The following is a 55,811-nucleotide window of genomic DNA, read 5'->3' as shown; positions in this document are numbered from 1 at the left end:
CGGCGCAGGGTGTCCGCCTTGTCGCCGGCCAGGCCGTGTGCCTTGAGGCCTTCCACCAGCAAAGACTGCACCGACTGGCGCGGGTCGAGACTGGACAGCGGGTCCTGGAAAATCATCTGCATCCGGCGACGGGCGTGCCGCATCGCCTCGCCCTTGAGCGCGCGTACGTCGGTGCCGTCGAAGATGATCTCTCCGTCGGTCGGCTCGACCAGCCGCAGCAGGCCCCGACCGAGGGTCGACTTGCCGCACCCGGACTCACCGACCAGCCCGTACGTCTCACCGGCCCGGATCGACAGGGAGACCCCGTCGACCGCGTAGACGTACCCCACGGTCCGGTCGACCAGCAGCCCGCTCTTGATCGGGAAGTGCACCTTCAGGTCGCGCAGCTCGATCAGCGGCGCCTGCGTCTTCGACTCCTGCGCCTGCGGCGCCTCCGCGATGGACTCGGTCATGCCGCCACCTCCTCCAGAACCGGGTTGTTGCAGCGCAGCCGCCCACCGACCGCGGTCGGCTCCAGGACCGGTGCGCCGTCGAGGCACGAGTCCACCACCCGGTCGCAGCGTGGCGCGAACGCGCACCCCTCCGTCCACGGGATGTTGTCCGAGACCGAACCCCGGATCGCGTGCAGTCGCTCGCCGCGCAGCGAGTCCAGGCGCGGCACCGAACTGAGCAACCCATGGGTGTACGGGTGCCGCGGGCGGGCGAACAGTTCGTGCCGCTCGGCGGTCTCCACGACCTTGCCGCCGTACAGGACGTTGACGGTGTCGCAGAGCCCGGCGACCACCCCGAGGTCGTGCGTGATCATGATCAGGGCGGTCCCGGAGGAGTCGACCAGTTCCTTGAGCAGGGTCAGGATCTGCGCCTGGATGGTCACGTCGAGCGCCGTGGTGGGCTCGTCGGCGATCAGCAGCCGTGGCTTGCAGGCGAGGGCGATGGCGATCAGGGCCCGCTGGCGCATACCACCGGAGATCTGGTGCGGATACTCGCTCAGCCGCCGGTCCGGGTCGGGGATGCCGACCGAGTCCAGCAGGTCGCGTGCCTCGCGCAGCGCCTGCTTGCGGTCCCGCCCCTGGTGCCGTTCCAGCACCTCGGCGACCTGCAACCCGATCGGCAGGACCGGGTTCAGCGAGGAGAGCGGATCCTGGAAGATCATGCCGATCTCCCGGCCGCGCCGGTCCCGCATGTCGTTGCCGCGCAGCTTGAGCAGGTCGGTGCCCTCGAACAGCACCTCACCGGTGACCGTGTTGCCGCGCTTGGGCAGCAGCCCCATGATCGCGAGGCTGGTCACGCTCTTGCCGCAGCCGGACTCACCGACCAGGCCGACCGTCTGCCCCGGCTCCACCGAGAAGCTGACCTTGTCCACCGCGGTGAACGGCCGCTCACCCCGGCGGTTGAAGACCACGCCCAGATCCCGTACGTCGAGCAGGCTCATGCCGGTTCCCCCTCTTGCCCGTGGTGCCCGGGCGAACCGACCCGGTGTGCGTTGGTGAGCATCCCGGTCACCGCCGGTTCTTCGGGTCGATCGCCTCGCGCATGGCCTCGCCCAGCAGGGTGAAGCCGAGCGCGACGATGATGATCGCGAGAGCGGGGAAGTACGCCAGTTCCGGGCGGATCTCGAAGTAGCGCTGGCCGTCGACGCCGAGCATCAGGCCCCACTCGGCCCGGTTGATGTCCGGGTCGCCGAGGCCGAGGAACGACAGTGCGGCGGCCTCCAGGATCGCGACCGCGAAGGTGAGCGTCGCCTGGGCGATGACCGGGGTCAGCGAGTTCGGCAGCATGTGCCGGAGCACGATCGCGCGTTCCTTCACCCCGAGCGCGCGGGCGGCGAGCACGTGGTCGCTCTCCCGTTGGGCGAGCATCGCACCGCGCAACAGCCGGGCGAAGATCGGCACGCTGACGATCGAGACCGCGAAGATCACCGTCCACTGGCTGGACCGGCTGGCCAGGGCGACCAGGGTGATCGCCAGCAGCAGGCCGGGCAGGGCCAGCATGACGTCGGTCAGGCGCATCAGGACAACGTCGACCCAGCCGCCGAACGCACCGGCGATCGCGCCGATCACCACGCCGAAGGCGAGCCCGATCAGGGTGGCGAGCACACCGACCAGGAGCGTCTGCCGGGCGCCGTAGACGAGCCGGGAGGCGAAGTCGCGGCCGAGCGGGTCCGACCCCAGCAGGAACCCGTCCTGCGATCCCGGAATCGTGTCCGCGGTCAGGCCGTCGAGGAGCTGGTCGAAGCGCTGGTTCGGATCGTGCGGGGCGATCAGCGGGGCGAAGATCGCCACCAGTACGAACAGGCCGACGATCACCGCCCCGGTCACCGCGACCGGGTTGCGGGACAGCCGCCGTACGATGTCGCGGAACATGCTGACGCCGCCGGGCTCGGCGCTCGCCCGCGCCAACTCGTCCAGCCGGGCCTTTTTCCGCTCGGCGAGCGCGGTGACCCCACGCCCGCTCATCCCGCTGGTAGCGGGGTCCTGCTTGGTCGGTTCACTCACGTTCCCGCCTTGCTCGCTGCGCTCACTCATGCCGCCGCCTCGCTTCGCTCGCCGACGGCATGAGCTGTAACGCTGTACCCGATCATTCGTTCGCTGCGCTCACTCATCGCACACGCACCCTGGGGTCGATGACCGCGTAGGAGAGGTCGACCAGGAGGTTGACCACGATGAAGACCAGGGCGGCGACCAGGATCAGCGCCTGTAACACCGGATAGTCCCGACTGCCGGTGATGGAGTCGGTGATCAACGTACCGAGGCCGCCCCAGTTGTAGACCTTCTCGGTCAGTACGGCACCGGCCAGCAGCGCGCCGGTCTGCAGACCGATCGTGGTCACCACCGGCAGCAGGGCGTTACGCAGGACGTGCCGCCCCCGGATGGTCCGGTGCCGCAAACCCTTGGCCTCGGCCGTACGGATGAAGTCCTCGTTCAGCACGTCCAGGACGCTGGCCCGGGTGATCCGTACGATCACCGCCAGCGGGATGGTGGCCAGGGTGACCGCCGGCAGGATCAGGTGCCAGAGCGCGTCGGCGCTGGCGTCGAACTCCCGGGTGAGCAACCCGTCGAGTACGAAGAAGCCGGTGACGTTGGTGTTGTCCAGTCCGGTGCTGATCCGCCCCGAGGGCGGGAACCAGTGGATGTTCTGGGTGAAGACGTCCTTGAGCAGGTAGCCCAGGAAGAAGATCGGGATGGAGATGCCGAGCAGCGTCCCGCCGACGGTCAGGTTGTCCAGGGTCCGACCCCGGTGCCGGGCCGCCAGGTAACCGAGCGGGATGCCGAGTCCGACCGCGATGATCATCGCGGCGAGGGCCAGCTCGACCGTTGCCGGAAAGGACCGCCCGAGCACATCGACGACGGAGTCGCCGGTGCGGATCGAGTTGCCGAAGTCGCCGGTGAGCATCCGCTGCATGAACTTGCCGTACTGGACCAGGATCGGCTGGTCGTAACCGAGCGCCTTGGTCAGGAGTTCCCGCCGCTCGGGGGTGGCCCGCTCGCCGAGCAGTGCGTCGACAGGGCCACCGGGCAGGTTCCGGAGCCAGATGAAGATCAGCGCGGTCAGCGCGATCAGGGTCACCACCAGCTGTAGCAGGCGGCGAACTATGACTCGCAACATCTCTCACACACCATGTTCTCGATACCCGCAGGAGCGGCCCGGGCCGGACGATTCGCCCGGCCCGGGCCGCAGCTGTACGCGGGGTGACCGCTGGGTCAGCTGGCCGAAACAGTCACCGTGTTGAACTCCTCGGCCGTCAACGGGCTGGCAACCAGACCCTTGACGTCCTTGGTGACGACGATCGCCGGCGGGGCGTGCCAGACCGGGATGGCCGGCAGCCACTTGCTGGCGATGTCCCGGTTGACCTGCTCCCAGGCGGTCTTCTTGCCGGCCTCGTCGACGGTCGCGTCGGCGGCGGTGATGGCGGCGAACATGTCGGTCATCTTCTCGTCACCGAACTCCGGCTTGGCCCGCCCGAAGAAGGTGCCGACGAAGTTGCCCGGGTCGTTGTAGTCGCCGGTCCAACCGAGGATGTGCAGGTCGTGCTTGCCGAACTGCTGCACGTCGTCCTTGAAGCCACCGTTCCACGGGCGAGGCACACCGTTGACCTTGATGCCGACGCCCTGGAGGTCGTTGGCGAGAACGGTGAAGATCTCCTGCGGGTTCGGCATGTACGGCCGGGAGACGTCCGGCGGGTAGTAGAAGTTGAGCGTCATACCCTCGGCGCCAGCCTCCTTGAGGAGCTGCTTCGCCTTGTCCGGGTTGAACTCGTACTTCTGGGCGTCCGGCGCGTAGCCGAGCACGGTGTCCGGCAGGAACTGGCTGGCCACACTGGAGCCACCCGGCGCCTTGGTCTGGACCAACTGCTCACGGTTGAGCGCGTAGGCGATCGCCTGACGCACCCGCAGGTCCGCGAGCTTCGGGTTGTTCTTCTGGTTGATGCCCAGGTAGAGGATGTTGAAGGCCGGGCGGTTGAGAACCTGGAAGCCCTCGGTCTCCAGCGCCTTGCGGTCGGCCGGCGCTGGGAAGTCGATGCCCTGGACGGTGCCCGCGCGCAGTTCCTGCTTACGGGTGGTCTCGTCCTTGATGACCTTGATGATCACCTTGTCGACCTTGGCCTTGTCACCCCAGTAGTCCGCGTAGCGGTTCAGGGTGATCTCGTTCTTCGCCTTGTCCCAGCCACCGAAGGTGAACGGGCCGGTGCCGACCGGGTTGGTGTTGGCGAAGGCGCTGTACTCGAACGAGTCACCGCTCTGCGTCACCTTGTCGGCGTCGTACTTCTTCAACGCCTCCGGGCTGGCGATGGAGAGCGAGGTGAGCGCGAACGCACCGGGGAAGGCCCCCTTGTACGTGTTCAGCGAGACGACCGCGGTGCCGTCGTCCTTGGCCTCGCACTTGTCGTAGATCGACTTGCCGGCCGTCTCGGCCTCGTTGGTCGCGAAACCACCGAAGACGTCCTGGTAGTAGAGCATCTGGCTCTGGGCCGCGGCGCCCTTCATGTTGTACCAGCGGTCGAAGTTGTAGCAGACCGCGGCAGCGTTGAAGGGGGTGCCGTCGTGGAACTTCACGTCCTTGCGGAGCTTGAACGTCCAGATCTTGCCCGTCGCGTCGTGCTCCCAGCTCTCGGCCAGGCCACCGACCACGTCGGCGGTACCCGGCTTGTGGGTCACCAGCGTCTCGAACATCTGGCGGACCGGCCGGAACGACTCACCGTCATCGTTGAAGATCGGGTCGAAGTTCTTGGGGTCACCGGCACCGGCGAAGATGAAGGTACCGCCCGATGCGGTGCCCTCTCCGCCCTCTTCCCGGTCACTTGCCGCACATCCCGCCGCGCCGGCGGCCATCACGGCAACGGCCGCGACGGCGATCGCCGACCTGAGCCCTCTCGCCTGCATCTCTCACCTCTGTCATGCGCATGACCAACGCCGGGGTTTTGGCACGGTCCGTGTGCGGCAGGCTAATGGCCGTGAGACCTCGAACGGAACGCCTGCTTTGGAATCTCTACCAAGCCGACACCTAGAAGAGGATCTATAACGGCAGACGGCGCACTTCAACCGCCCCTGTCACATCACTGGCCAGACCGGACGTTGACCCGTGGCCGGCGGAACCGGGCCGAAACTCGGCCACCGGGGCGGGATCGGCGCTGAGCGGGCGATCAGCACCCGCCGCGGGTGGGCCGTCGCGACGGCGGCAACCGGCTCGGTCGAACCGGACCGCGCGACGGTACGACACCGCCGACCGGCGAGCGGGTCGGCCGGTCGGCGGGCTTTCGGATCCGTGGATCCGCGAGGGTGGTCGGACCGTACGGCGGGGTCGTTCAGACCGTACGGCGGCCGGCGAAGGCGCGGCCCAGGGTGATCTCGTCGGCGTACTCCAGGTCGCCACCGACCGGTAGGCCACTCGCGAGCCGGGTCACCGAGATGCCCATCGGCTTCACCAGCAGGGCCAGGTACGTCGCGGTCGCCTCGCCCTCGGTGTTCGGATCGGTCGCCAGAATCAGTTCCTTCGTCTCACCATCGGCGAGACGGGCCATCAGCTCGCGGATCCGGAGGTTGTCCGGACCGATCCCCTCCAGCGGATTGATCGCCCCACCGAGCACGTGGTAGCGGCCCCGGAACTCACCGGTCCGCTCGATCGCCACCACGTCCTTGGGCTCCTCGACCACGCAGAGCACCTCGGCACCGCGTCGCGGGTCGCGGCAGATCCGGCACTGTTCGGACTCCGCCACGTTGAAGCAGCTCGTGCAGAAACGCACCAGCTCCTTGACCTTCCGCAGGGCCGTGGCCAACCGGGTGACGTCGGCCGGGTCGGCCGACAGCACGTGGAACGCGATCCGCTGGGCGCTCTTCGGGCCCACGCCCGGCAGCCGCCCCAACTCGTCGATCAGATCCTGGATCGCACCCTCGTACATCTGGGGTGACTCAGAAACCGGGCAGGCCGAGGCCGCCCATGCCGCCGGTGACCGGGCCCATCTTCTCCTCGGTCAGCTTCCGGACCGCCTCGCTGGCGTTGTGTACGGCCGCCAGCACCAGGTCCTCGAGCGTCTCGACGTCCTCCGGGTCGACCGCCTTCGGGTCGATCTTGATGGCGGTGATCTCGCCGGCGCCGGTGATCGTGACGGTGACCAGGCCGCCGCCGGCGGTGCCGGTCAGCTCCGCCTCGGCCAGCTCCGCCTGCGCCACCGCGAGCTGCTGCTGCATCTTCTGCGCCTGCTTCAACATCTGCTGCATATTGGGCTGTCCACCCGGACGCACGGCGACTCCTCGGTCAAGCGAATAGCGGTCGTCCCCAGCCTAGTGCGGCCGGTCGCGGGCGGTTGGACCCGCCCGCGACCGGCCGGGGTGTTTCAGCCCTTCACGACCACCGTGCTCAGGATCTTGTCAGCGAGGGTCTGCCGCTTCTCGTCCCAGATCGGGAAGAGGTAGCCGATGTAGCAGGGCAGGCCGTCGACGATGTGCACGATGTCGCGCAGAAACGCCTTACCCACGCCGATCGGCTGCCCGGTGGCCTCGGCCACCAGCGAGATGCCCAGGGCCTTCTTGCCCCAGCTCCGGCCGGTCTTGCCGGTCAGATACCAGCGGTTGTAGACGGCCACCGCGAGCCCGATCAGGATGATGACGACGGAGATCGCGCTGGGGTTCCCGTTGTCGTCCGCGAAGGGGAGGGAGAGCAGCAAGATCGCCCATAGGGCCACCATGTCGATGAGATACGCGCCGACGCGCGTGCCCCAGTTGGCGTACATCAAGGGGGTGCTCCTTAAGAAAGGGGGGTTGCTCAGCCGATGCCGAGCCGAATCAATTGGAAAACCCAGCTCGCCAGGGCGAGCAGGACCACCCCCCGGCCCGTCCGTCGGCGGGCCTGAGCCGACCAGGCAACCGGTGCGGGAAGCACACCAACTGCCCGGAGCCCGAGCACCGGACCCACGGCCACCGCGAGTGCGGCAAGACCGAAGATCACCGGATTGGCGCGGAACGCGCCGAAAACATCGCCGTGAACCAGTGCGACCGCGGCCGTCGTGAGGCCGCAGCCGGGACAGGGCACACCGGTCAGCCAGCGCAGCGGACACGGCGTACCCAACCCGGTGCTGCCGGTCAGCCACGGCCAGACCGCCGCCACCGGGGCTACCGACAGGCCGAAAAGGCCGAGTCGCTCCGGTACCGAGAGTTCTCGCCGCACTGGTCCTGACCATTTCGAGAGAGGGGGCGGCTGATCTTAAGAGATCCGTGCCGACTCCGCTGACCCGTTTTTGGTCAGTCGATGATGGACGGTCGTCGCATTGACCGCAGTCGCCTTACTGGCAACCGATCCACCGACTTCCGAACCATGCGCCTACTTGGTGTTGTCGATGTCGCCGATCCGTTCGGCACCGAGCTGCTGACGCAGCAACTCCATCGCCTGCTGCTCGCTGGTCTGCCGAGCGGTCCGCTCGTCCACCACCTCGTCGAGCGGCTCGTCACCCGGATCGAAACCCTCGTAACCACCACCGGCCGCGCGGGGCGGGCCGTCGTAGTCCGGGTCGTAGGGCGGATCGCCGGCCCAGTCCCGGTCCGCCGTACGCACGGCCGCCTGGGGCTTGGGGCCACGGCCCGCCGCCGCCGCGCGCGCGGCCGCGAGACCGGCGCTCGGCTGCGCGTTCCCGACCGGACCACCGGGTACGGCACCGTTCGTCGGCGCTGGCGGCGCCGCCGGAGCACTGTCCACCCGAGCCCCCGGTACGGATTCCGCCCGGCCTCCGCTCGCAGGGGCCGCAACCGGGTTGGCGCCACCGGGACGGGCCGGCTCCGGCCAGTCGCTCCCACCGGCGGCCGGCGCCGGTACGGCTGCCGCCCCACCCGGACGAGCGGCCTCCGGCCAGTCGGTGTCACCCGCGCCGTTCACCGGAGCGGCCGTAGCCGTCCGTCCCGAACCACCACCGGAGCGCCCGGCCGACGCAGTCTCCCCGCCCGGCGCGCTGCCACTGGCGGCGCCGGACGTCGTGTCCCACGGGGGCGGGTCGCCGGGTGCCGTGCCCCGAGGCGCCGTACCCGCCGCCGCCTCCCGAGGTGCTGCCGTCTCCCGGTTCGCCGCCTCCCGAGGCGCCGCCGCCTCCCGGGCCGGTACGTCGCGCAGCGCAGTGTCCCGAGCCGCAGCCGCCGGAGCCGCCGAAGTGGCCGGAGCGACTGGAGTCGCCTGAGCGGCTGGAGTCGCCTGAGCGGCTGGAGTCGCCTGAGCGGTCGAAGCCGCTGGAGCCGCCGAAGCCGCTGGAGCAGGCGGAGCGGTCGAGGCCGCCGGAGCCGGGCGGGATGCGGCGGAGGCGCCCGCCGAGCGATGGTCGCCGGCCACCTCGCACCGGATCTGCCAGCGCTCCCCGAACTCCTGGTAGATCGCCTCGGTGACCACCTCGACGTTGCTGGTCAGCATCTGGGCGAGCACCGGCGACTTGACCGTCAGCACCAGGGTGTTGCCGTCGAGGTCCCGGACCACCGCGTCGCGTACCAGGGCGGCGATGCGCTTGTGGGTGCGGTTGATCATGCCGACGACGTCGCCCCACTGGCGGCGGACGGCTGCGGCGTCCAGCACACCGGGGACGGCCGAGCCGGGAGCCACCGGGTCGGGGGTGGTCGGATCGGGCATCACCGCCGACGGCTGCACCGATCGCCGGGCCGACGCCGAGGCGGGCTCGTTCGAACCGGTCGAACCCGTCGATCCGTACGCCGACGGGGCCGACTCGGTCGGGGCGGCTTCCGGTGCCCGGCCCACCGGGGCGGCAACCGGTGCGGACGGTACGGCAGGCGCCGGTCGTACCGGAGCGGGATCGTGGACCGGTGCGGGACCGGCGGCGGCCGACGGACCCGGATCGCCGACGTGCGTCAGCCGGCGTTCCATCCGCTCCAACCGCTGCAACAGCCCGCCGGTCGAATCCTCGGCACCGGGCAGCAGCATCCGGGCGCAGACCAGCTCCAGCAGCAGCCGGGGGGCGGTGGTGCCGCGCATCTCGACCAGGCCGTTGTGCACGATGTCGGCGCACCGGGACAGGGTCGCCGGACCGAGCTTCTGCGCCTGGGCGGTCATCCGCTCGATCTGGTCGGACGGGCCGTCGATCAGTCCCTTCGCCGCCGCGTCCGGCACCTGTTGCAGGACGATCAGGTCACGGAGCCGTTCCAGCAGGTCGGTGGCGAACCGGCGGGGGTCGTGACCCGCCTCGGCCACCCGGTCGACGGTCCCGTACGCGGCGGCACCGTCACCGGCGGCCAGCGCGTCGCACATCTCGTCGATCAACGCGGCGTCGGTCACCCCGAGCAGGGCGACCGCGCGGGCGTAGCTGACCCCCTCCGGACCGGCCCCGGCGATGAGCTGGTCCAGTACGGAGAGCGAGTCCCGGGCGCTGCCACCACCGGCGCGGACGACCAGCGGGAAAACCGCCGGCTCGACCTTGACGCCCTCGGCCTCGGTCAACTGCTCCAGGTACGGCCGCAGCACACCCGGCGGGATCAGCCGGAACGGATAGTGGTGCGTACGCGACTTGATCGTACCGAGAACCTTCTCCGGCTCGGTGGTCGCGAAGATGAACTTGACGAACTCCGGCGGCTCCTCGACCAGCTTGAGCAGGGCGTTGAAGCCGGCCGACGAGACCATGTGTGCCTCGTCGATGACGTAGATCTTGAATCGGCTGTTGGCCGGCGCGAAGAAGGCCCGCTCCCGCAGGTCACGCGCGTCGTCGACACCACCGTGGCTGGCCGCGTCGATCTCGATCACGTCGAGCGACCCGGCACCGTCCCCGGCCAGGGACCGGCACGAGTCACAGACGCCACAGGGCTCCGGGGTCGGCCCCTGCTCGCAGTTGAGCGAGCGGGCCAGGATCCGGGCGCTGGAGGTCTTGCCGCAGCCACGTGGCCCGGAGAAGAGGTACGCGTGGTTCAGCCGGCCCGTACGCAGTGCCTGCGACAGCGGCTCGGTGACGTGTTCCTGCCCGATCACCTCGGCGAAGGTGCGCGGCCGGTACTTGCGGTAGAGCGCGAGTGCCACTCGTCCCGCCTCCTCTCGACCGAGCCATTCTCCGCTCCGCCGCCCCGTACGGCCACCTCGCCCCGCCCTCGACGGACAGGTTGGGCGATTGTTGGCGCTCCGGAGTGCCGGCCGGAGCCCGCTGGCGGCTCGGACCTGCGCGGTCGTGGACACGCTGGGTGGGCCGGAAAACCGGCACCAGGACGCAAAGGCCCCCCGTGCACCCGCCAGAGCCCGCTTATCCTTGCTGCCTTCCGGCCCTGGGGAGGTTCACAGGGTGACGCCACACGGGGGGTACCGCTGACTGTACCCGACCGGGCGTCGATCTTCCGGGGAGGTGCCGGGTGGGAGATTCCGCCGGAACCTGTACTCTGTCCGGCGGAGGATTCGCCTAGAGGCCTAGGGCGCACGCTTGGAAAGCGTGTTGGGTTTACACCCTCACGAGTTCGAATCTCGTATCCTCCGCCAGCACCACCAGGCAGAACGACCGGACCGGCCCCTCAGGGACCGGTCCGATGTCGTTCCGGGCCTTCTCGTCCCCGCTCGAAGATCGGTGAAGATCAAGAGCGCCTCGGCCATGCTATTCAAGGTTCCGTCCAAGGTCTCGGCAAGCCGGCACCGCCAAGCTCTGGGCAATCGGCACCCACCCAGGGGCCGGAGCAGGCGAAGCAGAGGAGTGCCACGGACATGAGACGAAACCTTGCGATGCGGGTACTGCTGCCGGTGGCGGCCGTACTGACCGCGATCCTGGCCAGCACGGGCCCGGCGGCGGCTGCGGGCAACGACGACTACACGGTCTACACCGTCGACTCCCGGCTCGGCGGCGCGGTCGACTTCGTCGACTACGGCCCCGGTGCGCCCGGCGGCGGCAACAACGACGACGACTACCTCGTGATCCGCGACCTCCGGGCGGACGGTCACGGCGTACAGGTCTGGGCCTGGCTGCACGGGAAGTACCTCGGCACGAAGTACAACGGTGGCGGCGCGAACAGTCAGTTGATCTACGACCCGTACTCGATCTTCCCGAACAACGTCGCGGCGAACGAGGTCATCGGGGTCAAGATCTGCCTGGTCGACGGGCAGGACAACCTGATCCAGTCGAGCTGCTCGAGCTTGGATTGGCCCAGCATCGACGGCTGACCGTGCCGTACAGGTGAGGTGGAACGCGAGGGCCGGCCCGCACGGGTCGGCCCTCGCATCGTGGCGTGGGTGTCACGCCAGGGCTGGTGCGGTGTTGGGCGTCAGCCCGCGCAGGCGTACGGCGTCCTGGCTGGGCGGCGCGCCGAACTGGCGGCGGTACTCGCGGCTGAACTGGGACAGGCTGTCGTAGCCGACCCGGAGCCCGACACCGGAGACGTCGTTGGGGTGCGTCGCGAGCAGCAACCGGGCCTCCTGAAGCCGGATCTGCTTCTGGAACTGGATCGGGCTCATCGCGGTCACCGCCTGGAAGTTCCGGTAGAAGGCGGAGACGCTCATGCCCGAGCGCTGCGCCACGTCCTCCACCCGGAAAGCCTGCGTGTAGTGCTCGCGGATCCACCGGACCGCACGGGCGACGTGGGTCAGGCTGCTGTCGGCGAGGCCGAGCTGACGTACGGCGGCGCCCTGGTCCCCGGCGATGAGCCGCCAGAGGATCTCCCGTTTGATCATCGGTGCGAGCACCGCGATGTCGCGTGGCTGGTCGAGCAGGCGTACCAGCCTGATCGCCGCGTCGAGCAGCTCGCTCGGCGCGTCGCTGACGGCCATGCCGGACGGCGCACCGCTGCCGGCCGGCGGAAGGTCCCCGGGGGCCGCCTGGAGCAGCAACTCGGCGATGGTTGCCGGGTGCAGGGTCAGCCCGAGGCCGATTGCCGGCTGCTCGGGGGTGGCCTCGGTGAAGTGGCCGGTGATCGGCAGGTCGACCGAGGCGATGAGGTACTGCCCGGCGCGGTACTCGTACACGCGGTCGCCCAGCCCGATCCGCTTCGCGCCCTGGGCGATGAGCGCCATCACCGACCCGGACATCGCCGGCGACGGCGGGTACGGCCGCTCGACCTTCGAGATGAGTACGCCCTCGATGGCGGTGCTCATGTCGGGGCGGGCGTGGCGGGCCAGCAGGTCACGCAGCTCGTCGAGGTGGTCCATGAACCGATTGAAGCACTATCCGATCCTCTCTGCAACAGTAGGATTAGGCAAGACGTTGGGAGCATCGCTCTAACGTTTCCCCTGGTGGCGCTGATTTGATTGGTGGGTCGACATCACCGGAGCACAACGGCTCCACGACCTGGAGGGACAACCCCCATGAGCGTCAACCACGGTTTCCACGCCACCATGACCGCCCAGCCCGGCAAGGGTGACGAACTGGTCGAGTTCCTGCTCAACGCGCCGTCCCTGCCGAACGAGGACTGCGTCGTCTTCCTGATCAGCCGCTCGGCCAGCAACCCCGACATCGTCTCGGTCACCGAGGGCTGGACCAGCCAGGAGGCCCACAGCCGGTTCTTCGCGACCGACCAGGCGAAGGAGCTGGTCGCCAAGCTCCAGCCGCTGCTCGACGGCGAGTCCCGGTACTCCGACGAGGTCCCGGTCGGCGGCAAGGCCGCCTTCTGATCTCCCAGCATTCCTCTCCCCCGAACACCCGACACCCCCAAAGGACCAGGAAATGACACTCGTACGCCCCGACTTCGACCCCGAGCTGCGCGCCCTCCTCGCCGAGATGCAACCCATGCCCCCGCTCAGCCCCGAACTGTTGGCGCAACTCCGCCAGTTCCCGCCGACGCCGGTCGACACCCTGCTCGACGGCCGGGCGGCCACCCACCGCGAGATCACCATCCCCGTCCAGGACGGCGCACAGATCCCGCTGTCGATCTTCAGCCCGTCCGGGGCCGACCGCCCCACGGCCGCACCCTGCGTCTACTGGGTCCACGGCGGCGGCATGATCATGGGTGACCGTTTCTCGCAGGTCGACATCCCGCTGGAGTGGCTCGACCGGTTCGGCGCGGTTGTGGTCTCCGTCGACTACCGGCTGGCACCGGACGTCACCGGCACGACCCTGGTCGACGACGCCTACGCCGGTCTGCTCTGGGTCGCCGAGCACGCCGACGAACTGGGGATCGATCCCGCCCGCATCGTCGTCGCCGGCACCAGCGCCGGCGGTGGACTCGCCGCCGGAGTCACCCTGATGGCGCGTGACCGGGCCACCCCGGCGATCGCCGCCCAGATGCTGATCTACCCCATGCTCGACCACCGCAACAACACCACCTCGAGCCAGCAGTACGAGGCCAAGCCCGGTGTCTGGACCCGCGAGATGAACGAGTACGGATGGCGCTCGGTCCTCGGCGACCTTGCCGACGAGGACGTGCCCGCCTACGTCTCCCCCGCCCTGGCCGACGACCTTTCGGGACTGCCGACCACCTACATCGACGCCGGCACGGCCGAGGTCTTCCGCGACGAGGACGTCGACTACGCCACCAGGATCTGGGCGGCCGGTGGCCAGGCGGAACTGCACATCTGGGCGGGCGGCTTCCACGGCTTCGACGCCCTCTACCCGGAGGTCCCCGTCTCGGCGGCGGCACGCCGTACCCGTACCGACTGGCTCACCCGAGTCCTGAACCCGGCCTCCGACGCGTAGACACCCGCACGTGTCTCGCCGCCGACCCCGTCGACGATCTTGCACTTGTGGTGCCTCGAATCGGGGCAATGGTCCGGATTCGCGTACCGCCACAAGTGCAAGATCGCGGCGCTGCCCAGCCGAACCAAGATCGATCCGGCGACTCGTCAGCTAGCCGTAAGGACAGTTCGATGGGCCGGGTAGACGCCTCTAACACGTCCTCCGATGGTCACGATCAGAACGTGACCACCCGGCGGGACATCATGATCAGCCTGTTCATCTGGCGTCGCAGGGCGACTAGCGATCAGCGCACCACGCGGAACAGCAACTTTGGTCTGCTGCTCCGGGAATTGCACTCTCGTCCCGACGCCAGGCTCGGTCTGGACCAGTCCCTCCGCACGGAGTACCGCCAGTGTGCGCCGGATCGTCTCCCGGGACACCCCATACGTCCCTTCCAACTGCGCCGACGACGGCAGCAGGACACCGGGGGCAATCGAACCGGAATTGATCTTCTGCCGCAGCTCGTCGGCGATCTGTCGGTAGACAGCTCGGCCGGCGGGCAGGTCAATCACGTCCGCACCGTACGGAGAGCGCCGTCAGTGAGGGTCCGGGGATCCGAGGACCCCCGGATCCCTAGCGAGCAAGACTCGGTTCCGACGTGCCCCGGTCGACTCCCGAACCGACAAAGTGCCGGCCATGTAGTCCGACCCTGACCAACAGGGCGAGCTAGCAGGTCGTCCTATCTGCACGTACCGTCGACGTATCGAGCGGGATCATGCAGATCCCCGCCACCCTCATGCAGGAGGGGTGCTGTGACACCACATGAACAGACCGGCCGGACCGACTGGATTGGCCTCAGGATCTCTCGGTGGCGAGACATGACGAGGATGAAGCAACAGGAACTGGCTGATCTCGTCGGAATTTCCAGAGAGCAGCTTTCCAGGATTGAAAACGGCCACAAGGCGGTGACCGACCGCAGGTTGCTGTACGCCTTCGCTACCGCACTCGGCGTCTCAGCAACCGACCTCACCGGCCAGCCTGAGCAGCCACGCACGCGGGATGAACTCGCTGTCTACAGTGCGGTCCCGGCTCTGCGAGGTGCTCTCGATGACGAACCCGAAGACAGCTCCCCCATCACGACGACCGTGCTGGCCGCCGAGGTAGATCGCGCCATGGCAGCTCGGATGGCATGCGACTACCAGACGCTGTCGACCCTCCTACCTGCGCTGATCACCGACACCCGGCGCCTTGCCAACACGGAGGACGGTTCACAGGAAGGCCTGGCCTTGTTCGTCCGCGCGGCAGTCACCAGCGCACTGACCATCAAGCCGTTCGGTTACGTCGACCTATCCCTGAGGCTCGCCGAGCGTGCACAGCACGCAGCACGTCTGCTGGACAGGCCGGTGGAGCAAGCGGCGGCGGCCTTCGCCGGAGCACAGACTGCGCTCGCCAGTGGCACGGTGGGCGGCCGACGTAGATCTTTCAAAGCATCTGCGGATGCCGCGGATGCCATCGGTGATACCGGCGATGACGCCGCCCTATCCTGGTACGGCATGCTGCACCTACACGCAGCCCTATCGGCCGCGAGCCTCGGGCTAGCTGACGAAGTCGACACTCACCATGCTGAGGCTCGCGCGGTTGCCGCGAGGATCAGCTCGGATCCTTGGCGAATGGAAGTCACCACCGCAAATGTCGATGTGTGGCGAGTCGCGATCGCGCTCGAAAACGGCGAGCCGGACCGGGCACCGGAGTATGCCCGGCGAGTGGATCGCGGCAGCCTACGAACGCGGCAACGGCTGGCCCATCTGCATATCGCATGTGGTCGGGGATGGTATCTCGCCGGCAAGGCAGAGAAGGCCACGCGGCAGTTCCTTCAGGCAGACGACGTCGCGGCGAGCGAGCTACGTAGTCGTCCGAGCGTCAAGGAGATCGTGACTCAGATGACCAGGAACGCTCGCAGGCAGGGCGGACCTGAACTCCGTGAACTGGCAGTACGGATGGGTATTGACCCACTTGACCCAGACGGAGATGCGAAGCGAGGATAATTATCAAGATCGACGATCTTGAGACGGTGTGATCAGATGGTCACACCGCCTCAGTCGTATCCCACCTACGGTCCGTGATGAGCGCGGCACCACAGCACAGAGGTGGGGTGAGTAGCGGCGCTCCCCGAACGCGCCGGTCTGCGCCCCCGTGCAGCCGGCGCCCGGGGGCGCGGTGCCCTGGGACCGGTTGCCGCGCCCCCGGCTACCCGATGGAGGCGCGCGATGGCGAACGACCCACCGCCGGCGGAGTCCCCGCCGCCGGCCGATACCAAATCGACCGCAAAGCAGCTTCCTTGGCCGTTGGTCCGGATCATCCACAACGCTGCGAAGCCCCGGTGGGTACGGCGGCGAATATGAGCACCGACAACAAGCACCCGCTGACGCGCTTCTCCCCCAGCCTGTGGCCCGCCCTGCTCGCCAACACCCGCCGAATCGTCACCCGCCACGAAAGCGGCGAAGAGTGTGAGGTCTGCCCGTGTTACCGGCCCGGCAGGTGTGCTCGACTGGGGGCGGCACGCCGGCTCCTGGCCGACCCGGAGATAGTGGCCGCCGAGCAGGAAGCAGGTCGGCCATGAGCAACGACCTGCCACCCGAGATCCCTCGGGGCATGCTCCTGCATCTGCGGCCCGGCGAGTGGTACGTCGACCAGGAACCGGCCACGGAGCCAACCACCGTACGGGTGGTGGCGATCGACCGATCCACACCGAGGCTGCGGAGCGATGACTACGAGTTCTGGGTGTCCGCCCACAATCCGGCGTGCACAGCGGTGGAAAGGCTGGAGCATCTGCCCTGCGCCAGCGGTTACGTCCAACGAGCGGCGATCGAGCGGAATTGGAAGCGGTCGAGGTGAGCCGGAACGACGAGCCGATCACCCCGGACGTCATCCGGACGGCCGCCGACCGGACCGTACAGGCGCACTCGGGCAACGGCTGGTGCTACTCGTGCACCGACGACGGGTGCGCACAGCTCAGGTGGGCGTACGAGGTCAGACGCGGAGGCCCGACCGCCCGGTCGTTGGCGGTCATGTCGTCCGGCACCCGCGCCGAACACGGAGATGCCCGTGACTGACGAGCCGGAGCAGGACGTCCAGCGGGTTGTCCTGACCAAGGGGACCTACAACCATCCGCCCGCAGCGGTCGAGGCGCTCACCGAGCTGACCGGGGCCTGGCGGATGACGCGTACGGACGCGCTCAATCGTGCCCTGCAACTCGCTGCGGTGATGTGCAGGATCGCTCCGGGTGGACAACTCACGATCGCCAGATCCGATGGGACGACCGTTGAGGTGTACCTGGTGTAGTTCCGGGGTCGGCGGCAACCGGCTCCGGACGGTGATGGCCCCGGTCCGGACGTTTCCCGGATCGGGGCCATCGTCGTACGCGGTGATGCTGTTGCCGTACTCGGATCTTGCCTTCTGCTCAACCGGCGGGGTGGCCGACGGGTTCGCGGATCTGGTCGGGCGCGGGGGTTGCGGGGTTGGTCCTGCGGTCGCGCATGAGGACTAGGGCCAGTACGGCGGCGGCCAGCACCCCGGCCCCGCCCGCCACGAAGCTGGCCGACATGGCGGTGGTGAACGCCTCCCGGGCGGTCTCGGCGAGGCCAGCGTTTCCGGTGCCGGTGGCGAGGTTGAGGGCGTCGGAGATCGAGTGTCGGCTCGCCTCCGGTGCCGAGTCCGGCATGGCGCCGGTGAAGGTCCTGGACAGGACCGCGCCGAGGATGGCGACGCCGAGCGCGGCACCCGCCTGCTGGACGGTGTCGTTGAGCGCGGACCCGACGCCGGCGTGCTCGGTGGGCACGGCTCCCATCAGCGCGGCGGTGGCGGCGGGCAGGGCCAGGCCGCCGCCGACTCCGATCAGGACCATAGCCGCGACCAGCATGCCGAAGCCATTCTCCGCGGAGAGGGTGGCCAGCGCGCCGAACCCGGCCGCGATCACCACGAGGCCGGCGGCGGTCATCCACCGGTTGCCGATCTTCTGGCCCAGGGTGGCGCCGACGGTGTTGGAGGCGAGGGTGGCGACGGCCATCGGGGCGAAGGCGAGGCCGGTCTGGGTGGGCGAGTAGCCGAGTACGAACTGGAGGTACTGGGTCAGGACCAGCATCAGCCCGCCGTTGGCGAAGGTCAGCAGGACGAGGGAGAAGCTGGCGCCACTGAAGATGCGGTTGCGGAACAGGCTCAGCGGGACCATCGGGTCGGGCGTACGCATCTCCCAGATGACGAACCACACCAGGCTGACCACGGTCACCGCGAGCGAGATCAGGGTGCTCGGGTGGGCGAGGCCGTCCTTGGCCGACTCGATGATGGTCCAGACCAGCGCGGTCATGCCGACCAGGGAGAGGATCATGCCGAGCGGGTCGGCCTTGCGCCACGGTCCCTTGGACTCCGGCATCAGGACGATCGCCGCGATGATGGCAACGAGGGCGATCGGGACGTTCATCAGGAAGACCGCGCCCCACCAGAAGTGGGCGATCAGCACACCGCCGAGGACCGGGCCGCCGACCAGGCCGACCATCGCCACCGCACTCCAGGCGGCGATCGCCCTGGGGCGCTCCTCGTCGTCGAAGACGGTGATGAGGATCGACAGCGTGCTCGGCATGATCAGGGCGCCGCCGATGCCCATCAGGACGCGGCCGGCGATGAGCTGCTCGGGGTTCTGGGCGAAGGTGGCCATGAGTGACGCCGCCCCGAAGATCACCAATCCGATGATCATGACTCGGCGTCTGCCGAACCGGTCCGACAGGCTTCCCGAGGTGAGCAGCAGGCCGGCGAAGACCAGGATGTACGAGTCGATGATCCACTGGATGTCCTGGGCGCTGGCCCCCAGGTCCGCGGCGATCGGCGGGACCGACACGGTGAGCACCATGTTGTCGATGATCAGCACCAGTGTGCTGAGGCAGAGCACGATCAGGATGAGCCAGCGGCCCGGTTGACGGTCCATCATCAAACCCCTTCGGCGGTACGTCGCACGGCGTGCGTTGCTCCGCACACTGTTCGGTCGCCGCACACTGTACGGAGCTGCGAACGGTGTGCGCAACCCCGTACAGTGTTCGTATCGGTCGGCTATCCTGAGCCGCGACTGACGCAGAGGAGACCGCATGCCAGCCGAAAAGCAGCCGTTCCCATCGGTGTGGACCCGCCCGCAGCGACAGCGGCGCGACCAGCCCGCACTGAGCCGGGAGCAGATCGTCTCCACGGCTCTGCAACTGCTCGACACCGAGGGCATCGACGCGCTGAGCATGCGGAAGCTCGGCGACCGGCTGAACGCCGGCGCCACCTCCATGTACTCGCACGTCGCGAACAAGGACGAGCTGATCGAACTCGTCGTCGACGAGGTCTACGGCGAGATCGAGGTGCCGAAACCCGGCGACCCGGCGGACTGGCGGGCGGCCACGACCCACAGCGCACAGAGCCTGCGGTCGGCGTTCCTCCGACACCCCTGGATCGTCTCCGTGCTCGGCGGGGTCGGAGTCGCCTACCTGGGGCCGAACATGATGGGGCTGTCCGAGAACATGCTCACCGTGTTCGAGGAGGCGGGCTTCTCCCTGCCCGAGGCCGACCAGGCCGTGAACACCGTGACCGCGTACGTGATCGGGATGGCGACCAGCGAGGCAGCGTGGTTGACCGTGATCGCCCGCAGTGGACAGGACGAGCAGGAGTGGACCGAACGCCTGTGGACGGCAGTCGAACAGGCCGTGCAGCCGTACCCACGCCTGAGCAGGGTGTACGCCGCACAGCGTGGCCAGGAAGCGGACAACGTACGCGTCGACAGCTTCGAACACGGGCTCGAGTGCGTACTCGACGGCCTGGAGAGCCGGCTGCGCCGTACCGGCGGGTGAGACGCGGGCTGCAGGACGGTGGCGCTCGGCAATTCGGAGCAGACTGCCCGACATGGTGATCTACGACAGCATCGGCACGACGTACAGCGGCACCAGGCGACCGGACCCGAGGGTCGCCGCCCGGATCAACGCGGCCCTCGGCGACGCCCGTACGGTCATCAACGTCGGCGCCGGCACCGGTTCGTACGAGCCGCCGCAGACCGTGCTCGCGATCGAACCCAGTCCGGTGATGATCGAGCAGCGTCCGGTCGGGGCCGCCCCGGTCCTGCGGGCGTTCGCCGAGAACATCCCGGTCGAGGACAACGCCGCCGACGCGGTGATGGCGCTGCTGACCGTGCACCACTGGACCCACCTCGAAGCCGGGATCGCCGAACTGCGGCGGATCGCCCGGCGGAAAATCGTCATCCTGACCTGGGATCAGGCGGTAACCCGGGAGTTCTGGCTGCTCAGCGAGTACCTGCCCGAGGCGGCGGCGTTCGACGACACCCGAGCCGTGCCGGTCGACCGGCTGGCCGCGCTGCTCGGCGACGCCCGGGTGGAGGTGGTACCCGTACCGCACGACTGTGTCGACGGGTTCGGAGCGGCGTACTGGCGTCGGCCGGAGGCGTACCTCGACCCGGCCGTCCGGGCCGGCATGTCGATGCTGGCCCAGACCGGTGAGGAGACGATCCGGCCCGGCCTGGAACGGCTCGCCGCCGACCTGACCTCGGGACGATGGCACGACCGCCACGCCGACCTGCTCGACCTGCCGGAGTACGACGCCGGCTACCGACTGCTCGTCGCCGAGTTGTAGGAACCGGCGGTAGCTATCGACGGATCGGGTGGGTCACGGAAGAATCCGGCCGGTGGGTTGGCAGAGTTTCATCGCGGAGATGACCGGACACCTGGCCTGGCCGACCGCCGTGGTGGTCGTACTCGTGATCTTCCGCCGGCCGCTGCGGGCCAGGGTGAGCCAGCTACGGTCGGTTTCCGCCGGCAGCTTCGGCGCCGAGTTCGGTGAGGCCGACCGCCAGGTCGGCGAGGCGGTGGCGGCCGAGGCCGCCCGGTCGACGGAGGCCCGGGGCGGCGCCCGATCGGGCGGAGCCACCCCCTGGCCCCGCCTCGATCCGCTACCGGAGGCGCTGCCCGAACCGACCGGTTCGCCGATCGGCGGCCCGGCCAGGCCCGGCACACCGGGACGTCGCCGCCCGACCGGCAACGGGTCCGCGGCCGGGTCGCCCGGACAGCTCGACCGCGGCTTCCGGGACATCGCGCTGCGGGCCGAGCAGAACCCGGCGTACGCGGTGGACGCCGCCTGGTCCGCGCTGGAGGACGCGATGTCCGGGGCCCTGGACGACGTACGGACCGGCGAGTTCGTGGACCGCGCCGGTGCGGCCGTACGGCGGCAGGGTGCGGCAATGGCTCAGAAGCTGCTCGACCACGGGGTGATCTCGCCGGTGACGTACCAGGCGATCACGAGCCTGGGGCGGCTGCGGGACCAGGTCGCCCACGGCAGCATGTCCCCGCAGCCCGGATCGGCGGTCGGATACGTACGCTCCGTCAACAACATCGCACGGGCAGTACGGACCGGGGTCACGACGGTCCAACAGGACCAGCACTGGGGCGTAACCTAATCCGTCGTACACATGTTCTATCCACAGGATGTGGATAGAGGCAGCAACCTTCTGCCGTCCGCTCCGTTGTGCTCCCGGAGGGGATATATGAAAGCCCGCAAAACGGTACTGATCGGCTTCCTGCTGGCGACGCTCATCGCGTCCGCGAGCGGGAGCGCCCCGACCATGCCCGGCAAACCGGCCGTGGGGACATTCGGGCCGGACGTGGTCCACCTGTCCGGGGTACGCAACATCGAGTTCGGCGACACCGAAGGGGAACTGACCGCCCGGGGCGTACTGGAACCCGAGCCCGAGGCCACCGAGTGCGCCGCGCAGATCAACGGCCTCGACACGGTCGGACCGGTCTTCGACCACAACCGGCTCGTGCTGATGTGGGTGAGCCCGCCGATGCACACCCCGGAGGGCGTGACCGTCGGCACCTCGCTCAACACCGTGCACGCCCGCTACCCGGCGGCGACGGCACTGGTCGCTCCACAGGGGACGTACCGGTTCGACGGGCTGCTCGCCCGACAGGGCGACCGCGCCTTCCTGTTCCTGCACGACGGCCGGATAGTACGCAAAACCGTCGCCGGGTACGCCAACTACGCCCAGAAACTCTTCGACGAGGGCTTCGGCACCTGCTGAGGACAGGACCGCGACGGGTGCTTCACCTGGCCGTAGACGAATCATGGCCCGGTAGTACCTGACGACTCCACGGTCGCGAGCAGGCGATTCACGAAGTGCGCCCGTATCTCCAGCCAGTAGCGGTGGTCGTCGCATGGGTGGAGTCGGCCGCAGCGGCACAGGCTCAGCCCCGCCTCGGCGTGGATGGTGAGGAAGATGTCGGCGGAGTCGATCTGCCGTTGCGCGTACTCGCGGAACGCCTCGGAGTTGTAGATCGTTCCCACGTGTCACCGGTCCGTCGCGCGCCGGCGGTAACGCCAGAAGATCTCGGCGGCTGCGTCGGTCCGATCTATCTCGCCGGAAGCGATCCGCTGCCGGGTGAGGTCGATCCACGGTCGGGACATCTCGGCCCGGTCCCCGCACGCCGTACGCATCCCTTCGATCGCGAGTTGTGCGAGGTGACAGGGGTGGAGTTGGTTGTCGTGCTGGCACCCGGTGACCACACAGAAGCCGGTGCTGTCCGGACGGTGCGCCTCCCACAGGGATCGGGCCAACCGCCACAGGAGGCGATGCCGACAGTCGGCGGGCGGTTCCAAGGGTGGGCTTTCGGCATCGAAAGACATGCCCGGACGATTCCGCGTTCCACCTTGTCACAGCCATGTCGAGCGGTCATGTCACCGTGACATGAGGCGGCTCGACCTGCGCTGATCCGCGTCCTAAGCTCACAACCGAGCACCTTGGGTAGTCGAGTCGCGACGCTGGGAGCGGTTGTGCTGCTTGATCCACTGCGCATCCCCGGGGAGATCTGGCAGCACCACGACGTACGCGCGGCGCTGGGCTCACGCAACATCGGCGCGCTGTTCCGGCTGATCGCCCAACTGACCGGCGCCAGCCAGACCCGGATCGGCGCCGCAGTCGGCCTGGAGCAGGCCTATGTCAGCAGGATCATGGCCGGCCGCAAGGTCACCTCGATCGACCTGCTGGAACGGATCGCCAGCGGCTGCGAGATGCCCGATGCGGCGCGGATGGCGATGGGCCTTGCCCCCGCCCAGCACCCATATTCCGGCGACATGGCCACCCAGAGCAGCGGGCGGCACAGTGAAACACCGGTCAATCGGACGTGGCGCGAGGACGTACGCGCTGCCACAGAACTATGGCGAGGTGACGTGAACCGCCGAAACATGCTCCGGCAGGTGGCCTTCAGTTCTGCCGCATACACCCTGCCCGCGCTGCGCTGGTTCACCGCACCGGCGTCGACCAGTGTCACCCAATCCGGATCCCGCGCCGTGGGTCAACCCGATGTCGACACCATCCGCGAGATGACCGCGACCTACCGGAGGCTGGACAACCAGTACGGCGGCGGCCACGCACGCAACACTGTCGCCCGCTACCTGGACCAAGAAGTGACACCGCTGCTGACCAACGGCCGATACGACCACGCCACCGGTCAACGGCTGCTCGGAGCTACGGCGGAGCTGGCACAACTCGCCGGCTGGCAGGCGTACGACACCGCAGAACACGGCATCGCGCAGCGGTACCTCGTACTCGCCCTGGACCTGGCCCGCACAGCCGGTGACGCTGGTCTCGGTGCGGAAATCATTGCTGCGATGAGCCACCAGGCCACCTACCTGGGCCACACCAACACCGGGGTCGACCTGGCCCGCGCCGCAGGGAAGACGGCTCGGCAGGCCGGGGTTCCGGTCCTGGTGGCGGAAGCGCTGGTGATGGAGGCGCACGCCCACGCCGCAGCCCGCGACCAACGATCCTGCGCCACAGCCCTTCACCGGGCCGAACAGGCCCTCGACCAGGCAGACCGAAGCACCGACCCACAGTGGATCAGCTACTTCGACGAGGCATACCTGTCCGCCAAGTTCGGCCACTGCTTCCACGCGCTCGGCCAGTCGACCCATGCAGAACGCTTCGCCGCCCGATCACTCCAGATGGACAACCGCTACGTACGCGGCCGGGTGTTCAACCTGGCGCTCCTGGCGAGCGTCCACGCCAAGCAGGGTGAACCCGATCGAGCGTGCGCGATCGGGACCGAGGCGTTAACTGTGGGGAAGGACCTACAGTCAGCCCGAGCTGTCCGCTACCTGCGCGATCTACGGTCACAGCTCGCCCCGCATCGGCGCCGACCGACCGTGCGGCAGTTCACCGCCCGAATGGATGCGGTGCACGGCCGAACCCACTGAACCGGCTAGAGGTCGCCTCGCGCTTGGCGGGTGATCAGCTCCAGCACGGCGATCACTGTGCCGGCACCCGCGATCTCGCCTCGGGCGATCAGCTCGCGTGACTTGTCGAGCGGGATCCAGTCGACCCGCTCTGCCTCGTTCACGTCCACGGGCGCGCCGGTGTAGTCCGCTTCCCGAGCCAGGAACAGCAGGTTCTCCGCGTCGGCGGTGCCTACCCACGGCTGGAACGACAGCAACGGCTCGACCGACTTCGGCCGCCAGCCCGTCTCCTCCTCGACCTCGCGTACGGCACACTCCGCCGGGTCCTCGTCGTCATCGACGTAACCGCCGGGCAGCTCCCACACCCACCGGTCGAAGACGAACCGGTGCCGGCGCATCAGCAGCAGCCGACCCTGCTCATCGAGTACGGCGACCATGGCCGAACGCGGGGCGCGGATCACGTACTGCTCGAACCGCACGCCATCCGGCAACTCCACCTCGGCGATGCTCAGCCGCGCCCGCCGCGCGTCGTCCACGATCCGCTCGCCGTGGATCGTCCACCGGGTCAGCTCCGTCGCCTGCTCATCAACCACCCCTCCAGTATCAGCCGAGACACGATTCCGGGGAATCGGACGTCGGACGAGTTGGACGAGCCAGCCCAGCGATCCTGGAACGGCAAGACGCTCGGCTTGTCCTTGCGGACTTGCCGGGTTCGCTGTTCACGAGAGTGGCGGCGGGACTGAACCCGCTGAGGGGTCACCCCTCACACGCTTTCGAGGTCTGGGATCACGCGTCTGGGCCCGTTCGGCACCAGCTCTCACCAGGCATGTGGTTGGCCGCTGGACACCCGCGAACATCGCCGCACCACCACGAATGAGACGACAACTGAGACGACGGCTCGCTCCTTGACCCAGACGACAATCACCGTACCTGCGCGGGCCGATCGGGCCATCGGTTCGCGCCTACGATGATCCGGTGTTGCTCGCCGATGTCTGGGCGCAGACCCGGACCGTGCGGATTCTCGGAGGCGGCCTGGACGCTGAAGCTCTGTTGAAGTGGCTCGGTCGACTCCCCTACCCCACGGAGGAGGCACTGTGGGGTGAGGGCGTCCTGGTGCGTCGCCTGCTCGCCACGCTGACTGATACAGACATCATCACGGCAGCGGCCAACGGCGACTCGGCCATGGTGCTGGGCGCTCTCAACTGGTCGGCTCACCAGCCGGACGGCCGTATGATAGCCGCAGCGATCAACCCACCGCTGCGCCGTTTACTGCTCTAAGTGGGTTACTCGACACGCTCTCCGAGTCCGAAGGACCTATCCCGCCGAGACCGGCGACGTCCAAGAGCTGCGGGGAACCTGGCCGCAGATCGTTGCCGAGCAACGCTGAACGCTCTTGAATGAGACGACGCCCGTCAAGGCAACTGTCGTCAAATAGCGAATTTTGAACGATGTCTGTACAGTGCGGCACCACTCGCCGCATCCTGTGGCAATGACCTCCAGGCGATCGACCGTGATCGTATCGCTAGGCGCCGCTGTGGGCACGGCGATGATCACGTTCTTCCTAGCACGGGAAGGGCTTGAGCGAGCCAGTTGGTGGGCGGCAATCGCTGGCAGCATCATCGCCGCCTCCGCCGTTGGGCGAGACGTCCTCCTCACACGCGAATCTAAACAGGCCGACTTACCCGCGATTAGCAAACCTGCCGCAAGGACGGACAGATCGGCTGCCTCCGGTTCCGTCACGGTTGCCAGCGAAGTCAATGGCGACAACATTCAGATCGGTGACAACAACACCAACGTGAGCATAAATCGTGGTCAAGTCAATAGTTAACGGATACTTCAGCAGGATATTTGCCCCACGTAATTTGGCTCAGAACATTAATGGCGACAACATTCAGATCGGCTCTAATGTCAGCAATGTTACCATTATCATGTCGAGACCGGATTACTACGTAGAGCAGATACATGAAACTCCGCCGCCACCGTACGATCTCCACGACTCCCCTCCCAGCCTGCTACTAGACGCGCAGCACCAGGTAGTGCCCTTTCGGGGACGCGAGCTTGAGCTCGACAATCTCCAAAAATGGCTAGACGCTTCGACGGCTCAGGCATCCATCAAATTGATTAGTGGACCTGGGGGACAAGGCAAGACACGCTTAGCCAGCAAGCTTGCGTCCTTGGCGAGCAAGAGGAATTGGCTGGTAGCACAAGCCACCGAAACCCCCACGAGGCGCAGCAGCGTTGATTCTAGCCAGCAGAGGCAAGCCGTCACTCCAGTCCTTCTAATTGTCGACTATGCTGATCGGTGGCCCGTATCATGTCTCGTCGGGCTCATTCAGGAAGTTGTGCAACAGTATCGTGAGCGTCCTCTCCGGATCCTACTGATCGCCAGAGCTGCGGACTCAATCTGGAAGGATTTGCGCGCCGATCTTGCTCGAACCGGCATTATGCTCGACGCGCATCTGAAGCTGGGCGCCCTCGTTGATACGCCTCAAACCAGGACCGACGCATTCGAGGATGCGATCCATGCGTTTAGTGAACAATTGAACGTTCCTATCCCGAGGAAGATTCGGGTCCCTCGCGACATTGCGGATCCCGATTACGGCTCGCCGCTCACTCTCCACATGGCGGCGCTAGCAGAGGTCTGCGCGAGACGGGACAAAGAGCCTACCCCGCAACGGGTGGACGTCTCGGAATTTCTTCTCAATCACGAACGGCGATACTGGAACAGAATCCGCAAAAGCTTTACAGATGACGGAAGAATACGGGACGTATCGAGGGTCGAGTTAGAACGCTTCATATTTCTCGCCACGCTCTTGGGCCCCCTGGGCAGCCGAGATGCCGCATCGGCCTGTGAATTGAGCAAAATATTCGACGCAACCACACCTCTGAACCAGTTGACGTTCTTACATTCGGCCATATACCCAGTCTCAGATACCGATCCTTCTGACAACAACACGGGGCGAGCCAAAACCAAACCTCTCGACGACCCTTACGGTCGTCGGATAGTCCCCGTCCGACCGGACCGGCTCGGCGAAGACCTTGTTGGGCAGGCACTTTCGGAACAATGGGCGACAGGGGGAGCGCTCGCACTTAGCAGCAGCGACATCGATGTTGGGGTTAAGCGGCGAATGTTAAGCGTAGTCGCCGCTGCTGCCGGCCGTCATGTGAATGCAGCAGAATTGCTCACCCAAATGTTCGAAATAAATCCCGAATTGGTCGAGTGTTCGACATCAGAGGTCTTGTCGGAACTGACAGTGCAAGCATCGTATGACCTTCTACTCAAGGTCTACGCTTTTGTGCCAGATTCAAGCGTCGATATCAACAGGGCTGCCTGGGTCCTTGTCGGGAGACTCGCGAACGAGGTCACGAACTCCGCTCCTACTGAACATAAAACCAGCTTGCTCTTGGAGGTAAGCTCCCGGGCCGCTCTTATCGGCGAGATTGAGGCCGGGTTGGATGCGGCACGTGAGGCAGTCGCTGTTCAGCGTGCCTGCGGCGATAGCGCCGACAAGACCCTGCTCGCACATTCCCTCCATAGCCTGAGTCTGAGACTAGCGGACCTTGGAAAACATGACGCAGCACTAGAGCCGGTAGATGAGGCCGTCCGGCTGTATCAAGACATAACTAGCGAAAGCCCGTTCCACGTCGTCAATTATGCAACTGCCTTGGCCCATCTATCGATCTGCTTGGCGAGAACTGGTAAACATCGAGCCGCAGTTTCTCCGATCAAGCTGGCTGTAGCAATACATAGAAAATTAGCGAAAGCCGACCCCGATAGTTTCCTACCCGCCCTAGCGACCTCCTTGTCCACTTTAGGTGCACGACTACATGAAACCGGAGAGGAAAAAGAATGTCTGACCGTATTTAAGCGATCCTTGGAGATTCGCCGGAAACTAAGTAATACCGCTCCCCTAAGCTTCATGCCCGACCTCACCAAAGCGCTCATCAACTACTCCGTCATGTTGCGGGGAGCGGAGAGACATGAGGAATCACTACGCTCGGCAAGGGAAGCGGTAGATTCAGCACGGAGGCTAGTCGAATTCGACCGATCCGCCTTTTTGCCATATCTTGCCACTGCTTTAAATTGCCTCGGTACTTGCCTGCACCCTGAGCTAGACAAAGAGGAAGCTGCCGCTGCATGCACTGAGGCGATCGATATTGTGCGACCCTTGGCGGCCAGGTTCCCTGGCGTGTACCTGCCAATACTCGCCAGTCTCCTGAACAATCACAGTCGACTCGCCCAGGAACCAGCAGAGTTGACGCAGGCTTTGGAGTCGACTAGAGAGGCGATTGAAATTCTTTGGACGCTGCATGAGCAGAGTCCGGAGCGATTTCTTGACACTATTGCACTTGGTCTACTCAGCTTCGCAAAGCTGAGGGTGCACATGAACGAAGAACTAGATGAAGCGTTGTCCGCCAGCGCTCACTCGGCCCGAATCCTGACCGATCTATCCGGACGCTTCCCAGAAAAGTATACCAAAGCCTGGTATGACGCTATGCACACCGCTTCTCAGATTCTGGAGGCGCAGGGGCAGACAGAGCTAGCCGAGGAAATGAGAAGTGCCCTGCCAATGTTCGTTGCGAAGCAACCAGCAACGGATAAATCCCCTGAAGGCGACATGAGCTCGCGCCAAAGGGATCGACAACGAGGCACAGCGGGGGCAAGGAGAAAACTGAGGCGATCACCAGAAAGTGCCACCACCAACATAGGGCGCCCTGGTTACGGTCAATCACTACCGAAGACAATGCTTCTCGATACCACTTCTCCTGAATCCCCATTCTACTCGGGCAAAAGCCAGGACCCGGCGCTGTGGCATAAGATTGCGACTAACACCGATGCCGACGGGGCATTCAGGTTCAGTGGAGATTCTGCGCTCGGAAAGTACGATTGGGCGATCGAGAAGGACGTCTTCTCGGACGGCTTACGCGTAGGCGACGGCGATCTTAGCCTGTCCTATCCGATAGCAATGATCGAATTTCGGCAGGGGCTGATGGCGGTCGATAGAAGAGATGGCGGCGCATACGAGGCGCAAGTTCAGGTAGTTTGTGATCTAGGCTTTAAGCGACTGGGGCAGGGAGCCTGCGTCGTTCCAAAAATCAACGGGTGGAGGTTAGGTCGCGAGGAGCGGTTGACCTGCCTTCGGGACGAGGAACGGGGATTGTGGGCCTCCGTGGACCTGCATCCAGATGAGGACTGGCGGGCTGCGGCTCGCCGTTATGGGGCAGTGCTGGTGCTCTACGGTGTAGAGCTTGGAGTAGCCCTCCCTGTTGATACTGCAGAGGCCGACTATGACTGGCGCCGAAGATCCGAAGAGTTGCGGAGATCACGCGCGCTGGGCTTGGTGGCGGCGGGGCTTGTTGAATGGGAGCCAGAATAGGTGAGCTGCCAACACGATATCGGATCCACTTTTGACGGGTGGTAAGAACGGCCGACGTCGCCCAATCGCACGGTTTGGGCGTAGCAAGCTCACCGCGCCGAGCGTACGAAACTGTATCGACAGTGAGGGTTGGCTAAGGGTAGGACCAGCGCCACGCCCGCTACTGACGCGGACCCTCAGGAAGCAAATGTGACGGCACCATGCGTTTGGCGCCAATAACGTTGAACGACGCAAGAGACGGCATCAGCATCCCCGCCATACGGACGGCCCGTAGCGAAGCACGATGCCGAATCAGTGACAACCTCCTCAGAGAAGTCGCCGAGGTCTATCGGGGGAATACTCACAACGCCTCAACGGAAGCTATACGTGAGCGATTTCAACTGGACTCCGACCGCACTGCACGACCATACGTTGAGCGCGCACGGAATAGTCGGACATTCTTCTCTGGGCGCGAGAGCCCTCGACATCACCGTGACTGATCCGCTCCGCTGGACCACGGCGATGACGACAGAGACAACGATGACCAGCGGGGTGTCCGCGCCAGTTCGGCACGTTAAATTGAGACTACGTTTCAGGCTAGCAATCTTGGAACGGCGAAACGCCCGGTTCGTCCTTGCGGACTTGCCGGGCGTTCTGCCTGCTTGCTGGCGGTGGCGGCGGGATTTGAACCCGCGGAGGGGTTACCCCCTCACACGCTTTCGAGGCGTGCTCCTTAGGCCACTCGGACACGCCACCGCCGAGAAGGGTACCGGACGCCCGGCGTGCCCGTCACGGCGGTACGGCTCAGCCGGACCTGGCAGGATCATCAGCCATGAGTACGCACATCGGCGCACAGCCGGGCGAGATCGCCGAGCGGGTCCTGATGCCGGGCGACCCCCTGCGGGCCAAGTGGATCGCGGAGACCTACCTCGAGGATGCGAGGTGTTACTCCTCGGTCCGGGGCATGTACGGGTACACCGGTACCTGGTCCGGGGTCGAGGTGTCGGTGCAGGGGTCCGGCATGGGCATGCCGTCCGCCTCGATCTACGCCCACGAGCTGATCAACGAGTACGGCGTGAAGACGCTGATCCGGGTCGGGTCCTGCGGGGCGCTCAGCGAAGACCTGCAACTGCGTGACGTGCTGGCCGCGAGCGGGTCCTCGACCGACTCGAACATGAACCGGGTGCGGTTCGACGGGCTGATCGACTACGCCCCGGTGGCCGACTTCGGGCTGCTGCGTACGGCGGTGGAGGTGGCCGAGCGGCGCGGCATCAGCATGCGGGTCGGACCGGTCCTGGCGGCGGACGCCTTCTACACCGATCGTCCGGACCTCTACGACGCCCTCGCCCTGTACGGCGTGCTCGCCGTGGAGATGGAGTCGGCGGCGCTCTACACGATCGCGGCCCGCTACAAGGCCCGCGCCCTGACCGTGCTGACCGTCAGCGACCACATCAAGACCGGCGAGAAGACCACCTCGCAGGAGCGCGAGCAGACCTTCGGCCAGATGGTCGAGATCGCCCTCGACACCGCCACCGCCTAATCCTCACTCCTCCCTCCTCGCTCCTCCCTCTCCTCCCTCCCCCGCCCGCGATCTAGGGCAAATACGTGCTAGTGGATCTCTGATCGCCACCAAATGCCCTAGATCGCGGGGGGCCATGGGCCGGGGGAGCCATAGCAGGTTTGGGTGGGTGGTGGGGGTTGTCCACAGGGGGCTTTGTTATCCACAGGTAAGGGATTGGGGGCTCGCAGGTGGGAGCCGGCGGGAGCACGCTGCCGTGCCATGGATCTTTACGCCGAGGCCATGCGCCTGCCCTTGCAACTCCTGCGAACGTCCAACCCACACCCGGTTACGTACCGCGAGCTGCGACACCAGGGCCTGAGCAGAGAAGCTGTCCGGTGGCGCGCCTCCCGACGACGGCTACAGCACCCGCATCACGGAGTCTACCTGGGGCGCCCGGACCTGCCGGACCTTCTCGACCGGGCTCGAGCCGCCCTGTGCGCGGCACCGCCGCTCGCCGTGCTCGGTGTACATACGGCCGCCCAGTTATACGGATTCGGCGTCGCGCGCACCAACACCATCCATCTTCTCGTACCGGCTGGGACTCCGTTCCCGCAGCGGCCCGGCATCACCGCGCATCAGGTGGTCCTGCCGGTCGGCCCGCCCGTGACCCTCTTCGGCCTCCCCTGCACCCCACCCACACGCTGCGCGGTCGACCTTGCCCGAATACTGCCGCGACGCGACGCACTCCCCATCCTGGACGCCGCGCTCTTTGCCGGCGTCTGTGATCCGGAGCAACTGTGGCTTGAGGTGGTCCGGCACCGTGGCCTCCGGGGCGTAAGGCAGGCCCGGGAGCTGATTCCACTGGCTGACCCGCGCCCGGAGTGTCGACAGGAGAGCCAACTCCGTTTGATCCTGCACGACGGCAAACTCGACGGCTTCATCCCGCAGTTGCCCGTCCTCGACGACTTCGGATACGTACGGCATCGGCTTGATCTCGGCGACCCCCACCACCTGATCGCGGCCGAGTACGACGGTTCCAGCCACCTCGATTCGCAGCGGCTCCGCGCCGACCGCACCCGCCACAACTGGCTCTCCGAGCGCGGATGGTCCGTCCGCTACTTCACCGCCTCCGACCTCTACCAAAACCCCCACAAAATCCTCGCAACGCTCACGGCGGCCCGTCAGTCCGCCCGTCGATCTAGGGCAATTGGTGGTTGATAGAGATCATCTAGCACGTATTTGCCCTAGATCGACGGGGTAGGGGACGGGGTGGGGGACGGGGTAGGGGGCTTAGGGGGTGGCTAGGGCCTCCGTTGGGGGGAGGTGGGCGGCGCGGATGGCGGGGTAGAGGCCGGCGAGGGCGCCTATGAGCAGGGTTGCTCCGACGCCGCCTGCGGTCGCCCAGGCGGGTACGACGGTGGGCCAGGACTGGAGCAGGGCGTACCCGGACGTGACCGCCGTACCGAGCAGGACTCCGCCCGCCCCGCCGAGCGCGGAGAGCAGCAGTGACTCGGTGAGGAACTGGGTACGGATCTGCCCCCGGGTCGCCCCGAGCGAGCGTCGCAGCCCGATCTCGGGCCGCCGTTCGAGCACCGAGATCACCATCGTGTTCGCCACCCCGACCCCGCCGACCAGCAACGCCACCGCGCCGAGGCCGAGCAGGAGCCCGGTGAACGCCTGGTCGGTGGCGCGTGCGGCGGAAAGCGCCTCCGACGGGCGGGACACCTCCACCTCGTTCGGCGCCTCCGGATTCGCCGTCGCCCCGAGGACCGCGCGTACGGCCTCGACGGAGGTTTCGGTCGAGCGGCTGTAGACCGTCGTCGGGTGCCCGTCGAAACCGAGGTACGTCGTCGCGGCGTCCCAGCCGATCAGCGCGGAGAGGTCCAGTTCCGGGGCGAGGGGCACCGGGGCGAGGATGCCGATGACGGTGAACCAGCGTCCACCGACCTGGATCTGGGTGTCCGTACCGGCGGTGGCGAGGCCGAGGCGGTGGGCGGCGGTGGCACCGAGCACCACGGCCGGGTAGCGGGCGGTGGCCGGGTTGAGCCAGGTGCCGCTGACCGTTTCCGCGCCGACGGTGTCGAGCAGTTCGAGGTTCGCCGCCCGTACGCCGATTCCGCCGGTCTGGGCGGGTGGGATCCGGTCGCTGCGGAACACCTTGGCGTCGGGGAGTTGCGCGGTCGCGGCGACCTGTTCGACCGGGCCGATCCGGGCGATCATCGCCGCCGACTCCTCGGGCAACTGCGCGTCGTCGCCGAAGAGGGACTTGCCGGACGAGACGGTGAGCAGGTTCGTGCCGAGCGCGGCGAGGGTGCGGTCGAGTTCGGCCCGTGACGACGACGAGATGCCGACGACGGCGACCATCGCCGCGATCCCGATGGCGATGCCGAGCGCGGAGAGGAACGCCCGCAGCGGCCGGGTACGCAGTCCGACGCCACCGACCCGGACGATGTCACGCGGTCGCAGCCGAGCCGGCACGAGCCGGTCGGGCCCGCGCCTCACCTGGTCCCCCCGACGAGATCGGCGGCGGTCGGCTCGACGATCAGGCCGTCGCGCATCCGTACCTGGCGGGGCAGGCTCGCCGCGATCCCCCGGTCGTGGGTGATCACGATGACGGTGGTGCCGGCCCGGTTCAGCTCGTGCAGCAGTTCGAGGACCCCGGCGCCGGAGACGGAGTCGAGGTTGCCGGTGGGTTCGTCGGCGAGCAGCAGCGGCGGGTCGCCGACGACCGCGCGGGCGATGGCGACGCGCTGCCGTTCGCCGCCGGAGAGTTCGTGCGGCCGGTGGTCGAGTCGGTGGTCCAGGCCGACCCGGTGCAGCGCGGCCGCCGCCCGTCGGCGTCGCTCCCCCAGGGGTACGCCGGCATACAGCAACCCGTCCGCCACGTTCTCCACCACCGGTACGCCCGCAGCGAGGTGGAACTGCTGGAACACGAACCCGATCCGGCTGGACCGCAGCGCGGACAGTTCCCGGTCGTCGAGTTCGCCCGTGTGGTGGCCGTCGATGCGTACGGTGCCCGACGATGGTTGGTCGAGGGTGCCGATCAGGTGCAGCATGGTCGACTTTCCGGACCCGGACGGCCCGACGATCGCCACCAGTTCACCGCGCCCGATGGTCAGGGTCACGCCGCGCAGGGCCGCCACCCCGCCCGGGTAGACCTTGCTGACCTGCTCCAACGCGACCACCGGCGGCACTTCGGACGCGACCGCGCCGGCCGTCATGCCGGCACCCCGACCGTCAGGCCCTCGGTCAGCCCGTCGCCTGCGACCTCCACCCTTCCACTGGCGAACAGGCCGGTGCTCACCGCGACGATCCGGGTACGCCCACCGTCGACCACCTCCACGCCGTACCCGCCCTCGGCGAGTGCCAGCAGCGCCGCCACCGGCACGGTCAGTACGTCCGCGCGTTCGTCGGCGGTGAACGCCACCTTGACCGACGCCTGGTCGTACGCGGCCAGCGCCTTCGGGTCGGCGACCGTGACGGTGACCTCGATGACGGTCTCCGGTTCGGTCTGCCCGGTCCCGCCGCTTCCGGTCTCGATCACGGTCGCGACCTCGGTGATCCGCCCGTCGAGTTGCTTCCCGTCGGGCAGCGTCACGCCGACCGTGGTGTCCTTCTTCGCCAGCCGCTGGTCGTCGATGTCGAGGTCGACGGTGACCAGCCGGTTCGTGCCGCTGTAGGTGAGCACCGACTTGCCGGGCTGGACGGTGTCGCCGGTCGACGCCTCGTGCCCCTCGACGCGTACGTCCGCGTCGGCGTAGACGATGTCCGACGGTTCGACCCGGCCGGTGTCGTCGCGGCCGAGGTCCTCCTGCCAGTCCCGGACCGCGTCGGCGGTGCTGCCGGTGTACTCGTCGTCGACCGTGAAGCCGGAGTAGCCGAGCGCGGACAGGTTCTGTTCGAACTGTTTCACGTCGGCCCCCTCCACCCCGGACCGCAGCGTCCGGTACGCCGGCAGCCCCCCGTGCAGCAGCACCACCTTGCCGTTGTCGACGGCGTACAGGGGCTGGCCGCGTTTGACGGTGCCACCGGTCGGGGCCAACCAGGTGAGGGTCCCGGCGCCCCGGGCGGACGCGGTACGCGTGGTGCCGTACCCGAGTTCCCCGTCGACGGTCTGCGCGTCGACCAGGGTCTGCCGGGTCACCTGGGCGGTTGCCGGTGGTAGGGGGCTGGCTGTGGCCGTACCCGGATCACGGCCGCCGAAGCCGATCGCGGCTGCGCCGCCGGCACCGACGGCGACCACGACGGCGGCGGTGACCAACGCCGCACCGGTACGCGGACGGCGACGCCGGACGGGCGCCGGGGCCGCAACGGAATCGGCCGTCACTTGCCGGTCCCGGCGATCTTCGGTGCGAACTGCTTGCACTTCTCCATCGCGGCCTTCAGGGTCGGGTCGTCCAGGCCCTTACCGCCGAGCAGGCTCTTGTCGATTTTGAGCAGACCGTCGGGGCCGGGATCTGGGAAGTCGGGTATCCCGTTCTCCCGCATGCACTGCGCCATTTTGCGCATGTTCTCCGCCTGCTCCGGGTCGAGCTTGCGCCCCTCGCCACCGTTGGGCAGGAACTCACGGCACTTCTCCATCGCCGCCTGCGCCTTGTCCGGGTCGCTACCGCCGTTGATCCGTACCTGGCCCGGCGCGGCCGGATCGGGGTCCGGCATGTCGACCCCGTTCTCCCGCATGCACTGGGCAAACTTCAACTGCCGGTCGGGGTCGTCGAAGGCGGCGGCGCTGGCCGAGGCGGTCGGCCCGGCGCCGGCCGCACCGCCGGCGGTGGCCACGCCGTCGCCCTCGGCGGGGGTGCCGCACCCGGCCAGCGCCAGGGCGAGTAACACGGGCAGGACCAGCAGGCCGGTGACCGGTTGTCGGCGCATCTGCACACTTCCTTTCCTCGGGAAGGTCGGCGCCGGTCGCCGACCCGTGCCACCCCCCGGAAGCGGGGTGACCGTTGCCGACAAGTCGACCGCAACGGCGGTATCCAGGGCGTAAGCGTCGGCGTTAACGGTGGCGTTATCCGGGGCCGAGTCACCATGGACCGATGCGAGTGCTGGTGGTCGAGGACGAGAGCCTGTTGGCGGACGCGATCGCCGAGTGGTTGCGACGGGAGGCGTTCGCCGTCGACGTCGTGTACGACGGTGGCTCCGCCCTGGAACGCCTGGGCGTGAACGAGTACGACGTGGTGGTCCTCGACCGCGACCTGCCGGTGGTCCACGGCGACGACGTGTGCCGGTCGATCGTCGCCGGTGGCGGGGCGAGCCGGGTCCTGATGCTGACCGCCGCGGCGGCCGTACGGGAACGGGTGGCCGGGTTGTCGCTCGGCGCCGACGACTACCTCACCAAGCCGTTCGCCCTGGTGGAACTCTCGGCCAGGGTGCATGCGCTGACCCGGCGAGCCCGTCCGGCGGCACCGCCGAGGTTGAGCCGGGCCGGGATCGTGGTCGACCCGGGCCGGCACGAGGTCTACCGCGACGGCCGGTACGTGGCGCTGTCCCGCAAGGAGTTCGCGGTCCTGGCCGAGCTGATGCGGGCCGACGGGGCGGTGGTCTCCGCCGAGGACCTGCTGGAACGGGCGTGGGACGAGCACATCGACCCGTTCACGAACGTGGTCCGGGTGACCGTGATGAAGCTGCGCCGCAAGCTCGGCGACCCGCAGGTGGTCGAGACGGTGCCGGGAGTGGGGTACCAGATCTCGTGAGGCGACGACTGATGAAGCGGACCACGATCCGGGCCCGGCTCACCCTGGTCTACGGCGGGTTGTTCCTGCTCGCCGGCATGGTCCTGCTGGCGGTGACGTACGTCCTGGTCGAGCAGCGGATGCCGGAGCCGCTCGGGGTGGCGTTGACCAAGCCGGTCACCGAGATCCCCAGGACCGGTCTCGGTACGCAGAACGCCGAGGCGCTGCGGATTTTCGTCCGGGAACTCCAGGAGGACGTGAAGCAGAACGCCCTGGACTCGTTGCTGACCCAGGGCGGGATCGCGCTGGCCGTGGTCTCCGCCGCGGCGATCGCGTTCGGTTGGCTGGTCGCCGGTCGGGCGTTGCAGCCGCTGCACCAGATCACCGGCACCGCCCGGCGGATCGCGGACGCGAACACCGCCGGGCGTGGGCTGCACGAGCGGATCGCGCTGCGCGGTCCGCAGGACGAGGTACGCGAACTCGCCGACACCTTCGACCTGATGCTGGAACGGTTGGACCGGTCGTTCGACGGTCAGCGCCGGTTCGTCGCGAACGCCTCGCACGAGTTGCGTACGCCGCTGGCGTTGAACCGGGCGCTGGTGGAGTTGGCGGTGACCCGTCCGGGTGCCTCCGCCGACGTACGGCAGCTCGGTGAGTCGCTGTTGGCGGTGAACGAGCGGCACGAGCGGCTGATCGAGGGGTTGCTGACGCTCGCCGACTCGGAGAACGAGCTGACCGACCGTACGTCGTTCGACCTGGCCGAGGTGGCCGCGCACGTACTCAACCAGCAGGCGGCCCAGGGGGCCGAACCGGATCCGACCAGGGCACTCGCCCGGGAGGCGGTACGCGACCTCGCACCGGCACCGACGTCGGGGGACGCGGTGCTGCTGGAGCGGCTGACCTCGAATCTGGTGGAGAACGCGCTGCGGCACAACCTGCCGGCCGGCGGTTGGGTGTCGGTGCGTACCGGGTTGGTCGACGGGCGGCCGACCCTGGTGGTGAGCAACACCGGGCCGGTGGTGCCGGGGTACGAGATCGAGACGATTTTCCAGCCGTTCCGGCGGCTGCGCGGTGAGCGGCTCGGCGGGGGGCGCGGGTTCGGGCTGGGCCTGTCGATCGTGCGGGCGGTGGCTCGGGCACATGGCGGGTCGGTCGATGCCCGGCCGCGCGAGGGCGGTGGCCTGGTGGTGAGCGTCACCCTGCCGAGCCAGTGAAACTATCCAACCGATCGGTCGGATAGTTGTACGCTCGCGATCATGACGGTGGACGGGCGGGTGCTCCGGGGCGAACGCACGCGGGCCCTGGTACTCGGCACCGCCGTGGCGCTGGCGGTCGAGACCGGCCTCGACGGGCTCTCCCTCGGTCACCTCGCCGCCGAGCTGGGCATCAGCAAGTCCGGCCTGTTCACGCACTGGCGCTCGAAGGAGGAACTCCAGCTCGCAACCATCGACTGGGCCCGCGAGCAGGTGACCGACCTGGTGATCCGCCCCTCCCTGCGGGCACCCCGAGGCGTACGACGGCTCTGGGCACTGCACGAGACCCGGCTGACCTGCTACGACGGCCGGGAGCCCGACGGCCGGTTCTTCACCCTCGCCGAGTTCGAGTACAGATCCCGGCCCGGCGCGGTCCGGGACCGACTCGCCGAGGCCCTGGACGAGTGGCTGGTCATGGTCCGGCGGCTCGCCACCGAAGCGGTGGCCGCCGGTGAGCTCCGCCCCGACACCGACGTCGGACAACTCGCGTACGAGATCGAGGCGCTCGGCCTCGCCGCCGCCCTGCAGTCACGACTTCTACCCACCGAGCCGAGCCACCGGTACGCCCGGCAGGCGGTGCTCGACCGACTTCGCACCCTGTGCCCCAACCCGGAACTGCTACCCGAGGACTGACATGACAACTGCCAGCAACACCCTCACCCTGCCCGACGTCCCGTTCGGTCACGTCGAACCGATCATGGTGCACTTCGACGACCTGGACATGATGGGCATCGTGCACAACGCGAAGTACGCGCTGCTGCTCGAACGGGCGCTCACGCCGTTCTGGGCCGATCGCGGTTTCGCCTACGAGAACGGCCAGCTCAGCGTCCCCGACATGTTCCACGCCGTGGTCGAACTCTCGGTGAGCTTCCGCGCCCCGATTCGCGGCACCGGCCCGATCCTGGCCCACTTCTGGTTCGAACGCTTCGGCACCACCAGCGCCGAGTACCGCTTCCGCCTCCTGTCCGCCGACGGTGGGACGCTGCACGCCGAGGGACGGCGGGCAATCGTGCGGCTCGACCCGGCGACGCTGCGCCCCACCCCGTGGACCGAGGACGCCATCGCTGTCGGGAAGGAACTGCTCCGCCCCGAGTCGGCCACCCTGTAGTCGGCCGACTCGTCACGGGAACCGCTCCCGGGCGCCGGGTGGCATCCTCGACGGATGCGTCCCTCGGTTGAGCTGGTGTACGAACTGGTCGCCGGTATCCGGCCGGCGGACCAACTGGAGGCCGAGCAGCAGGCGGACGTGCTGCGCTGGCTGCAGGGCACCGACGACGTGTTCCGACGGGTCAAGCCGGCCGTCCCGCCCCGCCACCTCGTCTCGTACGTGGTGCCGGTCGACCCGGACGACGGCAGCATCCTGCTGGTCGACCACGTGAACGCCGGGTTGTGGCTACCGCCGGGCGGGCACGTGGAGCCGGACGAACATCCCGCCCTGACCGCCCGGCGGGAGGCGCAGGAGGAACTCGGTGTCGACCCCGACTCGGACGGGTACGCCGATCGTCCCGTCTTCCTGACCGTCACCCGTACGGTCGGGATCGACCACGGCCACACCGACGTCAGCCTGTGGTTTCCGCTCACGGGTCACCGCGACCAGACCCTCACCGTGGACGAACGGGAGTTCCGCTCCGCCCGGTGGTGGTCACCGGCGGAGATCGCCGGCACCGATCCCGGCCGGTTCGACCCACACCTCCACCGGTTCATCGCAAAGATCAACGCTGGGACGGGCGCACCCTCGTGGATATCCACAGGCGATATCAACAACTGATCCACCGTTATCCACAGAGTGTGCACAACGGTGGCAGCAACGATCCACAGTTATCCACAGGGCTGTGCACAGCCGGTGTGGGTGCGGGATCGGTCAGCGGAAGAAGGAGCGCAGGAGCGCGGCGGACTCCTCGGCGAGCACACCGCCGTACACCTCGGGGCGGTGGTTGAGGCGGCGGTCGCGTACGACGTCCCAGAGCGAGCCGACCGCGCCGGTTTTCGGTTCCCAGGCCCCGAAGACCAGGGTGGAGATCCGGGCCAGCACCAGCGCGCCCGCGCACATGGTGCAGGGTTCGAGGGTCACCACCAGGGTGCAGCCGTCCAACCGCCAGGCGCCGCGCAGTTCCGCCGCCCGGCGCAGGGCCAGGATCTCGGCGTGCGCGGTCGGATCACCGGTACGTTCCCGCTCGTTGCGCCCGATGGCCAGTTCGGCCCCGTCCGGGCCGTAGAGCACCGCCCCGACCGGTACGTCGTCGGCCGGGTCGCCGAGTTCCGCCGGTCGGCCGTCGTCGGCGGCCACCGCCAGGGCCCGGCGCATCCACGCCTCGTGGCGCTGTCGCCGGCCCGGATGACCGACCGCGCCGGATCCCGTCGGGTCGGCGCCGTCCGGACCGCTCACGCCTCGCGCAGTTCCTCGACCACGTCGCCGCAGCCGATCGCCTTGCACAGCTCGGCGGTGACGTCGGCGGGAAGCATCCGCTCCTGCGCGCAGAGGGCGAGCAGCCGGTGGGCCGAGATGCCCAGGTTGGCGAGGAGGTCGGCATCGCCGATCGGGTCGGCGTCGGGGTCGGCGGCCGGCTGCTCGCTCTCCTCGTCGGCCGAGTCCAGGGCCGGGGCCGCCGGCTCGACCACGTCGTCGATCTCCAGGGCGGGTGCCTTGATGTCGCCGAGCAGCAGGGCACCGAGTCGGGACTCCTCGGCGAACGCCGAGTCGGAGCCGAAGATGCGCAGGTCCTCGCCGTCGTCCAGGCGCAGGATGGCCAGGTACGCGTCGTCGGACTCGACAAAGAGCAGCGAGGTGTCGGCGTCCAGGTCGACCTCGCGGAGCAGATCCGCGACCTCGTCTATGTCCGCGGCACCACCGAGGTCGAGTTCGGCTGCGGTCCAGCCCTCCGAGCCGCGCACCACGGCCGCCGCGAAGTACGACACCGGTCCCCCCAACAACTCACGGCGTACCGCCGCCCACCACTGTCGACTGCCTGTTACGCGTGACGGTATCCGGTCGGGTCCGCGCTCGACCGCGCAACTCCCCGAAGGAGAAGGACGGAATCGAGCGGATCTGTGCGGTCAGCCGGCCAACCGGCGACGGGTGGCGATCAACTCGCGCAGCCGGTCGACCCGAACCCGTCGCGGCTGCGTCCGCTCCCGCACCGACTTCGCACCGGCCAGCTCGGCGAGGAGCTGTATCCGCCGTCGGGTGCGCTCGGGGTCGAGCCGCTGCTCTGTCCAGGCCATAGAGGCGAGGGTGCCCAGTCGCGCGGCGTTCGTCAAGCCCGGTCGCGGTGTGCCACCGAGCCGGTACCCACCGCCCTAGATCGCGTACCGAGGGAAGCATTTCGGTCACCCATGGTCACCAGAGCGGCCATCCGGCGTAACTCCACCGGACCGCGACCGCGAGAGCGGCGATCGACCACGCCAACGCGGTGATCATCGCCACACCGACGGCGGCACCCCGGTCGCCGAACCGGACCAGCAACAGCGTGGCGAGCCACGCCGCCACCCCGGCCAGCAGGGTCCACCACGCGTACTCGCGCAGGTCACCGCCGAGCAGCCCGAACAGGAGAAACCAGGCCGCCGTCAACCCGGCGCCGCTGGCGAGCGCGGATCCGCGTACCGGGTGGGGCTCGCGGTAGGTCGGACGCGACGGCAGGCCGGACGGGAAGAGACCCGACGGCGTACGCGCCGGCTGACCGGCCTGGGGCCAGGGTTGCATCGTCGGCGGTTGTGCCATCACCCTCGCTCCTCCGCTCGGCAGCGGCCGGGCCCCGACCGGTCACGGTGGAGCAACGCCGCCGACTCGCAGCGTACCCGCCGGACGAGGGCCGTCCGGCTGCTCCGCACCACGCTGGGGGGCGAGGCGGAATCGCGCCGGTTCTGTCAGGATGGCCGGATGGCACGGGACGAAACGGGTACGCGACGCCTGATCGGGCGCCGCGGTGCGTACCCGATGGTTGTCCTGCTGCTGCTGGCGGCGGTGGCCGCCGCCGGCTGCGCGCAGAGCCGCCCGGCGGTCTGGTCCTCGCCGACCACCCCGGGAAGCGCCACCCCGGCCACCGTGGCAGCCGTGCCGCCCCCGGCCACGCCGTCGGTCACTCCGGCCGGTACGCCCTCGGCCAGCCCGACCGCCCTCCGGTACGTCTTCCCGGTGAACTCGGCCAACGCCTCCTACCACCCGACCCACTCCGCGTACGCGGCCACGGACATCTTCGCCTCGTGCGGTACGCCGGTGCTCGCCGTCACCGACGGGGAGATCCTCGAGGTGACCCGGGTCGACGAGTACAAGAAGAACGGCCCGCAGGGTCCGCTCAACGGTGGCAAGGCGGTGTCGCTGCTCGGCGACGACGGGGTCCGCTACTACGGTTCGCACCTGTCGGAGCTGGCCGCCGGCATGGACGCCGGAGTACGCGTCCGCGCCGGCCAGCAGGTCGGCAAGGTCGGCAAGACCGGCAACGCGAACAACGTCTGCCACCTGCACTTCGGCATCTCGCCCCCGTGCGACCGGACCGAGGACTGGTGGATCCGGCGGGGTGTGATCTGGCCGGCGCGTTACCTGGACGCGTGGCGGGACCGGTCGAACCGCTCGCCGGTGACCGAGGTGACCACCTGGCACCAGAAGCACAGGTGCCCGCCCGCGCCCTGAGCACCGGGCGAGCCTTGCCCCCTGCGCAACGGGACGGTGTGCGAGAGTCGGCGGCGTGAACGTCGCGGTTATCGGGCTCGGACTCATCGGCGGCTCCGTGCTGCGCGCACTGGCCGCCACCGGCCACCGGGTGCTCGGTTACGACGCCGACCCGGCCACCCGGGCCACCGCCAGGACCGCCGCCGCCCAGGCACTGGCGGCCCACCGCTGGCAGGTCACGCCGACGATCCGGGACACCGTCGCCCGTGCGGAGCTGGTGGTCCTCGCGGTCCCGCTGCCCGCCGTCGGCGGGGTCCTGGACCAGTTGCGCGACGCCGGCTACGCCGGCCTGGTCACCGACGTCACCTCGGTCAAGGGCCCGGTCTCGGCCCTGGTCGAGGAACGACTGCACCGGCAGCCGCAGCGGTTGGCCGGTTTTGTCGGCGGTCACCCGATGGCCGGTCGGGAAACCTCCGGTTTCGGTGCCGCCGATCCGGCGCTGTTCGCCGGCTGCGCGTGGGTGCTCTGCCTCGAACCGCGCGGGACCTCCCTGGCCGACTGGCTGGAACTGGCCGCATTGCTCACCCCGCTGGGCGCCCGGGTGGTCCCGACCACCGCCGCCGAGCACGACCGGGCGGTGGCGGCGGTCAGCCACGTACCGCACCTGCTGGCGGCGGCGCTGGTCGCCGGGGTGGCGGACGAGCCGTTGGCCGGCACCCTCGCCGCCGGCTCGTTCCGGGACGGGACCCGGGTCGCGGCGACCCGACCGGACCTGGTCGCGGCGATGTGCGGGGGGAACGCGGCGGCGGTCGGCGCGGCCCTGGACCGGGTGCTGGCGGCACTGCACGAGGCACGGGCGGCGGTTGACGCGGGCGAGCCGATCGCCGCACTGCGGGACTGGCTCGCTCCGGCGTCGGCGGCCCGCGCCGCCTGGCCGTACCGGCCGGGGACCGCGCGGGAACTGCCCGCCAGGATCGACGACCTCCTGGAACTGGGCCGGGCCGGTGGCTGGGTCCTCGCGGTCGCCCCGAACCGTCGTACGGTGACCGCGGTCAGACCCGTTCGCCCAGTGCCGGCCTGACCACCCGCCGGTCGGTGACGATCGCGGTGATCAGGTCGTACGGGGTGACGTCGAAAGCCGGGTTCACCGCACCGGCACCGGCCGGGGCGGTGGTGGTGCCCCGGAAGCCGAGGACCTCGTCCGGGCCTCGGTCCTCGATCTCGACGTCGGCACCGGTCGCGGTGTGGTGGTCCACGGTGGATTCCGGGGCGACCACGATGAACGGGATGCCGGCCCGGTGCGCGCCGAGGGCGTGCGCGTAACTACCGATCTTGTTGACGGTGTCCCCGTTGGCGCAGATCCGGTCGGCACCGAGGATCACCGCGTCGATCTCGCCCCGGGCCATCAGGAACGGGCCGGCGCCGTCGACCGCGACCCGGCACTCGATCCCGGCCTGCCCCAGTTCCCAGCTCGTCAACCGGGCCCCCTGCAGCAGCGGCCGGGTCTCGCTCGCCACCACCGCGCCGAGCCCGCCGCGCCGGTGTAGCTCGATCACCACTCCGAGCGCGGTGCCGCCGACCACCGCCGCGAGCCCACCGGTGTTGCAGTGGGTGAGCATCCGGGGGCGGGGCGGGCAGAGTTCGGCCAGCAGGTCCGCGCCGCGCTCGGCCATCGCGGCGGCGGCGGCGATCTCCTCGTCGCGTACGGCGAGGGCGGTGGCGAGGACCGCGTCGGGGCCTTCGGGCAGCCGCGCCGCCGCCCGGCGGGCACCGAGGGCCAGGTTCACCGCCGTCGGGCGGGCGTTCTCCACCAGGTGTACGGCGGCAGCCGTCGCCACCGGGTCACCCTCGTGCAGCCGGGCGGCGAGCGCCACCCCGAACGCACCGGCAACACCGAGCGCGGGTGCGCCGCGTACGGCGAGGGTCCGGATCGCCGCCACCAGTTCCTCGACCCCGTGCAGCCGCCGTACGGTGAGCCGGTCCGGCAGTGCGGTCTGGTCGATGATCTCGACGGCGCCGTCCACCCAGTCGATCGTCCTCATGTTCGGCAAGGCTACGGAGGCGCGCAAGCGTACGGGTGGCCGGTGTGCCGGCTACGGTGAGCTGATGACCGCTCGGGACGCGCTCGCCGACCTGCGCCGGATCGCCTTCCTGCTGGAGCGGGCGAACGAGGCCACCTACCGGGTACGGGCGTTCCGCTCGGCCGCGGCGACCCTGGCCGCGCTCCCCGCCGACGAGCTGGCGACCAGGGCACAGGCGGGTACGTTGACCGAGCTGAGCGGGGTTGGTGACGTCACCGCCCGGTGTGTGACCGAGTCGCTGGCCGGTGAGGAGCCGGTCTACCTGCGGCGGCTGACCGCGACCGAGGGCGTCGACCTGGACGAGGCGACCGCCGCGCTGCGGGATGCGTTGCGGGGCGACTGCCACACCCACTCGGACTGGTCGGACGGTGGTTCCCCGATCGAGGAGATGGCGCTGACCGCTGTCGATCTGGGGCACGAGTACCTCGTACTGACCGACCACTCGCCCCGGTTGAAGGTGGCCAACGGGCTGACTCCGGCCCGGTTGCGGCGCCAGCTCGAGCACGTGGCGGCGATCAACGCCGCGCTGCCGGAGGGGTTCCGGCTGCTCACCGGCATCGAGGTGGACATCCTGGCGGACGGGTCGCTGGACCAGGAGGACGACCTGCTGGCCCAGTTGGACGTGGTGGTCGGTTCGGTGCACAGCGGGCTGTCGGACGAGAAGGCGAAGATGACCCGGCGGATGCTGGCCGCGATCGCCAACCCGCACCTGGACATCCTGGGGCACTGCACGGGCCGGATGGTGGCCGGTCGGCCGCCGGGGGTGACCGGTCCGGGAGACAGGGGGCACCGGGCGCGTACCCGCCCGCCGAGCGACTTCGACGCGGACGCGGTCTTTGCCGCCTGCGCCGAGTACGGCAAGGCAGTGGAGATCAACTCCCGGCCGGAGCGGCAGGACCCGCCGAAGCGACTGATCCGGGTGGCGGTCGAGGCGGGCTGCGAGTTCGCGATCGACACCGACGCGCACGCACCGGGCCAGCTCGACTGGCAGCGGTTCGGCTGCGAGCGGGCAGCCCGGTGCGGGGTCCCGGCCGACCGGGTGGTCAACACCTGGGCGGCCGACGAACTGCTGGCCTGGACCGCCGGCCACGACGGCTGAGCCTCCGGGAGCGGCCCGTGTGGGTCAGCGGGAGACGGCCGGATCGGGTTCGGCGACGGCGATCTCCGGCTCGACGGCGTCCCGGGGACGATCGGTCGGGGCTGCGCTTCGGCGGCCCCGGAAGATCATGCGCTGCGACACGGCGACCCCGAGCAGCACGATCACCGCACCCACCGGCTGGTACCAGGCCAGGTGCTCGTCCAGCGCGAGCACCCCGATCAGCACCGCGAAGATCGGGATCAGGTAGGTCGTGGTCGACGCGGTGCTCGCCCCGGCGAGCCGGATCGTGCGCAGATTGATCACGAAGGCGAGGCCGGTGCCGAGGGCGCCCAGCGCGAGGACGCTGCCGATCACCTCTGGGGAGAGGCCGGTCGGTGCCGGCGGCGCGCCGGCCACCAGCGGGGCGATGATCGCAAGCAGCACGGTCGCCACCAGCAACTGGCCCGCCGACAGCGCCAGGCCCGACTCGGGCCGGCCCGCGACGAACCGCTTCTGGTACGGGATGGAGAGCCCGTAACAGACGGCCGCCGCGAAACAGAAGAGCTGCCCGGTGAACTGCGCCCCGCCCAGGCCCTGCCAGGCGCCGAGCACCACCAGGACGCCGACGAAGCCGAGCACCATGCCGATCGCCCGCCGGGCGGTCATCCGCTCGGTACGGAACACCAGCACCGCCATCGGCAGGACGACCAGCGGCGTGGTGGCGTTCCAGATGCCCGCCAGGATCGAGGAGACCCGCTGCTCGCCGTAGCCGAAGAGGGTGAACGGCAGGGCGACCCCGACGGTCGCGACCACGGTCAGGTGCAGCCACAGCACCGGGTCGCGGGGCAGCCGGTCCCGGAGCACCGCCAGCGCCACGAGCAGGGTCAGCGCGCCCGCGCCGGCCCGGCCGAGGGTGACGTAGAGCGGATGCAGCTCGCGTACACCGATCTTGATGAAGAGGAAGCTGGCCCCCCAGATCACGGCAACGGCGAGAAAACCCGGCAGCCAGGCGCGTACGTTGCTGTCAGGAGCGGAAGGGGTGGTCACCCCTGACACTCTGCCGCACCGGACCGACAGAAGTCGCGCGGGTTCCGGACCTCGAACCAGGCCAATCGCCGATCGGTGGCCTGGTCGGACCGGCCGCGCAAATGGCTCGACCTGCCGGCAGGTGGGTCACGTAGGGTCGTCTCGTGGGACAAATCGATGACCTCGCCAACCGCTATGTCAGCGACTGGGCGCCACTGAACCCGGTCGGCGCCACCTTCGTCGGCATCACCGGCTACGACGACCAGCTCGGCGACCTGTCGCCGGACGGCTACGCCGCGCAAGCCGAACTCAACCGGCGCACCCTTGCCGAACTTGACGTACTCGAACCGACCTCGGTGTCCGAGCGCACCGCGAAGGAGGCGATGCAGGAACGACTCGGTCTGGAACTCGCCCGGTACGACTCCGGCGAGACGGCCAGCGAGATCAACGTGATCGCCAGCGGCCTGCACGAGATCCGCCAGGTCTTCGACCTGATGCCGACCGAGGGTACGGAGGCGGTCAGCAACGTCGCCGCCCGACTCAACACCTTCGCCGCCGCGCTGACCGACTACCGGACCACCCTGCTCACCGCCGCCGACGCGGGACACGTCAGCCCCCGGGCGCAGATGATCGAAGTCGCCAAGCAGTGCGACATCTGGACCGACCCGGACCAGGACAACTTCTTCCACGGCCTGGCCGACCGGCTGACCGCCGACGGCGCACTCGCCGCCGAACTGCGCAAGGGCGCGGCGGCGGCAACCGCGGCAACCGCCGAGTTCGGGCAGTTCCTGCGTACCGAGCTGGCGCCCCGTGGGCGAGAGAAGCAGGCCGCCGGACGCGAGCGCTACCAGCTCGCGTCGCAGTACTTCCTCGGCGCCAAGATCGACCTCGACGAGACGTACGCCTGGGGTTTCGACGAACTGGCCCGGCTCGAAGCCGAGATGCGCGGCGTCGCGGCGCGGATCCTCGCCCCCGGCGCGACCGTCGACGAGGCGGTCGTGGCGCTCGACGCCGACCCGGCCCGCCGGATCCAGGGCAAGGAGGCGTTCCGCGACTGGATGCAGGCCCTGGCCGACAAGGCCATCGCCGATCTGCACGGCACCCACTTCGACATCCCCGAGCAGGTACGCCGAATCGAGTGCCGCCTCGCCCCGACCAGCGACGGCGGGATCTACTACACCGGTCCGAGCGAGGACTTCTCCCGCCCCGGCCGGATGTGGTGGGCGGTGCCGCAGGGGATCGACGAGTTCTCCACCTGGCGCGAGGTGACCACCGTCTACCACGAGGGCGCACCCGGTCACCACCTCCAGGTCGGGCAGACCCAGGTCCGCGCCGAGCTGCTCAACCGCTGGCAGCGGTTGCTCTCCTGGTCCTCCGGGCACGGTGAGGGCTGGGCCCTCTACTCCGAGCGGCTGATGGACGACCTCGGTTACCTGGACGACCCGGGCGACAAGCTCGGAATGCTCGACGGGCAGGCGTTCCGGGCCGCCCGGGTGATCGTCGACATCGGCATGCACCTCGAGTTGGAGATCCCGAAGGACAACCCGTTCGGTTTCCACCCCGGCGAGCGGTGGACCCCCGAACTCGGCTGGGAGTTCATGCGCGCCCACTGCCGGGTCCCGGACGAGAACCTGCGCTTCGAGCTCAACCGCTACCTCGGTTGGCCGGGGCAGGCACCGTCGTACAAGGTCGGCGAGCGGATCTGGCTCCAGGCCCGCGACGACGCCAAGGCGCGCAAGGGAACCGATTTCGACCTGAAGCAGTTCCACCTCGACGCGCTCAACCTCGGCTCGCTCGGCCTCGACCCGCTGAAGGCGGCGCTGGCCCGGCTCTGACCGCCGCCCGGCCCACAAGGCCGGTCACCACGACCACCGACGGTACGCCGACCAGGGTTGAGCCCGGTCGGCGTACCGGGTCGGGGCGTTGTCCTCACCCTGGCCGGCAGACCGGGCAGAGCGGACTAAAGTATGGACGCGAGCCGAGGGCCGCAGCCGCCGTGGTTCGCGGGCGAAGGAGTACTGGTGCACCTCACTGATCTGCGTGGTCGACGCGTCGCCGTCTGGGGCACCGGCCGGGAGGGTGTCGCCGCGGTCAACACGATCGCCCCGGTCGGCCCGGCCGACCTGGTCACGGTGCAGGACCGGGAAACCTTCCTGGCCCGACCGTGGGAGGGGCGGCTCGCCGAGATCGCCCCCCTGCACACCGGCCCGGAAGCCCTGGAACTGCTGCTGCGCGCGGACGTCGTGGTCCGGTCCCCGGTGATCGGCGAAACCCACCCGTGGATGATGCGGCTGCGCGAGCGCGGCGTGACGGTCACCGGCGGCACCGCCCTCTGGATGGCCGACCACGCCCCCACCACCATCGGGGTGACCGGGAGCAAGGGCAAGAGCACCACCACGGTCCTGATCAGCCACCTGCTCACCGCCGTCGGCCAGCCCAACGTCATCGGCGGCAACATCGGTACGGCCGTGCTGGAACTCCCCCCCGCCGACCGGTACGTCCTGGAGCTGTCCATGTACCAGTGCGCGGACCTGCTGGTCTCGCCGCAGGTCGTGGCGCTCACCGCGCTGGTCCCGGAGCACCTGGACTGGGCCGGCAGCGAAGCCGAGTACTACCGGCACAAGCTCAACATCGTCGAGCACGGCCCCGGTGTGGTGGTGTTCAACGCCAACGACGAGCAGCTCACCGCGCAACTCGCCGCCCGACCGGGACTGCCGCTGCTGGCCGCCGGCCGCCCCGACACCACCCACGTGGCACCCGGACCGGACGGCACGCCCTGGGTCCACCTCGCCGACCAGCCGCTCTTTCCCCGGTCGGCGTTCCCGCTGGTCGGCCGGCACAACGAGTGGAACCTCTGCGTGGCGCTGGGCGTACTGGCGTCGGTGGGCGTCGACCTGGTGGCGGAGCGTGACCGGCTCGCCGACGCAGCCGCCGCGTTCCCCGCCCTGGAACACCGGCTCACCCCGATCGAGGACCCGTCCGGTATCACCTTCGTCGACGACTCGCTCTCCACCATCCCGCAGTCGGCGATCCATGCCATCGAGGCGTTCGCCCACCGCCCGCTCACCGTCATCGTCGGCGGGGAGGACCGTGGCGTGGACTACGCGCCGCTGCGCGACTTCCTCGCCGACCAGGCCGTGCAGGCCACCCTGATCGGCGTACCGGACAGCGGGCCGCGCATCCTCGACATGGTCAAGGACCTGCCCGGGATCACCACGATCGGTGCGGACGACCTCGTCGAGGCGGTCCGCCTCGGCCGTACGCACACCCCGGCCGGTGGAGTGGTGCTGCTCTCCCCGGCCGCGCCGAGCTACGGCCGGTTCGACAACTACGCACACCGGTCACGGGTGTTCCGCCAGGCGATCTCTGACACCGCCGGCTGACCGGACCCGGTCGGATCCGCTGCCGGCTCGTACCGGATCGGTCTCGTCCTTTCGGCCATGCGGCGTACGTCGATGGTGCCGTAGCGTGAGGGATTCGCGCGTACGAATCCTTCGTACCCACCCGCGGGCTGTCATCCGGTCGCGCGCTTGGCTACCGTAGGCCTCCGGGTCGTGTCACCACGCGGGCTTGCCTACCGACCCCACCCCCCCGCCCTTCCCCTGATCGAGGTTGACCTGTGAGCCTGTACGGCGCGAAGAGACCCCCCGCCGGCGAGACACCGACCACCGAGATCTCAGCGGTGCCGCAGCAGGTCGGTGGACCCGTGACCGGGTCGGCCCCCGAGCCGCAACAGCCGGACTTCATGACCTTCGGCGCACCCGAGCAGGGCGAGGACCCGGCCGGCGCTCCGGTCGAGCCGAAGTCCCGCCGGGGGCGGCGCACGGCGCTCGTCGCGGGCGGCCTGGTCGCCGCCGTGCTGGCCGCGATCGGCGGCACCGCAGGGTACGCGTACAGCGGCGAGGTGCCGCGCGGCACCGAGGTGCTCGGCGTCGACCTGGGCGGCAAGTCCAAGGCGACGGCGGCCGCATTGCTGCGGGCCGAGTTGGAGCGGCGGGCGGACACCTTCGCCGCCCCCGTCTCGGTACGGATCGGCGACCAGACGGCCGAGTTCAAGCCGATCGACGTCGGGCTGGCCGTGGACGTGACCGCCACCGTCGAAGCGACGATCGGCGCCGGTGCGGGACCGGTAGATCTGCTCTTCAAGTCCCGCACCGTCGAGCCGGTGGTGACCGTCGACCCCGGCCTGCTCGACACGGAACTGCGCAAGACGGCCGGGAAGACCGGCCGCCCGATGACCCCGCCGTCCATCGTCTTCCAGGGCACCACCCCGAAGCCGAACTACCCGTCGCCCGGTCAGGACCTCGACCCGCAGCAGTCGGCGGAGGCTCTGCGTACGGGCTGGCTGAGCGGTCAGCCAGTGGTCGTACCGCTGGTCGAGGCGCATCCGACCACCACGAAGGAAGATGTCGACAAGCTCGTCAACGAGTTGGCGAAGCCGGCCGTCGCGGCGCCGGTCACGGTGACCACCGAGCGCGGTTCGTTCACCATTCCGCCGGCCGCGATCGCGAAGAGCCTGCTCCTGAACGCCGACAAGACCGGCAAGATCGCGCCGGTGGTGGACGAGAAGAAGCTCCAGGCGGCACTGACCACCCAGCTCGCGAAGGTCGAGGTCAAGCCGAAGGAGGCCACGGTCGCCCTCCAGGGCGGCAAGCCGCAGGTGGTGGCGAGCACCGGCGGGCAGGCGGTGGACACCGCGGCACTGAGCCGGGACCTGCTGGCGGTGCTGCCGCGCGCCGACGCACGTGAGGTCAAGGGTGTCCTCAAGCCGGTCGAGCCGAAGACCAGTACGGACGCGATGGCCAAGTTGGGCATCAAGGAACAGGTCTCGACCTTCTCCACCAAGTTCACCGGTGGGCTCTCCTCCCCGCGCAGTCACAACATCGTGACGATCGCCAAGGAGGTCGACGGTGCGGTGGTGAAGCCCGGCGAGACGTTCTCCCTGAACAAGCACACCGGCGAGCGCAGCTACGCGCAGGGCTACAAGGACGCCCCGGTCATCCTCGACGGCAAACTGGTGCCGGGTGTCGGTGGCGGGGCGTCGCAGTTCACCACCACCATCTTCAACGCCACGTACTACGCCGGGCTGGAGGACGTCGAGCACAAGCCGCACTCGTACTGGTTCGACCGGTACCCGGCGGTGATCGAGTCGACGATCTTCTACCCGGACCTGGACTTCAAGTTCCGCAACGACACCGAGTACGGCGTCCTCATCGACACCTCGTGGACCAACGACACGATCACCGTGTCGATCTGGAGCACCAAGGTGTACGACAGCGTCAAGACGGTCTACGGCCCGCGCCGCAACATCACCAAGCCGAAGCTGATCCACCTGGACCCCGGCCCGTCCTGCATCGCCACCAGCGGCATCGACGGCTTCACCCAGGACGCGTTCCGGGTCTTCAACAAGGACGGCAAGGAGCTGAAGCGGGAGAAGTTCACCTGGCGGTACGACGCCGAGCCCCGGTACGTCTGCGCCAAGAAGCCGAGCTGACCCCGCAACCCTCGCTCGAAGGTATGACACAACCGGGATGACATCGAGGCATTGCGATACATCGGTTGGCTTCCATACGCTGCCGGCAACGTGATCTGCGCGCGCCCACAAGGCGCGCCAATCCTTTGCTTGGAGAGGGATCCCATGGTTCGCTGGCGCAAGCTCACCGGCCTGGCGGCCGCCGCGTTGACCGCGGTAACCGTCGGCAGTCTCGCACTGGTCGCACCCGCGTCCGCCGCACCGGAAGGCGACGTGACCCCGCTGGTCGTCGGCGGCACCCGGGCCGCCCAGGGCGAGTTTCCGTTCATGGTCCGGCTCTCGATGGGCTGCGGCGGTGCCCTCTACAGCCCGCGGCTCGTCCTGACCGCCGCGCACTGCGTCGGCGCCACCGGCACCAACACCAGCATCACGGCCACCCTCGGCGCGGTCGACCTCCAGTCGTCCAGCCGGATCACGGTCCGCTCCAACTACGTCCTCCGGGCGCCGGGTTACAACGGCAACGGCAAGGACTGGGCGCTGATCCGGCTCGCGACGCCGGTCACCAGCCTGGCCACCCTGCCGATCGCCACCAGCACCGCGTACGACTCCGGCACGTTCACCGTCGCCGGTTGGGGCGCCGCCCGCGAGGGCGGGGCGCAGCAGCGTTACCTGCTGAAGGCGACCGTGCCGTTCGTCGCCGACAGCACCTGTGACTCCCAGTACGGCGGCGATGTCATCGTCGCCGAGGAGATCTGCGCCGGCTTCGCCAGCGGTGGGACCGACACCTGCCAGGGCGACTCGGGTGGCCCGATGTTCCGTCGGGGCGCCAACAACGCCTGGGTCCAGGTGGGCATCGTGAGTTGGGGCAACGGCTGCGCCCGCCCCAACTACCCGGGCGTCTACACCCAGGTGAGCTACTTCGCCTCGGCGATCGCCTCGGCCGCCGCGAGCCTCGGCGGCTGACCGTACGTCAAACGGCGGCCGGTCCGGGGACACAACCTCCCGGGTCCGGCCGCCGTTTCGTGTACGGGCGCTCAGGGTGCGACCACGTTGCCCCTGCCCCGGCGTCCACCCCGCCCGGACCGCCGCCGCTGGCTCTCCACCCGGTCCCGACCGAACGCGTCCAGCCGCCCCCACCGCCCCGGTACGTCGAGCAGCTCGATCCGCCCCATCCCCTGTGGCAGGGCCGGGTCGACCACCAGGTGGTTGTCGTGCGGTTCGAGACCGAGCAGCACCCGGATCAGCATCATCGGGGTGCCGGCCGACCAGGCGTGCGGGCTCCAGTTGGTCGGGTACTGCACCGGATACTTGGTCAGGCTCCGGTCGTACCCGGCGAAGAGTTGCGGCAGCCGCCCGTCGAAGTACTGCGAGGCGTCGATCATCGCGGAGGCGATCCGCCCGGCCTCCTCGTTGAAGCCGTACCGGCGCAGGCCGAGGGCGATGAACGAGTTGTCGAACGGCCAGATCGCCCCGGTGTGGTAGCCGGTCGGGTTGTACCGCTCCTCCCCTTCGGCGAGGGTGCGTACCCCCCAGCCGGAGAAGAGGCGCGGGCCGAGCAGGTGCTCGGCCACCTTGGCCGCGCGCGGCGGGTCGACGATTCCGCTCCAGAGCAGGTGGCCCATGTTCGACGACAACGCGTCGACCTGACCGCCCTCGGCGTCCAACGCCAGGGCGTAGTACTGGCCGTCCTCGATCCAGAAGTCCCGGTTGAACCGGGCCTTGAGGTCGGCCGCCTCCGCCTCGAGTCGGTCGGCGTAGATCGGGTCGTGCCAGATTCGCCGGGCCAGCCGGGCCCCGCGCATCTTCGCGTCGTACGCGTAACCCTGTAGTTCGCAGGTGGCCCGGGGGAACGACGGCAGCCTCCCGTCCCGGTACGAGATCGAGTCGGGGGAGTCCTTCCAGCACTGGTTCTCCAGCCCGCTGGCGCTGTTGCGGCGCTCGTACGAGATGTAGCCGTTGCCGAGCAGGTCGCCGTACGCGTCGATCCAGTGCAACGCCGCCCGTGTCTCGTGCTCCAGCCGGCGGACGAGCTCCACGTCCCCGGTCCAGCGCTCGTACTCGTCGAGCAGGATCACGAACAGGGGAGTGGAGTCTGCCGCACCGAAGTACGGCGAGTGCGGCTGCTCCTCGAACGCGGCCGACTCCCCGTACCGGAACTCGTGCAGGATCTTGCCGGGTTCCTTCTCCCGGAAGTCGTCGAACACGGTGGCCTGTGTCGCGGCGAAGGTGTTCAGCGTGCCGACCGCGAGCTGTGGTGTGAACGCCATGGCCTGGATGGAGGTCAGGATGCTGTCCCGACCGTAGAAGGTCATGAACCAGGGTGTTCCGGCGGCGATCAGGTTCGCGCCGGTGGCGAGCGCACCGAACTGGACCGCCGCCAGGTCGATCAGCCCTCGCCGGTACGCCGTCGCCAGCGCGGCGTCGTCGCAGCCGAGCTGTGGCGCACCGGCGAGCCACGATTCGAGGTCCCGCTGTGTCTCCGGGTTCACCGCGGCCCGGTGGGTGTCCAGGAGGTCCCGGGTGTCCTTCCCACCTTGGCCGGGCAGGTGGGCGGTTACCTTCAGCAGGGTCGTCCACTGCCCGTGTGGCGCCAGCCGGAGTCGGAAGGTCATCCCGTGTTCGTCGATGTCGGCCGGGGCGCTCGACGACACCAGCGCTTCCCGTACGTAGCTGTCGCGGACGTAACGGAGGCGGAGGTAGCCGTCCTCGACCACCACCGACGTCTCGCGCTTCGTGGCCAGGGACTGCTTGAGTTCGAACACGTCGACGAAGTCGGCCGCCATGTCCAGCCGTACGGTGAAATCGACCGTCTCGCCCCGGTGGTTCAGTACGGTCAGTTCCTCCTGGAGCCCTCCGCTGAGCTTCCGGTGCCGGATGACGGAGACCTTGGCGTCGAGGTAGTGGGTCGGTTCTCCGGGCACGAGGAAGAATCGCGATTCGTAGTACTGGAGGTCGTCGACGGAGAGGGCGTGCAGACGCTCACCGTTGATGGTCAGTTTCCACTCGGACAGGAAACGCTGATCGAACGAGAACATCCCGGTCGGTACGAGCGCCGAGGGTTCGATGTCGCCGCGACCGTCGCTGACCACGAAGGCGTTGCCGGCCAGGATGGTGACGTACGGCTTCACTGCGGCCCCCTATCGCGTCGAGCGCGGTGGGAGGGCGCCCCACCCGGCCAGGATGAGCCTCCTTCCCCGGCAGGCAGCCTCCCCGTTGCCGCCTCGGCCACGTCACCCGTACGGGATGAGCTTCCACCAGGGCAGTCGCACCCGTCCCTGACGTCACATGCGGCTCAGGCATTCGGGGTGGAAAACAAGTTAGGGCCACCCCGAAGGGTGGCCCTAACTAGAAAAAAGTCCGGCGGCGTCCTACTCTCCCACACCCTCCCGAGTGCAGTACCATCGGCGCTGGAGGGCTTAGCTTCCGGGTTCGGAATGTAACCGGGCGT

Annotated in this window: 56 protein-coding genes, 2 tRNA genes, 1 rRNA gene and 1 other RNA gene (1 of these 60 running past the window's edge); 30 read left to right on the top strand and 30 right to left on the bottom strand. The window is 68.7% G+C overall.

What is annotated here, in order from left to right; genetic code table 11:
- From ACWEFB_RS28170 to ffs, 11 genes are all read right to left on the bottom strand, one after another.
- Nucleotides 1–452, bottom strand: the beginning of a protein-coding gene (locus tag ACWEFB_RS28170) for an ABC transporter ATP-binding protein (protein WP_452290159.1). Its footprint begins 682 nt before the window's first position; 452 of the gene's 1,134 nt are visible here — the first part of the coding sequence; its start codon is at nt 450–452; the stop codon falls past the left edge of the window.
- A complete protein-coding gene (locus ACWEFB_RS28165) occupies nt 449–1,432 on the bottom strand; it encodes an ABC transporter ATP-binding protein (RefSeq protein WP_452290157.1) in 984 nt (327 codons plus the stop codon). The genes ACWEFB_RS28170 and ACWEFB_RS28165 overlap by 4 nt, the downstream gene beginning before the upstream one ends.
- Nucleotides 1,433–1,499: 67 nt before the next feature.
- Entirely contained in the window at nt 1,500–2,456 is a 957-nt protein-coding gene (locus ACWEFB_RS28160; protein ID WP_452290249.1) for an ABC transporter permease, read from the bottom strand.
- Between the two features lie 142 nt (nt 2,457–2,598).
- Complete coding sequence (locus ACWEFB_RS28155) at nt 2,599–3,606, bottom strand: ABC transporter permease (RefSeq protein WP_326561654.1); 1,008 nt, start codon at nt 3,604–3,606, stop codon at nt 2,599–2,601.
- Between the two features lie 95 nt (nt 3,607–3,701).
- Entirely contained in the window at nt 3,702–5,381 is a 1,680-nt protein-coding gene (locus ACWEFB_RS28150) for an ABC transporter substrate-binding protein (RefSeq protein WP_452290155.1), read from the bottom strand.
- A gap of 422 nt (nt 5,382–5,803) precedes the next feature.
- Nucleotides 5,804–6,397: a recombination mediator RecR gene (gene recR, locus ACWEFB_RS28145; RefSeq protein WP_326561656.1), complete on the bottom strand. Its 594-nt coding sequence runs from the start codon at nt 6,395–6,397 to the stop codon at nt 5,804–5,806.
- A 10-nt stretch (nt 6,398–6,407) separates the two neighbouring features.
- A complete protein-coding gene (locus tag ACWEFB_RS28140) occupies nt 6,408–6,716 on the bottom strand; it encodes a YbaB/EbfC family nucleoid-associated protein (RefSeq protein WP_326563075.1) in 309 nt (102 codons plus the stop codon).
- Nucleotides 6,717–6,832: 116 nt separating this feature from the next.
- The gene (locus ACWEFB_RS28135) at nt 6,833–7,228 is read right to left on the bottom strand and encodes an RDD family protein (RefSeq protein WP_326561657.1); all 396 of its coding nucleotides are present in this window, start codon (nt 7,226–7,228) and stop codon (nt 6,833–6,835) included.
- A 32-nt stretch (nt 7,229–7,260) separates the two neighbouring features.
- Entirely contained in the window at nt 7,261–7,662 is a 402-nt protein-coding gene (locus ACWEFB_RS28130; protein WP_452290152.1) for a DUF2752 domain-containing protein, read from the bottom strand.
- A gap of 153 nt (nt 7,663–7,815) precedes the next feature.
- On the bottom strand, nt 7,816–10,491 hold the full coding sequence (locus ACWEFB_RS28125) for a DNA polymerase III subunit gamma and tau (protein WP_452290150.1): 2,676 nt from the start codon (nt 10,489–10,491) through the stop codon (nt 7,816–7,818).
- Between the two features lie 186 nt (nt 10,492–10,677).
- Nucleotides 10,678–10,767, bottom strand: an RNA gene (gene ffs / locus ACWEFB_RS28120) — signal recognition particle sRNA small type.
- An 83-nt stretch (nt 10,768–10,850) separates the two neighbouring features.
- On the opposite strand from ffs, the gene ACWEFB_RS28115 reads away from it, so the two are divergent.
- Nucleotides 10,851–10,938 (top strand) — tRNA-Ser (locus ACWEFB_RS28115).
- 219 nt (nt 10,939–11,157) lie between these two features.
- Complete coding sequence (locus tag ACWEFB_RS28110) at nt 11,158–11,610, top strand: hypothetical protein (protein WP_452290148.1); 453 nt, start codon at nt 11,158–11,160, stop codon at nt 11,608–11,610.
- Nucleotides 11,611–11,682: 72 nt separating this feature from the next.
- On the opposite strand, the gene ACWEFB_RS28105 is transcribed toward ACWEFB_RS28110, so the two are convergent.
- On the bottom strand, nt 11,683–12,591 hold the full coding sequence (locus ACWEFB_RS28105; protein ID WP_452290146.1) for an AraC family transcriptional regulator: 909 nt from the start codon (nt 12,589–12,591) through the stop codon (nt 11,683–11,685).
- Nucleotides 12,592–12,747: 156 nt separating this feature from the next.
- On the opposite strand from ACWEFB_RS28105, the gene ACWEFB_RS28100 reads away from it, so the two are divergent.
- Together ACWEFB_RS28100 and ACWEFB_RS28095 are read left to right on the top strand one after the other, a co-directional pair.
- Complete coding sequence (locus ACWEFB_RS28100) at nt 12,748–13,053, top strand: putative quinol monooxygenase (RefSeq protein WP_363593711.1); 306 nt, start codon at nt 12,748–12,750, stop codon at nt 13,051–13,053.
- A 52-nt stretch (nt 13,054–13,105) separates the two neighbouring features.
- Nucleotides 13,106–14,074, top strand: coding sequence for an alpha/beta hydrolase (locus tag ACWEFB_RS28095; protein WP_452290143.1), 969 nt, complete (start codon nt 13,106–13,108; stop codon nt 14,072–14,074).
- 146 nt (nt 14,075–14,220) lie between these two features.
- Here the strand turns inward: ACWEFB_RS28095 and ACWEFB_RS28090 are convergent, their stop codons facing one another.
- On the bottom strand, nt 14,221–14,625 hold the full coding sequence (locus ACWEFB_RS28090; RefSeq protein WP_452290141.1) for a GntR family transcriptional regulator: 405 nt from the start codon (nt 14,623–14,625) through the stop codon (nt 14,221–14,223).
- A 240-nt stretch (nt 14,626–14,865) separates the two neighbouring features.
- Here ACWEFB_RS28090 and ACWEFB_RS28085 point away from each other — a divergent pair, with 240 nt between their 5' ends.
- The 5 genes from ACWEFB_RS28085 (at nt 14,866) to ACWEFB_RS28065 (ending at nt 17,395) form a co-directional block, all read left to right on the top strand.
- On the top strand, nt 14,866–16,098 hold the full coding sequence (locus ACWEFB_RS28085) for a helix-turn-helix domain-containing protein (RefSeq protein ID WP_452290139.1): 1,233 nt from the start codon (nt 14,866–14,868) through the stop codon (nt 16,096–16,098).
- Nucleotides 16,099–16,451: 353 nt separating this feature from the next.
- Nucleotides 16,452–16,673, top strand: coding sequence for a hypothetical protein (locus ACWEFB_RS28080; protein WP_452290137.1), 222 nt, complete (start codon nt 16,452–16,454; stop codon nt 16,671–16,673).
- Entirely contained in the window at nt 16,670–16,948 is a 279-nt protein-coding gene (locus ACWEFB_RS28075) for a hypothetical protein (protein ID WP_452290135.1), read from the top strand. The genes ACWEFB_RS28080 and ACWEFB_RS28075 overlap by 4 nt, the downstream gene beginning before the upstream one ends.
- Nucleotides 16,945–17,166, top strand: coding sequence for a hypothetical protein (locus ACWEFB_RS28070; protein WP_452290133.1), 222 nt, complete (start codon nt 16,945–16,947; stop codon nt 17,164–17,166). The genes ACWEFB_RS28075 and ACWEFB_RS28070 overlap by 4 nt, the downstream gene beginning before the upstream one ends.
- Nucleotides 17,159–17,395: a hypothetical protein gene (locus ACWEFB_RS28065; RefSeq protein WP_452290131.1), complete on the top strand. Its 237-nt coding sequence runs from the start codon at nt 17,159–17,161 to the stop codon at nt 17,393–17,395. The genes ACWEFB_RS28070 and ACWEFB_RS28065 overlap by 8 nt, the downstream gene beginning before the upstream one ends.
- Before the next feature lie 118 nt (nt 17,396–17,513).
- Here the strand turns inward: ACWEFB_RS28065 and ACWEFB_RS28060 are convergent, their stop codons facing one another.
- Nucleotides 17,514–19,034 carry an MFS transporter gene (locus ACWEFB_RS28060; protein WP_452290129.1) on the bottom strand — a complete coding sequence of 507 codons (1,521 nt, stop codon included), beginning with the start codon at nt 19,032–19,034 and terminating at the stop codon, nt 17,514–17,516.
- 154 nt (nt 19,035–19,188) lie between these two features.
- On the opposite strand from ACWEFB_RS28060, the gene ACWEFB_RS28055 reads away from it, so the two are divergent.
- The 4 genes from ACWEFB_RS28055 to ACWEFB_RS28040 all read left to right on the top strand — a co-directional run bounded on the left by ACWEFB_RS28055 (nt 19,189) and on the right by ACWEFB_RS28040 (nt 22,166).
- Nucleotides 19,189–19,929: a TetR/AcrR family transcriptional regulator gene (locus ACWEFB_RS28055; protein WP_452290127.1), complete on the top strand. Its 741-nt coding sequence runs from the start codon at nt 19,189–19,191 to the stop codon at nt 19,927–19,929.
- 52 nt (nt 19,930–19,981) lie between these two features.
- Nucleotides 19,982–20,722: a class I SAM-dependent methyltransferase gene (locus ACWEFB_RS28050; RefSeq protein WP_452290125.1), complete on the top strand. Its 741-nt coding sequence runs from the start codon at nt 19,982–19,984 to the stop codon at nt 20,720–20,722.
- Between the two features lie 52 nt (nt 20,723–20,774).
- Entirely contained in the window at nt 20,775–21,542 is a 768-nt protein-coding gene (locus ACWEFB_RS28045; RefSeq protein WP_452290123.1) for a hypothetical protein, read from the top strand.
- Nucleotides 21,543–21,629: 87 nt separating this feature from the next.
- The gene (locus ACWEFB_RS28040) at nt 21,630–22,166 is read left to right on the top strand and encodes a hypothetical protein (protein ID WP_452290121.1); all 537 of its coding nucleotides are present in this window, start codon (nt 21,630–21,632) and stop codon (nt 22,164–22,166) included.
- 41 nt (nt 22,167–22,207) lie between these two features.
- Here the strand turns inward: ACWEFB_RS28040 and ACWEFB_RS28035 are convergent, their stop codons facing one another.
- Nucleotides 22,208–22,429 carry a hypothetical protein gene (locus ACWEFB_RS28035; RefSeq protein ID WP_452290119.1) on the bottom strand — a complete coding sequence of 74 codons (222 nt, stop codon included), beginning with the start codon at nt 22,427–22,429 and terminating at the stop codon, nt 22,208–22,210.
- A gap of 3 nt (nt 22,430–22,432) precedes the next feature.
- Nucleotides 22,433–22,768 (bottom strand): hypothetical protein, encoded by a 336-nt coding sequence (locus ACWEFB_RS28030; RefSeq protein ID WP_452290117.1) that lies wholly within the window; start codon nt 22,766–22,768, stop codon nt 22,433–22,435.
- A 147-nt stretch (nt 22,769–22,915) separates the two neighbouring features.
- On the opposite strand from ACWEFB_RS28030, the gene ACWEFB_RS28025 reads away from it, so the two are divergent.
- The gene (locus ACWEFB_RS28025; RefSeq protein ID WP_452290115.1) at nt 22,916–24,337 is read left to right on the top strand and encodes a helix-turn-helix domain-containing protein; all 1,422 of its coding nucleotides are present in this window, start codon (nt 22,916–22,918) and stop codon (nt 24,335–24,337) included.
- A 5-nt stretch (nt 24,338–24,342) separates the two neighbouring features.
- Here ACWEFB_RS28025 and ACWEFB_RS28020 read toward each other — a convergent pair whose 3' ends face one another.
- A complete protein-coding gene (locus ACWEFB_RS28020) occupies nt 24,343–24,909 on the bottom strand; it encodes an NUDIX hydrolase (RefSeq protein ID WP_452290113.1) in 567 nt (188 codons plus the stop codon).
- A 382-nt stretch (nt 24,910–25,291) separates the two neighbouring features.
- Between ACWEFB_RS28020 and ACWEFB_RS28015 the strand changes: the two genes are divergently transcribed.
- Nucleotides 25,292–25,594, top strand: a complete 303-nt coding sequence (locus ACWEFB_RS28015) for a hypothetical protein (protein WP_452290111.1) — start codon at nt 25,292–25,294, stop codon at nt 25,592–25,594.
- 530 nt (nt 25,595–26,124) lie between these two features.
- Nucleotides 26,125–29,694, top strand: a complete 3,570-nt coding sequence (locus ACWEFB_RS28010; RefSeq protein WP_452290109.1) for a tetratricopeptide repeat protein — start codon at nt 26,125–26,127, stop codon at nt 29,692–29,694.
- A gap of 645 nt (nt 29,695–30,339) precedes the next feature.
- On the opposite strand, the gene ACWEFB_RS28005 is transcribed toward ACWEFB_RS28010, so the two are convergent.
- Nucleotides 30,340–30,429, bottom strand: a tRNA-Ser gene (locus ACWEFB_RS28005).
- 76 nt (nt 30,430–30,505) lie between these two features.
- Here ACWEFB_RS28005 and deoD point away from each other — a divergent pair.
- On the top strand, nt 30,506–31,213 hold the full coding sequence (deoD, locus tag ACWEFB_RS28000; protein WP_452290107.1) for a purine-nucleoside phosphorylase: 708 nt from the start codon (nt 30,506–30,508) through the stop codon (nt 31,211–31,213).
- Nucleotides 31,214–31,453: 240 nt separating this feature from the next.
- Nucleotides 31,454–32,392, top strand: coding sequence for a hypothetical protein (locus ACWEFB_RS27995; protein WP_452290105.1), 939 nt, complete (start codon nt 31,454–31,456; stop codon nt 32,390–32,392).
- 72 nt (nt 32,393–32,464) lie between these two features.
- Here the strand turns inward: ACWEFB_RS27995 and ACWEFB_RS27990 are convergent, their stop codons facing one another.
- The 4 genes from ACWEFB_RS27990 to ACWEFB_RS27975 form a co-directional block, all read right to left on the bottom strand.
- Nucleotides 32,465–33,676, bottom strand: coding sequence for an ABC transporter permease (locus ACWEFB_RS27990; protein WP_452290103.1), 1,212 nt, complete (start codon nt 33,674–33,676; stop codon nt 32,465–32,467).
- On the bottom strand, nt 33,673–34,395 hold the full coding sequence (locus ACWEFB_RS27985) for an ABC transporter ATP-binding protein (RefSeq protein ID WP_452290101.1): 723 nt from the start codon (nt 34,393–34,395) through the stop codon (nt 33,673–33,675). Before ACWEFB_RS27985 ends, ACWEFB_RS27990 begins: the two co-directional genes overlap by 4 nt.
- Nucleotides 34,392–35,435 (bottom strand): peptidoglycan-binding protein, encoded by a 1,044-nt coding sequence (locus tag ACWEFB_RS27980; RefSeq protein ID WP_452290247.1) that lies wholly within the window; start codon nt 35,433–35,435, stop codon nt 34,392–34,394. Before ACWEFB_RS27980 ends, ACWEFB_RS27985 begins: the two co-directional genes overlap by 4 nt.
- Nucleotides 35,436–35,497: 62 nt before the next feature.
- Nucleotides 35,498–36,046, bottom strand: coding sequence for a hypothetical protein (locus ACWEFB_RS27975; protein WP_452290099.1), 549 nt, complete (start codon nt 36,044–36,046; stop codon nt 35,498–35,500).
- 164 nt (nt 36,047–36,210) lie between these two features.
- On the opposite strand from ACWEFB_RS27975, the gene ACWEFB_RS27970 reads away from it, so the two are divergent.
- From ACWEFB_RS27970 to ACWEFB_RS27950, 5 genes are read left to right on the top strand one after another with little or no spacing between them, the layout of a single operon-like run.
- Nucleotides 36,211–36,867: a response regulator transcription factor gene (locus tag ACWEFB_RS27970; RefSeq protein WP_452290097.1), complete on the top strand. Its 657-nt coding sequence runs from the start codon at nt 36,211–36,213 to the stop codon at nt 36,865–36,867.
- Between the two features lie 11 nt (nt 36,868–36,878).
- Nucleotides 36,879–38,060, top strand: a complete 1,182-nt coding sequence (locus ACWEFB_RS27965; RefSeq protein ID WP_452290095.1) for a sensor histidine kinase — start codon at nt 36,879–36,881, stop codon at nt 38,058–38,060.
- Between the two features lie 42 nt (nt 38,061–38,102).
- On the top strand, nt 38,103–38,732 hold the full coding sequence (locus tag ACWEFB_RS27960; RefSeq protein WP_452290093.1) for a TetR/AcrR family transcriptional regulator: 630 nt from the start codon (nt 38,103–38,105) through the stop codon (nt 38,730–38,732).
- Nucleotide 38,733: 1 nt separating this feature from the next.
- Entirely contained in the window at nt 38,734–39,207 is a 474-nt protein-coding gene (locus tag ACWEFB_RS27955) for an acyl-CoA thioesterase (RefSeq protein ID WP_452290091.1), read from the top strand.
- 54 nt (nt 39,208–39,261) lie between these two features.
- A complete protein-coding gene (locus ACWEFB_RS27950) occupies nt 39,262–39,867 on the top strand; it encodes an NUDIX hydrolase (protein ID WP_452290089.1) in 606 nt (201 codons plus the stop codon).
- Nucleotides 39,868–39,960: 93 nt separating this feature from the next.
- On the opposite strand, the gene ACWEFB_RS27945 is transcribed toward ACWEFB_RS27950, so the two are convergent.
- From ACWEFB_RS27945 to ACWEFB_RS27930, 4 genes are all read right to left on the bottom strand, one after another.
- Nucleotides 39,961–40,485 carry a nucleoside deaminase gene (locus ACWEFB_RS27945; protein ID WP_452290087.1) on the bottom strand — a complete coding sequence of 175 codons (525 nt, stop codon included), beginning with the start codon at nt 40,483–40,485 and terminating at the stop codon, nt 39,961–39,963.
- The gene (locus ACWEFB_RS27940) at nt 40,482–41,015 is read right to left on the bottom strand and encodes a tRNA adenosine deaminase-associated protein (RefSeq protein ID WP_326561695.1); all 534 of its coding nucleotides are present in this window, start codon (nt 41,013–41,015) and stop codon (nt 40,482–40,484) included. Before ACWEFB_RS27940 ends, ACWEFB_RS27945 begins: the two co-directional genes overlap by 4 nt.
- A 138-nt stretch (nt 41,016–41,153) precedes the next feature.
- Nucleotides 41,154–41,321 carry a hypothetical protein gene (locus ACWEFB_RS27935; RefSeq protein ID WP_326561696.1) on the bottom strand — a complete coding sequence of 56 codons (168 nt, stop codon included), beginning with the start codon at nt 41,319–41,321 and terminating at the stop codon, nt 41,154–41,156.
- Nucleotides 41,322–41,436: 115 nt separating this feature from the next.
- A complete protein-coding gene (locus ACWEFB_RS27930) occupies nt 41,437–41,817 on the bottom strand; it encodes a hypothetical protein (RefSeq protein ID WP_326561697.1) in 381 nt (126 codons plus the stop codon).
- Nucleotides 41,818–41,976: 159 nt separating this feature from the next.
- Between ACWEFB_RS27930 and ACWEFB_RS27925 the strand changes: the two genes are divergently transcribed.
- Both ACWEFB_RS27925 and ACWEFB_RS27920 read left to right on the top strand, forming a co-directional pair.
- A complete protein-coding gene (locus ACWEFB_RS27925; RefSeq protein ID WP_452290084.1) occupies nt 41,977–42,726 on the top strand; it encodes a M23 family metallopeptidase in 750 nt (249 codons plus the stop codon).
- Between the two features lie 55 nt (nt 42,727–42,781).
- Complete coding sequence (locus tag ACWEFB_RS27920; RefSeq protein ID WP_452290082.1) at nt 42,782–43,786, top strand: prephenate dehydrogenase; 1,005 nt, start codon at nt 42,782–42,784, stop codon at nt 43,784–43,786.
- Here ACWEFB_RS27920 and mtnA read toward each other — a convergent pair.
- Nucleotides 43,758–44,747: an S-methyl-5-thioribose-1-phosphate isomerase gene (gene mtnA / locus ACWEFB_RS27915; protein ID WP_452290080.1), complete on the bottom strand. Its 990-nt coding sequence runs from the start codon at nt 44,745–44,747 to the stop codon at nt 43,758–43,760. The two genes, ACWEFB_RS27920 and mtnA, sit on opposite strands and share 29 nt — an antisense overlap.
- 64 nt (nt 44,748–44,811) lie before the next feature.
- Between mtnA and ACWEFB_RS27910 the strand changes: the two genes are divergently transcribed.
- Nucleotides 44,812–45,885: a PHP domain-containing protein gene (locus tag ACWEFB_RS27910; protein ID WP_452290078.1), complete on the top strand. Its 1,074-nt coding sequence runs from the start codon at nt 44,812–44,814 to the stop codon at nt 45,883–45,885.
- 24 nt (nt 45,886–45,909) lie between these two features.
- Here ACWEFB_RS27910 and ACWEFB_RS27905 read toward each other — a convergent pair whose 3' ends face one another.
- Nucleotides 45,910–46,911 carry a DMT family transporter gene (locus tag ACWEFB_RS27905; RefSeq protein ID WP_452290076.1) on the bottom strand — a complete coding sequence of 334 codons (1,002 nt, stop codon included), beginning with the start codon at nt 46,909–46,911 and terminating at the stop codon, nt 45,910–45,912.
- Nucleotides 46,912–47,054: 143 nt separating this feature from the next.
- Between ACWEFB_RS27905 and ACWEFB_RS27900 the strand changes: the two genes are divergently transcribed.
- The 4 genes from ACWEFB_RS27900 to ACWEFB_RS27885 all read left to right on the top strand — a co-directional run bounded on the left by ACWEFB_RS27900 (nt 47,055) and on the right by ACWEFB_RS27885 (nt 53,326).
- On the top strand, nt 47,055–48,725 hold the full coding sequence (locus tag ACWEFB_RS27900) for a DUF885 domain-containing protein (RefSeq protein WP_452290074.1): 1,671 nt from the start codon (nt 47,055–47,057) through the stop codon (nt 48,723–48,725).
- Between the two features lie 186 nt (nt 48,726–48,911).
- The gene (murD, locus tag ACWEFB_RS27895; RefSeq protein ID WP_452290072.1) at nt 48,912–50,273 is read left to right on the top strand and encodes a UDP-N-acetylmuramoyl-L-alanine--D-glutamate ligase; all 1,362 of its coding nucleotides are present in this window, start codon (nt 48,912–48,914) and stop codon (nt 50,271–50,273) included.
- A 236-nt stretch (nt 50,274–50,509) separates the two neighbouring features.
- On the top strand, nt 50,510–52,384 hold the full coding sequence (locus ACWEFB_RS27890) for a VanW family protein (RefSeq protein ID WP_452290070.1): 1,875 nt from the start codon (nt 50,510–50,512) through the stop codon (nt 52,382–52,384).
- 144 nt (nt 52,385–52,528) lie between these two features.
- A complete protein-coding gene (locus ACWEFB_RS27885) occupies nt 52,529–53,326 on the top strand; it encodes a S1 family peptidase (protein ID WP_452290068.1) in 798 nt (265 codons plus the stop codon).
- A gap of 71 nt (nt 53,327–53,397) precedes the next feature.
- Here ACWEFB_RS27885 and ACWEFB_RS27880 read toward each other — a convergent pair whose 3' ends face one another.
- Nucleotides 53,398–55,491, bottom strand: coding sequence for an amylo-alpha-1,6-glucosidase (locus ACWEFB_RS27880; protein ID WP_452290066.1), 2,094 nt, complete (start codon nt 55,489–55,491; stop codon nt 53,398–53,400).
- Between the two features lie 227 nt (nt 55,492–55,718).
- Nucleotides 55,719–55,811, bottom strand: a 5S ribosomal RNA gene (gene rrf / locus ACWEFB_RS27875); the annotation flags it as partial.

It is taken from the genome of Micromonospora sp. NPDC004704, from assembly GCF_053601675.1.
This window is presented reverse-complemented; position numbering and strand designations above follow the sequence as displayed.

Coding starts and splice junctions, on each gene's coding strand:
- ACWEFB_RS28060 (WP_452290129.1), bottom strand. CDS start 19,034: ATGATGGACCGTCAACCGGGCCGCTGGCTCATCCTGATCGTGCTCTGC.
- ACWEFB_RS27930 (WP_326561697.1), bottom strand. CDS start 41,817: ATGGCACAACCGCCGACGATGCAACCCTGGCCCCAGGCCGGTCAGCCG.
- ACWEFB_RS28075 (WP_452290135.1), top strand. CDS start 16,670: ATGAGCAACGACCTGCCACCCGAGATCCCTCGGGGCATGCTCCTGCAT.
- ACWEFB_RS28160 (WP_452290249.1), bottom strand. CDS start 2,456: ATGAGCGGGCGTGGGGTCACCGCGCTCGCCGAGCGGAAAAAGGCCCGG.
- ACWEFB_RS27960 (WP_452290093.1), top strand. CDS start 38,103: ATGACGGTGGACGGGCGGGTGCTCCGGGGCGAACGCACGCGGGCCCTG.
- ACWEFB_RS28155 (WP_326561654.1), bottom strand. CDS start 3,606: ATGTTGCGAGTCATAGTTCGCCGCCTGCTACAGCTGGTGGTGACCCTG.
- ACWEFB_RS27985 (WP_452290101.1), bottom strand. CDS start 34,395: ATGACGGCCGGCGCGGTCGCGTCCGAAGTGCCGCCGGTGGTCGCGTTG.
- ACWEFB_RS28140 (WP_326563075.1), bottom strand. CDS start 6,716: ATGCAGCAGATGTTGAAGCAGGCGCAGAAGATGCAGCAGCAGCTCGCG.
- ACWEFB_RS28100 (WP_363593711.1), top strand. CDS start 12,748: ATGAGCGTCAACCACGGTTTCCACGCCACCATGACCGCCCAGCCCGGC.
- ACWEFB_RS27910 (WP_452290078.1), top strand. CDS start 44,812: ATGACCGCTCGGGACGCGCTCGCCGACCTGCGCCGGATCGCCTTCCTG.
- deoD (WP_452290107.1), top strand. CDS start 30,506: ATGAGTACGCACATCGGCGCACAGCCGGGCGAGATCGCCGAGCGGGTC.
- ACWEFB_RS27965 (WP_452290095.1), top strand. CDS start 36,879: ATGAAGCGGACCACGATCCGGGCCCGGCTCACCCTGGTCTACGGCGGG.
- ACWEFB_RS28080 (WP_452290137.1), top strand. CDS start 16,452: ATGAGCACCGACAACAAGCACCCGCTGACGCGCTTCTCCCCCAGCCTG.
- ACWEFB_RS27995 (WP_452290105.1), top strand. CDS start 31,454: ATGGATCTTTACGCCGAGGCCATGCGCCTGCCCTTGCAACTCCTGCGA.
- ACWEFB_RS28030 (WP_452290117.1), bottom strand. CDS start 22,768: ATGTCTTTCGATGCCGAAAGCCCACCCTTGGAACCGCCCGCCGACTGT.
- ACWEFB_RS28165 (WP_452290157.1), bottom strand. CDS start 1,432: ATGAGCCTGCTCGACGTACGGGATCTGGGCGTGGTCTTCAACCGCCGG.
- ACWEFB_RS28105 (WP_452290146.1), bottom strand. CDS start 12,591: ATGGACCACCTCGACGAGCTGCGTGACCTGCTGGCCCGCCACGCCCGC.
- ACWEFB_RS27885 (WP_452290068.1), top strand. CDS start 52,529: ATGGTTCGCTGGCGCAAGCTCACCGGCCTGGCGGCCGCCGCGTTGACC.
- ACWEFB_RS28150 (WP_452290155.1), bottom strand. CDS start 5,381: ATGCAGGCGAGAGGGCTCAGGTCGGCGATCGCCGTCGCGGCCGTTGCC.
- mtnA (WP_452290080.1), bottom strand. CDS start 44,747: ATGAGGACGATCGACTGGGTGGACGGCGCCGTCGAGATCATCGACCAG.
- ACWEFB_RS28135 (WP_326561657.1), bottom strand. CDS start 7,228: ATGTACGCCAACTGGGGCACGCGCGTCGGCGCGTATCTCATCGACATG.
- ACWEFB_RS27955 (WP_452290091.1), top strand. CDS start 38,734: ATGACAACTGCCAGCAACACCCTCACCCTGCCCGACGTCCCGTTCGGT.
- recR (WP_326561656.1), bottom strand. CDS start 6,397: ATGTACGAGGGTGCGATCCAGGATCTGATCGACGAGTTGGGGCGGCTG.
- ACWEFB_RS28110 (WP_452290148.1), top strand. CDS start 11,158: ATGAGACGAAACCTTGCGATGCGGGTACTGCTGCCGGTGGCGGCCGTA.
- ACWEFB_RS28040 (WP_452290121.1), top strand. CDS start 21,630: ATGAAAGCCCGCAAAACGGTACTGATCGGCTTCCTGCTGGCGACGCTC.
- ACWEFB_RS28095 (WP_452290143.1), top strand. CDS start 13,106: ATGACACTCGTACGCCCCGACTTCGACCCCGAGCTGCGCGCCCTCCTC.
- ACWEFB_RS27950 (WP_452290089.1), top strand. CDS start 39,262: ATGCGTCCCTCGGTTGAGCTGGTGTACGAACTGGTCGCCGGTATCCGG.
- ACWEFB_RS27935 (WP_326561696.1), bottom strand. CDS start 41,321: ATGGCCTGGACAGAGCAGCGGCTCGACCCCGAGCGCACCCGACGGCGG.
- ACWEFB_RS27970 (WP_452290097.1), top strand. CDS start 36,211: ATGCGAGTGCTGGTGGTCGAGGACGAGAGCCTGTTGGCGGACGCGATC.
- ACWEFB_RS27975 (WP_452290099.1), bottom strand. CDS start 36,046: ATGCGCCGACAACCGGTCACCGGCCTGCTGGTCCTGCCCGTGTTACTC.
- ACWEFB_RS28055 (WP_452290127.1), top strand. CDS start 19,189: ATGCCAGCCGAAAAGCAGCCGTTCCCATCGGTGTGGACCCGCCCGCAG.
- ACWEFB_RS28050 (WP_452290125.1), top strand. CDS start 19,982: ATGGTGATCTACGACAGCATCGGCACGACGTACAGCGGCACCAGGCGA.
- ACWEFB_RS27925 (WP_452290084.1), top strand. CDS start 41,977: ATGGCACGGGACGAAACGGGTACGCGACGCCTGATCGGGCGCCGCGGT.